Origin of the sequence: Deinococcus cellulosilyticus NBRC 106333 = KACC 11606 (assembly GCF_007990775.1) — a bacterium.
GTDB classification, from domain to species: Bacteria; Deinococcota; Deinococci; order Deinococcales; family Deinococcaceae; genus Deinococcus_C; species Deinococcus_C cellulosilyticus.
On the sequence record NZ_BJXB01000007.1, the window covers coordinates 172,452 to 219,352 of the forward strand.

The window sequence follows — 46,901 nt, forward strand, 5'->3', positions numbered from 1 at the left end:
GTTCCTGCAGTTTGTTGAGGTAACCCGTCAGCAGGGCACGCTGCAGTTTCAGGTCCTGCAAGGTGCTCTTGTGGGTGCGGGTGTGGGGTTTCATGCAAGGTGCCCCCTCAGGATGCAATGAAAGCTGGATGTTTCCAGCGCACGAAAAACAGGCATCTCCGAACCACGGGTTGTGGGATCTGTCCAGATCGGATTGATCTGGATTTTTTTATTCTACAACGGAATGGTGGGGTTGCCCATTCCGGAATTCCAGATCAACATCCCACTTGATCAGACAGAAAAGGCCCCAGAGCAGTCCTCTGAGGCCAGGCTTGCAGGGGTTTCAGTAAAACAATCGGGTCCAGCGCACACTGGATTCACGTCCCCGCACCGAGCACATCTGGCTGAGCACCACTGCACCTACCAGTCCTGCCAGCACCAGAAGGGACCACAGCACCTTTGTCATCAGAACATGACCTCCTACAAAAGCAGTGTACCTGCATCGGTGCGCTTCACTCTGAAGGGTTTCCCACGTTCCGAGCTTTTGATGCTGTGGGCGATTTCTTCAGCTGCTTCCGTGGCTTTCCACAGTGATGTATTCCCTGTGGAAATGCTCCTCTTGAAGCATGGGGAGCCCTACCGATTGCCAGTAAAACACGCAGTCGCGGATCACCTGCAACACCTGGGCGTCCTGGTTGTGCTGCAAGAACCCCTGGGTGAGGACCAGCGAGACCCCCCGGGCAGGCACCTCACGAAGAACCGTCAGAACGATGCTGGATGCGACATCCATCTCACTGCGCACCATCAGGCCTGGATCGGTGAAGGCCACCACCTGCTGGAGGTACTTTCCGAGTTGGTCTGTGGTTCGGGAGGTGACTTCCATGGCTTCATCTTAAATCCAGAGCAGGCCTTCATTTTGTTGATTTTCCAACAGCTGCCCTATTCTGCTTCAGTGACCTTCAAGAAGGCCTCAATCCGCTGTCGAGGGGTGGCATGGGCAAGCCTGTACCAGGCTTTCTCTGGTGACAGTGTGCTTCCCTGGACCAGTTCGAAGAGGATCTCGGCATAACGTTTTTCCAGTTCCTGCTCTTCCAGAAAGCGTTGAAGCTGCACTGAGAGGGGATCTTCAAGCAGAAAGTTTGGAAGGCCCATCAGGGTCTCACCTTTGAACCACGCGTGGTATTGCCAGTTTGAGCCAAATTCCCACAGGTGAGGTTTCCATTGCCATCCCAGACGCTTGCAGCACAGCGCATTGAGTTCCCGGTCTGGCAGCAGGTCATAAGGCACAGGAACAACATACGTGTGGGTGAGCAAAATGTCTCTTTATTTTCTTCATGGTTGTATCGGTCTGGGCGACACACAACAATTCAGAAAACGCAGCGCTTTCAGTTTCAACTCAGGTGTGGCACACTGATCCCATATGGGGCAAATTGTGCACAAATTCAAGATCATGTCCCGCTCGGGCACCTCACGCTGGACGGTCGATGCCCTTTCTTCCTGGATCGAAGTGCTGACCGGACATCAGGTGAACATCCGTGACCTGACCCGCTCAGGCTGGTTCACCACCCGAAAAGTCCTCACCTTCGAACTCCAGTTCAGTGGCACCCCCGAAGAGGCCCAGTCTTTTTTGTCGGTGATCCAGCAGCACTTTAAAGTTGAACCCCTGGCCTGAACCGATGGAGTGAATCCAGAACTGCTCAGCACATCGATCTCCTGCTGAGCAGTTCTTTGCGTCCAGTCCAGAGTTTGATTTTCATTTGAGCCTTCAATCTGACCAGGGTCATGGTTTGCACTTGCCTCCAGAATCCAGGGGCCGGATGAATTGTCTGGACAGTTTTTCAATGCTCATCCACAGACAAAATGCCTTCTGAACCTCAGCGATGCAGGTCTTTCCACACGGGTATGAAAATCATGTCCGTGGTCCCCTTCAAAAAGAGCTCTGCCTCTTTAAATGCAAAAGATGTGTTGACCGCGATCTCTTCCCTGCCATGCTGAAAAATCAAAGGCTCATCCAGACCTTTGTACTTCATTGGGGCTGCAGAAAGATACACGAAATACCTGACCCCATCTTTTCCCAGAACCTTGACATCCATCAGCATGATGGTTGCATACAGTCTCAGGTCATTGTCCGAACACTTTCCCTCCTCGATGATCGGTATTTTGGCCTTATTGAGCGCAGATCGGATGTAAGTTTTGATGGTCTTCTCACGGGCCTCGTCGTGGACATAAGGCTCTGGCATCACCATGACAGTGGGATCACAGATCTTGTTGAAAAACTTCAAGTTGGAAGAGGACACCGCTGGATACTGTGCATGTGCACCAGAAGAAAGCATGGAAACCAGAAGGACCGGGCGCATCACGTGGCGAAAGAAGTTCATCTTGACCAGTTTAATCGGTGGAGCAGAACATGGATGAACACCTGTACCTTCCAGTTCTTTCTGGGTTCTCCCTCTGAAATTCCAATGTTCGCTTTGATCCCAGCAGACACTCTACTTCTTGATCTGGTTGCGCCCGTCCTGCTTGGCCTGCTGCAGGAGTTCCTCTGATTTTCCCAGCATCGCTTCTGGACTGCCCAGCGTCAGGTCACTGCACAAACCTCCGCTGAGGGTCACCTGCATGCGTGGATCGATGTGGGCCCACATGTGCCCGGACACCTGGGACAGCAGCCGGTTGCAGAGTTGCAGTGCGGCCTCTGGGGGGGTGCAGGGGAGCAGCAGCACAAATCCTCCTCCACCATAGCGGGCCACCACGTCCATCTCCCGAACGCTGGATTGCAGGATGTGGGCAATGTCCTGCAACACCTGGTCTCCTGCAACATGCGAGTGCTGGTCATTGAGGCTCCTGAAGTGGTCCACATCCAGCAGGGCCACACTGAGTTTCTCCCCGTAACGCACAGCCCGCATGTACTCCACATAAAACACTTCACAGAAATGCTGCCTGTTGTAAATCCCGGTCAGGGGGTCCACCCTCGCCTGTCGTTCCAGCGATTCCCTGTGTTTTTGCACTTCTGCCTGCAGGCCCTGCAGTTCCCGGGTCTGCCGGGTGAGGGTCCGTTGCAGGTTGCGCAGATGCCCTGCCAGCACCGCCACCAGCAGACCAACCAGCAGGGTGGGGATTTGCAGTGCGTACTTCAGTGGGACGCCCAGGCGGGAAGACAGCACCCACACCGTGATCCCATGACCGATCAGTGCAAACAGGATGCCTGCGCTCCTTCCACCTGACCAGGCCAGCAAAGCCACCACCACGAAGGCCAGAAGCACCGATTCTGTGCCGAACTGGGTGTACAGCAACGGCAGAAACGCCAGATGAAGTGCCCACAAAACCAGGCCTGCCAGAAAAAACAGCAGCCAGGACGGCCTGAGGCCTCTGGATTTTGCAGGTTTCACAGCTGTCTGTTCAGCCGCAGCGTTCAAGGAACCAGCCTCCAGATTCTTCAGGCCTGGACAGAATGGACAGGTGCACCGGTTCACTGACGTACAGGAAACCGCCGTCCAGATCCCGGCAGGTTCCGGTGTAGGTCCATTCGGCAGTGTCCTGCAGCAGGTCAACATGGTGGGGATGGATCAGGTGAACCCTTCCCTGCAGTGTGACTTTCCCTGCCACCTGAACTTGCTCCACCTGCCCGGTGACCGGGCATCCATTGAGGTAACCATGTTGCTGACGTGTCATATTTACCACATTAATGATAGGGCCTGTCAGGATTCTGAACAAAACCTGTTCAGACCTTTCAAACCCTTCTCTCACACTGTGGCTGGACCGCCAGCGGAGGTTCACTGCAACCCGTAGCCACCGAAAGTCAGGACAGCCAGTTTTTTGCCTGCTCCTGTTTTGGGGTTCAGTTGGAGCAGTTCCCGTCTGGAGGTGATGCCGTACAGGATGCCTTTGAATTCGGTCAGGCCAAAAATTTCCCGGAAGCCTGTGCTGCCCAGTTCATTCAGCTCAACCTGACCGTTGCTGCGGGTCATGGAAGCCAGGGTGTCTGGAGCATCAACAGCCCCCAGCGTCACATACAGACTGGAATTCCACTGGACAAGGTCTCCACTGACCCATTTCTGGGTGGGAATGCTTCCCAGTTTCTTCATGACGCGGGTGTCCAGATCGATGATGTAGAGGTCCTGGCCTTTTGCACCCACAAGTTCACCACTCAGGGTTGCAGTGAGGCTGTTGACCGGCACGAAACCCTCAAGTTTCAGCTGCTCGGTCTGGGCGGTGGTCTGGTCAATCTGGTACAGGCCGCTCTCCGTGACCCCATAAAGCACGGGTTCTGTGGCATTCGGGTCCTGCTGTGCCGTGATGAGGGCAATGTCAAGCATGGGCCCGGTGGTGTAATTCCCGATCAGGTGGCTTTTTCCTGTGGGCAGCTCCAGGGTGTAGAGCCCGGTGTCACTGCTGGCAAACACCTGCCCCTCCGGGGGGATGCTGATCGGGGGTTGATGGTTGCAGGCCACAAGCAGGGCCAGGGTGCCCATCCAGATGGAGAGGTTCTTTTGCATTTCAGTCCTTCAGGTCGTCTCTGAGTCGGGTGAGGAGTTCCACCCCCAGATCATAACCGGGCCGCATGAAAACCAGTGTGACCATGCTCCAGTCCTGCACGGCGGCCACTTCCTGGCCTCCATCCAGCAGTTTCAGGTGTGGGTAAGCTCCGTATTCAACAAAGCAGTTGAAGTCACGGGCAATCTGTTCCAGAGCAAGGGTGTTTTTCTCGTTCCAGCGCAGCACATAAGGCAGCATGAAGGCAGGTTTACCGCAACTGCCTCCCAGTCCGACCAGTTCCAGATCGGCCACCGTGGGAACTTCGTCTCGCAGCCTGACCCGCTCTAAAAAAAGTTCCCGGTCCCGGACCTGGGCAGGGGCGGCTTTCATGCTGGCGACGTAACTTCCGACTTCAAGTTTGGTCATGGTGGTCCTTTCAAATCCCCTGATCCTCTGAGGGGGATACTTGCTGTTCCCAAGGCCTTCCAGAGGCCACTGTCCAATTATTCCGCTGTTTTGCGGACAGATATTGTGACACCAGTTCCTTTTCCGACCTCATCTTGACACATCCCCCCAGGGGGGATATAAAGGATTCTAAAGGAGTTCCCCATGAAACAGAGGCTCACTGCAGCAGCCCTGCTGACTGCCCTGTTGTCCAGTTGTGCCATGAAAAACCCGGATGTCATTTCGTATCAGGACCCTGAGCCACTGGCAGGCCAGCGCAGTGGCAAAGCTGCCGAATTCACCCTCACCGCGCAGAAAAGCCGTCTGGACCTTGCAGGCCAGTCGGTGGAGGCCCTGACCTACAACGGCACGTTCCCGGGTCCTCTGCTGACCCTGAAAGCCGGAGAGGACGTGCGGATCACCCTCAAAAACAACCTCTCCGAGCCCACCAACCTGCACCTGCACGGACTCCCCCTCTCTCCAGAGGTGGATGATCCTTTTGTGGTGGTCCCTCCCGGGGGATCTCACACCTACGCTTTCCAGGTGCCTGAAGAGGTGCATGGCACCTTCTGGTATCACACCCACACCCACGGGGCTTCTGCAGCACAACTGTTTTCAGGCCTGGCAGGACCACTGTTGGTGGAGGCAGCAAAGCCGAACAACCCCATTGAGCACATGGAGACCCACACGGTGGTCTTCAAGGACCTGCCAGGTGCGCAGCACGCAGACGACGGTGTCCTGATGAACGGACGTGAAAACACCCTGCTGGTCAATGGCCTTGTCTCTCCCACTTTGAAGACCGAAAACAGCTGGGTGCAGCTCCGCCTGATCAATGCCTCCAATGCCCGTTACCTGCGCCTGAAACTGGATGATGGCCTCTTGCAGGTGGTGGCCCGTGACGGCATCGACCTTCCAGGCATGGAACGGGCACAGGAACTGCTGCTGACCCCCGGCGAGCGGGCAGATGTGCTGGTCTCCTTGCAGGACCACCAGAACCTCAAACTGCAGAACCTGCCTTACGACCGTGGCGTGCACAGCATGGGGAGCCATTCGGGCCACACGGAGAGCAAGACAGCTGTGGTCCTGACCCTGCAGGGGCCACAGAAACCTGGAGCCAGCGTTCCCCGCGTTGAAACTGCACCTCCACCCTTTTTACAACTGCAGGGCAATGAAAAAGTGCGGAAAGTGATCCTGCAGGAAACCATGCAGCCCGTGAAGTTCTTCATCAACGGACGCAGCTTCGACATGAACCGGGTGGATTTCCATGTCTCCGAGGGCAGCACCGAAATCTGGGAATTGCAGAACACCACCGAAATGGACCACCCTTTCCACCTCCACACCTTCCCAATGCAGCTGATTCGCATCGGTGGCAAGGAGGTCCCTCCGGTCTGGAAGGACACCGTGAACATCCCGAAAAACAGCACCGTCACTGTGGCCGTGCACTTCAAAGGCTTCACGGGCAAGACCGTTTTCCACTGTCACATCGCCGAGCATGAAGAAGCCGGGATGATGGGTCTTCTTCAGGTGCATCCCTCTGGGACAGCACTCCCGGCCTCTCTGGAGCCCATTGAACCCACAGTGGGTCCAGGAGAAGACGCACAACACGGGCACTGAAAGCTGCACCTCAACGGGCACGAAAATTCAAAAGGGGTTTGATCCATGAATCAGAAACACATTCTCGTTGTCGGTGGATATGGCAAGGTGGGAGGCACTGCAGCACGCTGGCTTTCCAGTGAAGTGAAACAGAAGGTGGTGGTGGCAGGGCGCAACCTTTCTGCAGCCGAACAGATGGTCAGAGAAAGTGGCGGCAACCTGCAAGCCAGATTCCTGGACCTGCACAGGCCCGAGCAACACAATGCGGCCCTGCAGGATGTTGGACTGGTGATGATGTGTGTGGAGCAGACCGATCTGGGATTTGTGGAGGCCTGCATCCGCAATGGGGTGCATTATGTGGACATCACCGCCACGCACAACTTCATGCAGCAGGTGGAAACCCTGAATTCAGAAGCACAGCACGCCGGGGTCAACGTGGTGCTCAGTGTGGGTCTGGCTCCAGGACTGACCAACCTGATGGCCGCACATGCCCTTCAGGAATTTGATCAGGTGGACCGTTTGAACCTCAGCATCTTGCTGGGTCTGGGAGAAAAGCACGGCGACATGGCTGTGGACTGGACCGTACACAACCTGATCCACCCTTTTGAGGAGGACAGGCAGGGCAGAACGCGCACCATCCAGCCTTTCACAGAAAGACATCCTGCTGACTTTGCCGCTCCTTACGGGAAGCGCCAGGCCTACCGATTCAATTTTGCAGACCAGCATGTGCTGCGCCGCACTTTGCAGGTGCCTGACATCCGAACCCACCTGTGCTTTGACTCTGCGCCCCTCACCGATCTGGTGGCCCTTCTGGGTGGACTGGGGGTCTTCAGGCTTGCGGGGCAATGGAAACTGCAGGGGCTTCTCCGGCAGGTGTTTGCCAGGGTGCATGCAGGAACAGATGTGTTTGGGATTGCTGTGGATGCCCACGGAACAAAAGCTGGACAGCCCTTTCACCTCCAGACCAGTCTGTTGGGGCACAACGAGGCCCGCATGACCGGGCTCATGGCAGGATGGGTGGCCCGTGAGTTGATGGGCCGGGCCTTTCCTGCAGGGGTGCACCACATTGAACAGCTGTTTGATCCTTCCCGTGCCCTGCACTTCGCCACCCAGCAGGGATGCCAGTTGCATGTGCCTTCCGGGAAGCGCCACAGCAGCCCCACAACCTGACAGCTTCCAGCGGTCTGGGGTTCACCTCACAGCATCCTCTGAACTGATCCCTCAGACTGGAGCAGGAAGGAGTGACCATGAACCAGAACAACAATCTGCCGCCTTTGCCAGCCACAGAAGATGAATGGCGGGCAAAGCTCACCCCCGAGCAGTTCCGTGTGCTGCGTCAGGCGGGAACCGAACGGGCCTTCACCGGAAAGTACGTTGACACGGACGTGAACGGTGTGTACCGCTGTGCGGCCTGCGGAAATGTGCTTTTTGAAAGTTCCAGCAAATACCACTCCGGATGCGGCTGGCCCAGCTTCACCGAAACCGTCCGTCCAGAGGCTGTGGAGTTGCTGGAGGACCGCTCACACGGCATGGTTCGCACCGAGGTGCGCTGTGCAAGGTGCCACTCCCATCTGGGCCACGTGTTCGAGGATGGCCCGAGGGACCGTGGAGGCTTGCGTTACTGCATGAACAGCGTTGCGCTGGATCTGGAAACAGAAACCTGAAACATCAGAACTGCTGCAAAGCCCCGGTGTTCTGCACAGCCTTTTCGCCCACGAGGGTCAGGGAGTCTTTCCACAGGCGCTCTGCCTTCTGGGCGTCCCGGGCCAGGTCTGAAGGTTCGATGGGCAGGGCACGGGGTCTGCGGCCTCCCTGGGTGAAGTACTGCCCGGTGGAGGTGGCGTACCCGGGGTCGGTCACCAGCAGGGCGAGGTGTCTTCCTGAGCGTCTGGCGGTGCTGGCAAAATCCGGGAACAGGGTGGGCAGCAGTGAGGTGCCCAGACGGAAAATCAGCTGCAGAAAAGCAGGGTGATCCCGAAACAGTCCTGTTTCCGGCATCAGGCCCGGATCAAAGGCATGGACTGTGATGCCCTGATTTTTGAACGTGCGGGCCAGATGGAGGGCCGTTTGCAGGTTGGCCAGTTTGCTGGTGGAGTAGAGGCGCATGGCCTGCCGTCTTGCAGAATCCTTTTCAGGCAATCTGGCGTGGGCAAGGTCTGCTGCCGGAAGGTCATATGGAGGGGGGTATCCTCCGCCAGAACGCGGATCATGGGTGCCACTGCTGACCAGAATCAGGCGGGCCTCCTGCTCCAGGTGGGGCAGCAAGCGATGGAGCAGCAGGACATGGCCCAGGTGGTTGGTTCCAAAAGTCGCTTCAAAACCGTCTCTGGTGCGCTGGTGGGGGTTGCCATACTGGAGCCCTGCATTGGCAATCAGGGCCTGGAGGGGCAGCAGGTTCAGCCGCTTCAGGTGCTCTGGCAATTTGCGCACCGACTGCAGGTCTGCAAGGTCGAGGGGCACAGCATGCACTTCATTGTTGCCGGTGTCCTTTCGGATCTGTTGTGCTGCTTTTTCTGCTGAGTCTGCAGAACGGGAGGTGATGACGACCCTCCAGCCTGCTTGTGCGATTTCCTGTGCGGTGTGTTTGCCAAGTCCTGCTGTCCCACCAGTGATGAGCACGGTTCTGGACGGGCTCATGAGAGCTCCAGACTTTGATGTACAGTGTACAGTTTCATGATGTACAGCGTACAGTTATAGCGGGTTGCTGTCAAGATGTACACTGTACAGTGATGCCGCAGCCCCCCAAAACCGACCCCGAAACCATCCTGCAGACCGCCTTGCAAACCGTTGAACGAGACGGACCCCAGGCCCTTACCGTGCGCGCCCTGGCCCGTGACCTTGGCCTGTCCCAGAATGCCCTGTACTGGCACTACCCGAGCCGCACCGCCCTGCTGGAAGCCGTCATCCGCAGAGGCCTGGAAGAACTGCTTGACCAGCTCAAAAATGCCACCCCTCAGGCAAAAGCCCTCTCAGACCTGCTCCCCGTTGCAGAAACCTACCTGCAGTTCGCGCAGGAGAGGCCAAAGCTGTACGCCCTGATGACCTCACCGGTGGAAGACTCCGGGATGAGCCGTCCCCTGTGGACCTACACCACAGACCTGCTTGCACCCTTTGTCGGCGCAGATCGTGCCCCAGAAGCCGCCGTGGCCCTGTGGTCCTACCTGCATGGGGCCGCGTCCCTGCGTCCACTGCTTCCCCTGAAAGAAGGCAAACCCGAATCTGGGCTGCACCTGGGGCTTCAGGCGCTCATCAGAGGGCTTGGTGCCCTGTCTGAATCCCAGAGCTGATTCACATTTCCAGACACCCTGGAAGAGACACCACCACTGTGGTGCCCAGGCCCACCTGGCTCTCCAGCCAGATTTCGCCCCCGTGGGCCTCCACAATCCAGCGGGCAATGGGCAGGCCCAGTCCGGTGCCTCCCGGGTCCTGACCCAGACGGCTGGAATCCGCCCGGAAATAGCGCTCAAAGACCCTGGGGAGGTCCTCCTGCCGGATGCCGATTCCAGTGTCCTGCACTTTCAGGATGGCGCGATCTCCCTCACGGGCCAGAGTGAGGCTGACCTCTCCTCCTGCTGGTGTGTACTTCAAGGCGTTCTCGGTGAGGATCACCAGCAGTTGCTTCAGACGCTCCGGGTCTCCCTGCACCGTGCAGGGGGCAACCTCACCCAGCAGCAAGTCATGGTTGCCCTTCAGGGGCTCGAATTCCCGCAAGAGGTCCTGCAGCATCACATCCAGCCGCACATCGGTTTCCAGCAGCAGAATGCCCCGGTCTGCACGGGCCAGACTGAGCAGGTCGGACACCAGCCGCCCCAGCCGCACCGCTTCACGGTGACAGTCCTGCAGGATTTCCTGCTTCTCCTCTGCTGGAATGTCAGGGTAGCGGAGGAGCACCTCCAGGTTGCCCTGAATGCCTGCAATGGGCGTCTTGATCTCATGGGACGCGTCCGAAACGAAACGCTTGTGGCCTTCCAGCAGGGCCTGCATCTGGCGGTCCCGCTCCTTGAGGAGAATCTCGGCTTCCTTGCGGTCGGTGATGTCGATGCCCACACTCAGGGATTCCAGTGGCCCTCCTGCTTCATCCCGCGAAAAAACCGTGCTGCGTCCAAAAAGCCAGCGCCACCTGCCATCTTTGTGCTTCAGGCGGTACTCGTCCTCGATGCTCTCGCCGTCCTTGAGGGCACGGATGCGGTCATAGATGGTCAGGAACTTTTGCAGGTCTTCTGGCGGCACCAGCATGAACTGCTGCTGCATGTTCATCTGCTCGATTTCCTCATGGGTGTACCCGATCACAGCACTGGCATACCGGTTGCGGAACACCACCTTGCCGGTTTTGAGGTTGCGGATCTGGATGGTCACCGGAATGTCCTCGGTGACCTTCTGCAGAAAATCCGTCTGTTCCTGCGCATGCTGCTCGGCATTCTTCTGCTCTGTGATGTTCAGGGAGGCATTCCCCACCGCCAGGATGCGCCCATCTCTGGACTTGATGGGAAAATGAAAACTCCTCCACCATTCCCCTCTGGGGGTGAAATACTCCTGCGAAGGAAGAGCCTCTCCGGTGGCAAGAATCGTCTCGAAGATCCTTCTGAAGGTTTCGCTGAAGTGTGGGGTTACCTCAGAGACCGTGCGGCCCAGATAAGCCTCACGGGTGGTGCGCGAGGCCATCTCCTGGTACCGGTTCATCAGTTTGATTTCTCCATCCAGGCCCATCACATTGATCGCCAGAGGGATGTGCTCCAGAATCGAAGTCAGGTGGTCGCTGCTGGACTCCAGCACGGTGATTCTGCCCAGCCATCCCGTGACCTCACCCTGGTGTTCAATGGGGTCCATGGTGAGTTCATGCCAGGAGGCGTCATGCGCAGCCCGGAAAGTCAGATTGAAAGGAAGGTTCTGGTGGGTGTGGTGGTACAGCAGGGTCCCGAAATGCACATGGTCCTCTTCATGCACAATGTCCAGCAGCATCTGCTGCGGATGCTGGCCCAGCGGAAAAACCGCCAGCAGTTTCTGGTTGGGAATCAGGCCACTGCCATCCAGGCGGCACACAAAAGCAGGCTCACGCAAGGCCTGCAGCACCTGATGGGCTGAGAGGTCTGGCAGCAAGGATGGATGTTGAGCCATGCGTTTCTCCTTTGAAATCCGGTGTAAACCACGCCCGATTGGTTTTCAGTGTACCCAAAGTGCTGCCTGCAAGGTGGAACAAGGCTTACTGCCTGTTGGGTGAGGGCAGAGTCGCTGACAGGTCATTGTCGTTGCAGAAAGCCGTCAGCCATCAGCATTCAGCTGTCAGCACCAAAACACAACCATGCTTGCATTTGAGGCAAACAAACCAGACATTTAGCTTTTCAGTACAGAAAAATCCTTCTTTGACCCGCTGCGAAAGCACAAGGAAATCTTTTGCTGATGGCTGAACGCTGAACGCTCCACACCACCTCCCCATCAGCGGCTTTGTGCTCGCCCGGACCTTTGACCCAGGTCAAGGACAGATGCACCCCTGGCATGCTCCAATGGGGACAGATTTCCCTGATTTCCCGGAGGTTCCATGACCCCTGTCCCTTCACATCCCGTGTGTCCCTTTCCCGTGCTGCCCTTCAGGAGCACCCCATGACCCAGAAGCCTTCCCTCCAAAAAGACTGGAGGCGCTTTGCGGTGGTCCCTGAAGGCATCCAGCAGTTCGCGCTGAACGGCTGGTTCGCCACCTGGCCGGACCTGCACCTGCTGGCCGTGGTGTGCCGTCATGGGCGACTGGAGGTGCTGGAGTTCTGCTGGCAGGGTGAGGTGTTCCGGGTGCAGGTGCAGGAGGATGAAATCTGGCTGTTCTGCCAGAACCCACGCTGTTCGCGGGTGCAGCAGCAGGTCCTGCAGCACTTGCTGAACAATGCAAAATCCGGCGTGTGGACTGCACCTGCCCCTCAAAGGTCACGGGTGCAGGCCAGATCTGTGTAAAAAGAGGCAGAAGAGGCATTCTGGCCTCTCCTGCTTTGTTGCACACTGCACCCCCTTCAGAAGTACTGCATGGGGGTGTCGTTCAGGTCGATGATCACGCTTTTGGTTTCCAGGTAGGCTTCCAGGGCCTGCTGCCCAAGTTCACGGCCCAGACCGGAGTGCTTGAAGCCCCCAAAGGGCAAGGTTGGGCTGAGCAGCTGGTAGGTGTTCACCCACACGGTTCCTGCCTGCAGGTTTCGGGTCATGCGCAGGGCCCGTTTGAGGTCTGAGGTCCACACAGCGGCAGCCAGACCGTAAAGGGTGCCGTTGGCGATCCTGAGGACCTCTGCCTCGTCTTCGAAGGGAATCACCACGCTGACGGGGCCAAAGACCTCCTCCTGCGCGATGGGCATGTCTGGCGTAACCCCCGAGAGCACCGTGGGCGGGTAGAAGTACCCCGGAGAAGTTGGTTTTTCTCCGCCTGCGTGCAGGACTGCACCTGCTTTGATGGCGTTTTGCACGTGCCCATCAATGCGGCATTGCTGCTCATGGCTGATCACAGGACCGAGGTCAGGCATCGCGTCGGCAGGTCCAATGGTCAGGGCTCTGGCCCGCTCAGCGAGTTGCTGAACAAAGTCGTCATGGATGCTTTTGTGGACCAGAATGCGGCTCCCGGCCTGACACACCTGCCCTGAATTCAGGAAAATCCCAAACAGCACCCCGGAAATGGCGTGTTCCAGGTTCGCATCTTCAAAAATGATGTTGGGGCTCTTGCCGCCAAGCTCCAATGTCACCCGTTTCAGGTACCCTGAAGCGGCCTGCATGATGTTTTTTCCGGTGGTGGTCTCTCCGGTGAAGGCGATTTTGGGGATCTGTGGGTGGGCCACAATGGCCTTTCCGGTATCGTCTCCGCCGGGAAGCACGGCGATCATGCCTTCCGGGACCCCTGCTTCGGTGAGGATCTCCGCCAGAAACAGGCTGGTGAAGGGGGTTTCGGGAGCAGGTTTCAGGATGCACGGACAGCCTGCAGCGAGGGCTGGACCCAGCTTCCAGACGGGCATCAAAAGGGGAAAATTCCAGGGGGTGATGAGCCCTGCGATTCCCACCGGTTCTTTCTGGGTGAAGGTCAGGTAATCGCCCTGTGGCCCGGCCAGACTGAAAGGCACGGTCTGGCCTCCTGTGTTGGGAATCAGGGTGGCGAAGTAATCCAGGGCGTTGGCACTCATGGGAATTTCCAGCCATTCGGCATAACTGCGGGTCATGCCATGTTCCTGCACCATCAGATCGGCGAGTTCCTCTGACCGTTCCCTCAGCAGGCTTGCGGCCCTGCAGAGGATGCGGGTGCGCTCCAGGGGGTCCATTCCCGTCCAGATGCGGTTCTCGAAAGCCTCGCGGGCCAGACGGACCGCATGGTCCACATCTTCAGGTGTGGCCTGTGCTGCCTGTGCGAACACCTCTCCGGTGGCCGGATTCTCCACCGAAAAAGTCCCGTTGCTGGCAGAGTCACACAACTGTCCATTCAGAAAGATTTTGCCCTCAAAGCGCATCAGACGCCTCCTGGCAGCAAGATGATCCTTCGGGCCTCCCCGGCCTCCAGCGTGTGGATGGCCTCATGCAACTGTTCGAGGGGGTAGCGGTGGCTGATCAGTTCCTGCAGTTTGAGTTTTCCCTCCTGGTACAGGCGGGTGATTTCGGGGATGTCTTCTTCCATGCGGGCCTGACCGTACCAGCTTCCAGTGATGACCTTGCTTTCTGCAGGCAGGGCAAAGGCATTGAAGGTGACTTCCTGATCTGGTGATGCCACCCCGACCACGATGACCTTTCCACCCTTGCGGGCAAGGCCATAAGCCTGCTGGATGGTTTCAGGCCTGCCCACCACCTCAAAGGCGAAATCCACCCCGAGTTGATCGGTCAGGTCGAGGGTCGCCCCGATCAGGTCCGGGGTGTGGAGGGGGTTCAGGGTGTGGGTGGCCCCGAAGTCGCGGGCGTCCTGCAGTTTCTGTTCGGTCCGGTCCATGGCGATGATGGTTGTGGCTCCCATCAGTTTCGCAGTCTGGATCACGTTCAGGCCCACCCCTCCGCACCCAATGACCGCCACCGTGGAACCCGGAGTCACCTGTGCGGTGTGCTTTACGGCCCCGAATCCGGTGAGGACTGCACAGCCCATCACTGCGGCCACCTCGAACGGCAAATCCCTGTCGATTTTCACCAGGGCATTTTCCGGAACCACCGTCTGCTCTGCGAAACACGAGGTCTGGCTGAACTGGTAGACCTCTTCACCCTGCAGGGCAAAAGGGGTGCTGCCATCGGTCTGGGTCCCAAGGGTCATCTGCATGAAGGCCTCTTCGCACAGGTCCGTGCGTTCATGCTCGCAGTACCAGCAGTGGCCGCAGGAGGGCACCCAGTTGAAAATCACATGTTCTCCCACCTGAAACCCGGTCACCCCTTCACCGACCTGCTCGACCACCCCTGCCCCTTCATGCCCGAGGATCAGGGGGGTGAGTTGTGGGATTTTGCCGTAAATCACGCTGAGGTCCGACTGGCACAGGCCTGCAGCTTTGACCCGCACCTGCACCTGTCCTGGTCCTGGTGCCTGTAAATCCACAGAGACCACTTCGGGGGATGTCCCCACCTCCCTGAGCAGAGCCGCCTGAATCATGGGATGAGGTCTCCCATGCCCTGCTCCTGCAGCACCGTGCAGTAGGTTTTAAAAAGGGGCGGCATCAGGGGGAGCAGTTTCAGGGCCTTGGCAATGGACCCACTGGCCTTGATCTGGCCTCTGGCCAGTGCACCGGGAACGTTGAGGCTGCCACTCCAGAAGCGGTGCCCCACATCTCCGAGTTGCGTGAAGGTGACATCAGGAGGGCTTGAGACCGGACCAAACTGGAAACGGATGGGGTCTCCGTTGTCGGTGGGGGTTTTGCCGTCCATCAGGAGCACAAGTTCAGGCTGGGTGTACACAAAACAGACGCTCATCTGGGCCTTGCGCAGGTTGTGGGCAGCGTCGCTGTGCTGTGAGCGGCTGAGCACCTCGGTGAGCACCTGCTGGAAGCTTTCTGGGCTGGAATAAACGGGCATGGCTGCCTCCTTGAATTGGGGATGTGTTTCAAGGTAAGGCCCAGCACACGGGCAGAGAAGGGAACTGGTTACCCCAGGGTGCGCAAAAACTGCCGGGTGGGTTCATCCGCAGGCATGAAACTGACCGTCCAGAGGGCCTCCCCGACCACTTTCAGACGGATCACTTCGAGGTGCACGGTGACAGAGCCCTGCAGGGTGTAGTGGATGGGCATGCTGGAGGCATCATCGAGGGCAGGGTCGAGGTGCGCCCACATCTCCCGGAAACCTGAAAATTGACCCAGGTGCTGGATCTGCTCCTGATAGGCCGGTGTGCCCCTCAGGGGAAGGCTGTCGTGCTTGAACTGGGAGAGCATGAAGCGAATCCACACCTCCCAGTCGTGAATCCTTCCAGAGTGCTGCAAACGGTACAGGGCTTCCACCAGAGGGGGATGGGAGATCAGGCCCACGAGGTGAAGCAGGGACTGCATGCTGGGACTGACCGCCTGCACCTGCCACAGGGCGTCGTGCAGCAAGGTCGGTGCAGGGTGAAGGGTCACGAAATCCCGCAAGAACACACTGACCTGGGTGCGTTCTAAAGGCTCCGGGTGGGCTTCAGGCCGGGCGTGACCGCTGAGCTGAAGCAAAGTCTGCTGCTCTTCCAGGGTGAGGGGAAGCGCCGAGGTGAGGGCCCGGATGAACCGCAGAGAAGGGTTGCTGCGCCTGTGGGTTTCCAGCATGCGCAGGTACTGCCGGGAGTATCCGGTGGCCTGTTCAAGTCCATGCAGCGATTTCTGGTACCGCTGGCGCAGGGTTTGCAGGTATTCGCCAAGGCTGGTCTCTAAGGTCATGGTGTGTCCTCATCTTGACACAAACCTGAACCGGGTTCAAAATGTACACATTCCGAACTGGTCAGACCACTTACCCCTTTCACTGGAGTCTCCATGATTGTGAAACCTGCCGAACATGCCGAAAAAGCCCTGATTGAACGCATCCTGGACGGCCAGTACCCCCAGGGGAGTTTTCTGCCGTCTGAAAGGGATCTGGCTGGGCTTCTGGGGGTCACCCGGCCCACCCTGCGCGAAGCCCTGCAACGCCTTTCCCGCGATGGCTGGCTGGAGATCCAGCAGGGCAAACCCACCCGGGTGAGGCATTACTGGCAGGAAGGAGGTCTGGCCTTGCTGGGCAGCCTCGCCACCCATGAGAACATCACCCCCTTCATTCCCCACCTGCTGCAGATCCGCACCGATCTGGCCCCCAGCTACACAAAAATGGCCGTTGAGAACAACCCCCAGGCTGTTGAGCAGCACCTTTCCCGGACCCCAGAAATCCCTGAAGACTTCGTGCGTTTTGACTGGGAACTCCACCGCCTGCTGTGCCTGGAAAGTGGAAATCCGCTTTACGTGCTCGTGCTCAATGGGTTCCGTGAGGTGTACGCCAGTGCGGGCCTCCTGTACTTCCAGACCCAGGACGCCCGTGACCTCTCTGGAAACTTCTACAGGGAGCTCAGGGAAGCAGCCATCCAGAAAGACGCTTTAAAAGCAGCAGAACTCGCCCGCACCGTGTGCCTGAACAGCCAGAAGCTGTGGTCCAGAGGGCTGTCATGAAACGCTGGAACGGCTGGGGCAACATTCAGACCGAAAATCCGCCTTCTGCCCACACCCTGGAATTCCTGCAGCAGGTGCTGGGACCTGGGACCTCCCAGCAGAGCCTCTCTTTCGAGGAAGCGTGTGCAAAGGTCCCAGACAGCCGCCTGACCGAATCTCCCCTGTGGGACACCCGCAGGGAAACGCGGGTGCGCTACGCAAGAGGGCAGAGCCTCCCGGACCTGATCGCCACCCGCACAGGCCTGGAACTGCATTTTCCAGATGGTGTCGCTTTCCCGCAAAGCACCGAAGAGGTGGAGACCCTGGTGCAAGAGGCCCTGCAAAATGGCTGGACTTTGATTCCTTATGGAGGGGGAACCAGTGTGGCAGGGCACATCAACCCACCCATGCAGGAAAAACCCGTGCTGACCGTCAGCCTGGAACGCATGAATCGCCTGCTTTCGGTGGACACAGAGAGCCACCTGGCCCGCTTTCAGGCCGGGGTGCGCGGGGTGGACCTTGAGGCACAGCTCAGGGCACACGGGTTCACCCTCGGGCACTTCCCGCAGTCTTTTGAGTACAGCACCCTCGGGGGATGGATTGTCACCCGATCCAGCGGTCAGCAGAGCCTGCGGTATGGTCGCATTGAACAGCTTTTCGCCGGAGGTCTGGCGGTCACCCCACAGGGACGCTGGGAGCTCCCTCCCTTGCCCGCGAGTGCCGCCGGAATGGACCTCAGGCAACTCCTTCTCGGATCTGAGGGGCGTCTGGGCATCCTCACCGAGGCCACCGTACGGATCACCCCTCTGCCTGAGCAGGAGGTCTTTCATGCGGCATTCCTTCCCGACTGGCAGCAGGCCATGCAGTGTGTGCGGGAACTGGTCCAGAAGCGCATTCCCCTCAGCATGCTCAGGCTCAGCACCCCCCGTGAGACCGAGGCCAACCTGATCATGGCCGGGAAGCCCCGGGCTGTGCAGGCCCTCAAAAAGCTGCTCTCGGTCAAGGGCATCGGGGATTTTCGCTGCATGCTGCTTTACGGCATGACAGGCACAAAACCTGAAGTCCGGCACCTGAAAGGCCAGGTCCAGAGGGTGCTGCAGAAGCACGGCGGCATGGACACCGGAACCCTGCTCGGCAAGGGCTGGCAGCACAACCGCTTCAGGGCCCCCTACCTCAGAAACCACCTGTGGGAGCATGGTCATGCCATTGATACCCTGGAAACCTGCACCACCTGGGAACGGTTGGAAGACACCCGGCTCGGGATTGAGGAAGCCCTGCAAAACGCCCTGAGAGACGAAAACGAGAAGGTTTTTGCCTTCACGCACCTCTCACACCTGTATCCGTCTGGCAGCAGCCTGTACACCACTTATGCTTTCCGAATTGATCCAGACCCTGAAGTCACGTTGCAACGCTGGAAAAAACTGAAAAGTGCAGCGAGCAGGGCCATTGTGCAGCATGGGGCCACCATCAGCCACCAGCATGGGGTGGGCAGGGACCACGCCCCCTACCTGCCTCCAGAGAAAGGGAACATCGGCATGAAGTTGATGCATACGGTGGTGGATCACCTCGACCCCCAGCGAATTTTCCCTGAGGGTGTGCTGCTTCCGGAGGAGGTGTGACATGCAAAGCACTTTTGACCTGATCGTGATTGGAGGGGGCATCACCGGGGCGGGCCTCTTCAAGGAAGCCACTTCCCGGGGCATGCGGGTGTTGCTGCTCGAAAAGGAGGATTATGCCTGGGGCACCTCGGGCCGTTCCAGCAAGATGGTGCATGGTGGCCTCAGGTACCTGCAGCACGGCCACCTGAAACTCACCCGCGACAGCGTGCAGGAACGGGAACGCCTGCTTCAGGAGGCTCCGGGGCTCATTGAGCGCATCGGCTTTCTGATGGCGGTCTACCAGGAGAAGAGTGTGAACCGCCTGCTGTACGGTGCAGGGCTCGGGATCTATGACCTGATGGCTGGAAACTGGCAACACACCTACCACCATGCAGAAGACTTTCAACTGCTGGCCCCACACCTCAGAAGAGAAGGCCTGATGGGCGGCTACCAGTACTTTGATGCCCAGACCGATGACGCCAGGCTGGTGCTGCGCCTGATTCAGGAGGGATCTCAGGCTGGAGGGACAGCCTTCAACCGGGCTCCGGTGACAGGACTGATCACCCGACAGGGACAGGTTTCCGGAGTGACCTACCACCATGCAGGAAAAGAGCACACCGCCCACGGTCTGGTGGTCAATGCCACTGGCGTGCAGTGCGACCATTTCCGTGAAGCCCTGCAGGAAAAACCCAGGCTTCGGCCCCTGAGGGGCAGCCATCTGGTGATCCCCCACCACCGGCTTCCCACCTTGCAGGCCCTTGCCTTCCAGCATCCTGCGGATGGTCGCAATGTCTTTGTGCACCCCTGGCACGGGCATGTCCTGATCGGCACCACCGATGTGGACCATGCAGCTCCGTTGCACCTCGAACCCCACATCAGCCCGGAAGAACAACAGTACCTGCTTGAGGGGGCCAGATACGCATTCCCAGGGGTGAACCTGCAAGCAGCAGACATCACCGCCACCTGGGCAGGGGTGCGGCCTGTGGTTTCTTCGGGGCAGAAAGATCCCAGCAAAGAGGCCAGAGAGCACCTGATCACCATCGAAAAAGGCCTGACCACCGTCACGGGGGGCAAACTCACCACCTTCCGCCTGACTGCACAAGAAGCCCTCTGCACCATGGGCGAGACCTTCAAAACAGACTTTGGCACACCCACCACCCGCATCTTTGACCCGTGTGCCCCCATGGCAAATGCTCTGGTTTCTGCAAGCACCCTCAAACGCCTGCAAGGGTACTACGGAGCAAAAACCGAACAGGTGCTCTCTGGAAACCTCACCCCCCTGCATGGCACCCAGTACCTGCAGGCCGAGGTGCAGCACGCGGCCACCGAGCAGGTGCAGCACCTTTCCGACCTGATGCTCCGAAGGCTCCGGCTGGGATTTTACCTCCCTGAAGGCGGAAAACCCCTGCTTCCTGGGGTCCGGGATCTGGCTCAACCCGTGCTGGGCTGGAGTGACAGCCGCTGGGAACAGGAAGAAAACGCCTATCTGGAACTCTGGGCCTCCCACTACCAGAAACACCATGAAACACCTGCTCTCCATTGACAACGGCACCCAGAGCCTCAGGGCCCTGCTTTTCACCCCGGATGGACAGTTGCTGGCCTCCCATCGGGTGAGCTTTTCTCCGTATGAAAGCCCTGAACCGGGATGGGCAGAAAAAGACCCGCTGGTGTACTGGAATGCCGCAGGGACAGCGTGTCAGGCCCTGTGGGACCAGGGGTTTTCTCCCGAAGATGTGCTGGGCGTGGCGGTCACCACCCAGCGTGGGACGGTGGTCAACGTGGACCACAAAGGCCATCCCCTCAGGCCCGCCATGCTGTGGCTCGATCAGCGTCAGGCCACCCAGTTGCCCACACTGCCCTGGCTGTACCGTGCAGGAGTCGGTCTGCTGGGATTGCAGGACACCATCAAATACGTCCAGGGACAGGCAGAGGCCAACTGGCTCAGAGAACACCAGCCTGAACTCTGGGAGCGGACCCACAAGTACTTGCTGCTCTCCGGGTACCTGAATTTCAAACTGACCGGTCAGTTCGTGGACAGTGCTGCAGCACAGGTGGGGTACCTGCCTTTCGATTACCGCCAGCAGAGATGGGCGCACCCCCTGGACCTCAAAAGGCACATTGCGCCCATCTTGCAGAGCAAATTGCCAGACCTGAAACCTGCTGGACAGGTGCTTGGGCACATCACCCCTTCTGCCAGCACACACACGGGCCTGAAGGTGGGCACACCTGTGGTGTCCTGTGCGGCAGACAAGGCCTGTGAAGCGCTGGGAAGTGGCATCTTCAAACCCGGACAGGCCGCCATCAGTTACGGAACCACGGCCAGCATCACCACCACCTCCAGAAAGTACTGCGAGATCGAGCCATTCATTCCCCCTTACCCCAGTGCCCTGCCCGGACAGTACAACCCGGAAGTGCAGACGTTCCGGGGCTTCTGGATGGTCTCCTGGTTCAAGGAGGAGTTCGGACTGCAGGAGGTGATGCACGCCGAACAGCACGGTCTCCCAGCCGAAGTGCTCTTTGACCGCCTGATCGAGGAGGTGCCTCCAGGCAGCTACGGCCTGATGTTGCAACCGTACTGGACGCCAGGCCTGCGCAGACCTGCCCCGGATGCCAAAGGGGCCATCATCGGGTTTGGGGATGTGCACAAGAGGCCCCACCTGTACCGGGCCATTCTGGAAGGTCTGGCGTACAGCATGCGGGAAGGCAAAGAACGCCTGGAGCGCAAAACCCACCAGAAGATCCGTGAAATCCGCATTGCCGGAGGTGGGGCGCAGAGCGACCAGATCATGCAGATCACCGCAAATGTTCTGAACCTGCAAGTCTCCCGCACCCACACCCCGGAAGCATCCGGTCTTGGGGCGGCCATCACCGTGGCGGTGGGCCTAGGGGTGCATCGGGATTTTGCAACTGCCCTGAAGCAGATGACCCGTCCAGGGCGCATTTTTCAGCCCCAGACTGCTGCCACTTCCACCTATGATGCACTTTACTGTCGGGTGTATCGGCACATGTACCCACAGCTTTCTCAGCTGTACCGGGAGATTCAGAACATCACAGGGTATCCCCGGTCTTGCTGAACCTTTAGATCTCCACTGCAAAATTCAGATTTCTGTAGGAGTGGCCCTCTTACACTGGATGCAACTTCAAGCCTGTGCCCCGGGCGTTCCCCTCTGCTGCCCGGTGACACTTTCCTGCCCCTGAATTTGTGCTGTTCCTGGTTGCTGTCCGGTGTGTTCCAGAAAGGCAGGTGCGAAAGTGTTTTTCAGCAAGAAAGCCAGATCCACCCTTCCAGCACATTTCCTCCCGAGACCCGCGTTGCTGCAGGACACCCTGCACAACCTGCCTGACATCTGGACCGTGAAGGAGGACGTGCAGGTCACTCACCTGCACACCTGCACCGTCCTGATCTCCACGCATGGTTGTTTTCTGGTTTTTCCCCAGGACACTGCTGGCGTGATCTTGCACAACCCCCGCTCGCTGATTGTGAACGACCAGAACCTGATGCCGCAGGTGGCGATGGTCCAGCAGAGCACCCAGAGCTTTGAGCGCGTGACAGGCAGCCGGGCACAGGCCCTGATGGTCTTCAGGCAACTGGTGGAGCCGGATGAACTCCGGGCGAAGCGTCTGTTTGATTCCACTGTGCGGGAGTGGGAGATCGACACCGTGAAAATCCTCACCTGGGAGAGCCTGAAACCCTACTTGCAGCAGTTCAAGAGCAAGACCCTGCAGGTTGAGGAGACCGTGCAGCTCACCCTGAGTTTGCGCAAGCTCGCTCTGCCCTGATCTGCAGGTTTTCTGGAGAGGGAATGTCCCTCTCCAGATGTTTTGCCCTGAAAGCCGTGAAGAGGGCTGGACAACATTGCATCATGCTATAGATTTTCGATATCGAAATACGATATAAAGGGACATCAACCCACTCATAACACGGACAGGCCCCTGTGCCAGAGATCCGGTCCTTTGCCTTTCTTCCTGGAGGTTTCATGCGTTTCCCCCTGCTTTGCACCCTGGCTTTCTTCTGCACGGGCATTTCTGCAGCCCAGCAACTCTGTGATGAAGCATTTTTCCCCAGCCAGTACCGAACCAATGACCGCTGGGCCATGCTCGCCCACCAGGGCAAGGATGGCTGGCTTTTTGGTGAAATGGACTGGCAGGTGCCGCAGCGCAACCTCGACAGCCGGGAGCACCTGCAGCAACTTGTGCAAGCCTTCAAGAAACAGGGCACCCAGGTGGTGATGGTGGATGTTCCCCCCAGACTTCCGGTGCACCAGAACAAACTGGACCCCTCCCGCCGTCCCAGGCCCTTCTCGGCGCAGGAGTACCGCAACAATTACGCGGCTCTGCACAGGGAACTGCAGAAACTGGGCATCATCGCACCGAATTTGCTGGAAGACGCCCTGAAGTACAAAGCAGGCCCCTACTTCCAGAAAACCGACCACCACTGGACCACCGAGGCCGCAAAGCACGTGGCAGGCCTCATTGCAAAAGAGATCCTGAAACTCCCGGCAGCCAAAAAGATCCCCGGTGTCCCCTCCACCCTGAAGATCACCCGCAGGCCCAACAACGGCAGTTACGCCCGCATGGCCAACACCATCTGCAACTCCGGGTACAAGGATGAGGTCATCAACAGTTATGAGGCTGTGGAAAAACAGCAGGGAAGCCTTCTGGGTGAGGTCTCCCCGGATGTGGTGGTGGTGGGCACCAGTTTCAGCGAACGCCACGAGTACACCACCGACAACTCCTTTCCGGAAACACTCAAGCACGCCCTGCAAAAAGACGTGCTGAATGCTGCCGTGGAAGGAGGAGGATCTTTTGCTGCTCTGGAAGCCTACCTGATGTCAGAAACCTACCAGAAGCACCGTCCCAGAGTGCTGGTCTGGGAAAACACCTTCTACAATGGTGAAATCAACAATTCCTGGGCCCTGTGGCGCCTGATTCCGCTGGTGCGGGGAGGCTGCAGCAGCACGGTGGCCTGGAAAGGAACGGGCAACCTCTCGCGTCGCCTCACCATCGACCTGCCTCGCAGCCTCAAACTGGGCAAAGATTACGCTCTGAAACTGCAGTTCAGTGACACCCGGCTTCTGAAGTTCCAGACCACCCTGGATTACGCTGTTGGCTCTGTGGGACTCCAGACCGAGCGTTCCTGGCGCATACCCAACAACGGGGAATACTACACCCTGCTTGTGCGCCCCGATCCCATGGAGCGCATCACCGTGCATTTTGAAGGAAGCCAGCCTTCTGGCACCTATTCTGCGGTGCTCTGCAAACTGAAGTAGCCTGCCAGGATGTCCTGTCGGGGATGAAAAAAGAGGACTGGTTTCAAGCCCAGTCCTCTTTTCTGCGTTCTACAGACCAGCAGGATTCACCTGAAATCTTTGCGCCACTGTCGGGCAAGTTTCAGGGCAAATTCGGGCAGGCGGGGACCGATCCAGCGGATGGAGTCATCCACCGCGTAAATGTGGCGGTTTTTGCCTGCCGGGGTCAGGGCCACACCGGGCATCTTCAGGGCACCCTCCACCCCTCCCACGGCTTCCAGGCCACGGTTCAGCATGATGATGGCCTCGGGGGCCATGGCCACCAGGGCTTCAGAAGTCAGGGGTTTGCTGCCCCCTTCAAAGGTGGCAACATTGACCCCCCCTGCCAGCTGAATCAGGGCCTCGCTTCCTGTTCCTGAGCCGTAGATCACCCCGCTGTCCGGGCCGTGGGCATACAGGAAGAGCACCTTCGGTTTCTTTTTCGGGAGGCTTGCTGAAATGGAGGACATCTGGCTGGTGATGGTGTTCATGACGGCTTTTTCGCTCTGGGTGACCCCGTAGGCCTGGGCCACCATGTGAATGCGGGTTTTGAGGCTGTCCAGCCCTCCGGTTTCAGAAGAGGGCAACACCAGCACCGGCACACCGGCATTCCTCAGCTGTTTCACCAGCGTGGTGTTGGAGGGCATGGCGAAGTTGTCTGCTGTGCCGATCACCAGGTCAGGTTTCAGGCCGATCACCCCTTCAACAGGGATCTGGGCCCAGTGGCCCACACTCGGGATGCTGTTTTCCGGGAAAGTCCCGGTGATGTCTTTGCCCACCACCGTTTTGCCCTTGCCCAGCTTGAAGATGATTTCCAGGGTGCTGCCGTTCAGGGCAACCACCCTTTTGGGGTTCTGCACATTGACGGTGACCCCATCCACACCTGTGACAGGTGCAGCCAGAGAAAGAGACAGCAGCATGAGGGAAGCGGGGATCAGGGTGCGTTGAAAAACATTCATGAAAGCTCCTGTGGATGAAGAGGTGAGGAAAAACTCAGGGCTGCTGGAGGTTTGTTCTGGCTTTCTGCACCAGGCCCTTGATGGCCTGATGGGCCTGCCCACCGGTTTTGACGGCCTGCTCAAAGTCCACGAAGCGGCTTTCGCTGCGGTCTTTTGCGGTGACGGTGAGTTCCAGGGCGTCGGTGTAGATCTCTTTCAGGCGGGCCTCCTGGGCCCAGGTGGCGTCGGTGAGCCCGTGGGCGAGGACCAGCATTTCCCGCAGGTGGTCACTGTTGATGTGCCCGATGGTGCTGCGGGTGGAATTGGGAGACAGGGGAATGCGTTCAGTCTGGGTCATCAGAAGGTCCTTTCAGAATTCAGCGGGCAGAGACCACCAGCGGGCATCCAAGCACGGGATGCTCGATCACCTGCACGGGGTAACCGTAAGCCTCGAACAGCACCTCTGGACGCAACACGTCGGCAGGGCTTCCCTGTGCCAGGATGCATCCCTGCTTCATCAGCACAATCTGGTCTGCGTACTGGGAGGCCAGGTTCAGGTCGTGCAGCACAGCCATCACCCCGACCCCCGAGGCGCAGAGGTCCCGTGCGATCTGCAGGGTCTGGTGCTGGTGGGAGAGGTCCAGGCTGCTGGTGGGTTCATCGAGCAGCAGCACTTTTTCGCCTGCTGTGCCTGCAAGCTGGGCCAGCACCCGGGCAAGGTGCACCCGTTGGAGTTCTCCACCCGAAAGGGTCAGGCAGTTGCGGTGCTCGTAGCCTGCAAGGCCCACCTTGCGCAGGCAGTCCAGCACAATCTGCCTGTCCCCGGAGGTTTCACGCTGCTTTTGCTGGTGGGGGATGCGGCCCAGCATCACCACGTCCTGCACCTCATAACCGAAAGTCATGGGGGTGCTCTGGGGCAGCACTGCACGTTTGCGGGCCAGGGGTCTGGCAGGGTGTTGTGGAAGGGGAAGCCCGAACAGCTCAACGTTCCTGAGGTTGCCGAATTCTCCGGCAATGTGTTTCAAGAGGGTGCTCTTCCCTGCCCCGTTGCAGCCCAGAACAACGAGCAGCTTTCCAGCTTTCAGGCTCAGGGTGAGGTTTTTCAGCAGGTCCTGTCCCTGAACGGTGAAATTCAGGTCTGAAACCTGCAAGACAGGCTTCTCGGCAGCCACACTCACAGTTTTCCTGCCTTGCGGGTGGTGTTGAGCAGGTACAGGAAGAAAGGAGCCCCGATCAGTGCAGTGACAATGCCGATGGGCACCTCTGCGGGAATGGCGATGGTGCGGGCAGCGAGGTCCGCGAGAACCAGCAAAGACGCTCCAAGCAGGGCAGATGCAGGAAAGAGCACCCTGTGGTTGGGTCCAAGCCAGAGCCGGATCAGGTGGGGCACCGTGAGGCCCACAAAACCAATCATGCCGGACACAGCCACCCCTGCCCCCACTCCGAGGGCCACCAGGGTGACGATGACCCATTTGAGGGCATCCACTGGAATCCCCAGGTGACGGGCCCCCTGCTCTCCGAGGGAAAGGGCATTGAAGCTGCTGGCCAGGAAGGGCATCAGCATCACACTGATCAGCAAAAAAGGTGTGGCGACCATCAGGGTTTCCCAGGTGGCTCCGCCCAGCGATCCCAGTTGCCAGAAGGTGATGCTTTTCAACTGCTCATCGGTGGACAGAAAGGTGAACAGGCCTGTTCCGGCCCCGCACAGGGCATTGATGGCAATTCCAGAGAGCAGCATCGCCATCACATTCACCCGACCCTGCTCCTGGGAGAGCAGGTAGATCACTGCAGTGGTGACCATGCTGCCCACGAAAGCAGCCACCTGCAGGGAGTAGAGCCCAAAACTGTGGAGGCCCAGCACCACTGTACCCGCCACCGCCAGAGACGCTCCGCTGGAAATGCCCAGCAATCCCGGATCGGCCAGCGGGTTGCGAAAGAGCCCCTGCATGGCGGCACCACACACGGCCAGGGCTGCGCCCATCAGGGCACCCAGCAGCACCCTCGGCAGGCGGATGGCGTGTAGAACAGCAGCCTGCTGGTCTTCAAAAGCCACCAGCGGAGAGAGCCCCAGGTCGGTCAGGAAGATGGAAATCACCTGCAGGGGTGAAATGCTGACTGCCCCTGTGCCAATGGCAAGGATCAGGCTGGAAACAAGCAGAAGCGGCAGAATCAGCAGGGCAGGCAATTTCTGGCGTTTGTGTGGTGCGGAAGCAGTGAGGGTGGTCATGGTTCTGCTTCAGGCAGGAACGGCGCATTCGCTGAGGATCTGGGTGGTCCAGCGGTCGATGCGTTCATCGTTCAGGTCTTCCTGGTTGTCGTAATCCAGGGCCAGTCCCACGAAACACTCTCCCCGCTGTCCGCGTGATCCCACGTGTTCATAGCCTTCCACGCTGGTGAAACCGACGAGGGTGGCCCCGATCTTTTCAAATTCTTCGGCCAGAATGCCCAGGGCGTCCTGGAAGGTGTCCGCATAGGTGTACTGGTCTCCCGCACCGAACAGGGCAACCGTTTTTCCCGTCAGGTCGAGTTGGCGCAGGTCGGTGAGCGCACTGTCCCAGTCGTCTTGCAGGTCTCCAATGTGCCAGGTGGAGCAGCCAATGAGAATGAGGTCAAAATCCTGCATGCGGGCCAGTTCCTTGCGGCTCACGTCGATGACCTCGACTGTGGCTCCTGCTTTGTGTTCCAGTTGCTGTGCAACGGCCCTGGCCGCCTGTTCGGTGTTGCCGTAACTTGATCCGTAGAAAATGCCGACGTTCATGGAACTTCCTCCTGCCCATTCACCACAGGATCAGGCCAGCACACACAAGGAAGGAGGTCGGCCTCGGGTGTGCCGCAGCGTGCTGGCCTGATCGGGTGCAAGCAATCTTTTCTAATCCGATCATTTTAATCAGGATTAGTGATGCCAATATAAAAGAACAATCCCGAGCTGTCAACTCGGGATTGAGGTGTCGGCTGGAGTGGTCAGGCTGTTTCGTACTGGTTGCAGCTGAACTCCTCACGGGTCATCAGGGCAGCGTGGTTCATCTCGCTTTCCAGCTGCACAAAAGCCAGCGAATCGTCCTTGTGTTCGGGAGTGGTCAGTTCACAGATGCCCACATGGGCTTGTGGCTCGTGTTCCCAGTGTTTGCAGTTCCCACAGGATACCGTTTGCATGTTGAACTCCTTCCGAGGACACCCATCCTCACCCTTCAAGGTAGCGGTAGAGCACAGCCCTTTCAACGCACCATTCTGAGTGGATTGCTGGGGAATACACCTGATTTCAGTCTTCCAGAGGTACTTTCAGCTGTTCTGTGGGGATCTCAGAAACACCATTCACCTGCTCGAGGTCACGGGTGATGTGGAAAAAGACCTGGATCAGGTGCATGATCCCCTGGCCTTTGGCAGGCAGGGACAACAGGGTTTCGGTCAACCTGCGGTAATACCACAACGTGGGGCTTTTTCCAGCGTTGAACCTTTCCCAGAAAGCGTCACCAAGCACCAGGGTGTTTTCCAGCAGGTTTCTGGCGTTGTGGTATTTGTCTGCCACAGCCACCAGCAGCACGTCCTCAGGCTTGGTGGCCAGACCCGCAATGATGCCCTCTTTGCGGTCATACCAGCTCGCTTTGCGACCCATCAGGTCCCGCTGTTCCCGGCTGGCGTCGGTGCAACCCAGCACCACCTCCAGCACCTTCTGCCCAAAGCGTTTTTTTATTTCTTCTGCAAGGTCTCCGCTGATGTCTTCCAGGGTGTCATGCAGGAGGCCCGCAATGGCCTGGTCTTCGTTGCCGCCATATTCCAGAACCACACTGCTCACCCCCATCAGGTGGGTGAAATAAGGCACCTCTGACTGTTTGCGGGTGTGATGCTGGTGCTTTTGCAGGGTGTAGGAAACGGCTCTGGCAAAACGCTCGGTCAGCACAGTCATGAACACCTCCAGAAGACAGGGACACCACATCAGGGGTCTCAGCAGGGTAGCAGGTGCCTGTTGATTTCGCCATGCAATTCCTGAGGTTTGCTCTGCGCATCTCTGAAAAATCTGTTGCTCAGAGGCTTCGGAGGACCCAGGTGCCATCCTGGGATGTTGATTCATTGGAAGCCATCGAGAAACATTAAACTTGACAATTCCGATTATTTTTGTCAACTTTAGTCATTCACTGCTGCCTGCATAACACCCAGGCTGAATGGGCAGGAAAGGAACCCCCAGAAATGTGTCAGGTGAAAACAGTACTGTGTCAATTCAGTCCTCTGCGCCAGATCACCATGTGCGTGCACGAAGTGGTTTTTGTGCAATGGGACCACACCCAGGTGCAACTCCTGCGTTCCCAGTTTGAGCAGATCCAGCGCACCCTCTCGGCCTTTGAGCAACCTGAGGTGTTTCTCTCGCCTGAGCTCGAGCTCTCTCCCACCCCACAGGGCATCCGGGTGTGGTTCCGTCAGGGAGGAATGCTGATTCAGCAGCGGGACTGGGAGACGTTCTCACAACTCTTCCAGCGCGGAAGCCTTGTGCTTCATGAAACGGTCTCTCCTTCTCCGCGTTTCCTCAGTTGAAAGGACCTTTTCCATGCACGATCTGAAACGCCCACTTCACCCAGAATTTGAAAGGAACCACATGCCCTCTGCAATCAACCCCATCTTTTTGAACCCTTCTTGTGGGAGGGCCTGACCATGTGGATTTCCACCAAAGCACAGTACGGGCTGCGGGCCCTGATTGAAATCGGCAAAAAACCCGGGCAGTGGGTGGCCCTCAAGGACGTGGCTGCAGTGCAGGACATCAGCCTGCATTATCTGGAGCAGATTGCCTCCAGCCTGCGCAAAGCAGGGTTTCTGCAAAGCATCAGGGGCGTAAATGGCGGCTACCAGATTGCCCGTCCTGCTTCAGACATCCTGGCTTATGAGGTGGTGCTCGCCATGGAAGGGAGCCTCACCTCTGTGAGCTGTCTGGACGATGCAGACAGCTGTGGACAGACCGGACAGTGTGCCACCGAAAGCCTGTGGCGCAAAGTGGACGCCGCAGTCAAAAGGGTGCTGGGCCAGACCACCCTCGCTGACCTGATCCGGGAGAGCATCGAACTCGACCACCAGAAGCTGATTCAACTGGAGGATCAGCCTCCTCTGGTGGACACCCTGAAGTCTTCTGGAACCCACTGAAACGGTCATTGCAAGACCAACAATGAAGGTTGCTGTGCTGTTCTGGCCGCTTTCTGGTGATTTCGCTCAATATGTTATAAGTGAAATTGTGTATCATCAATTCAGTGATGCACGATTTTGAGCAGTGCCAGAAAGAACTGGACCGTTGCCTGTGGATGCTGGGGCACAGCACCGCACAGGAAGGCCATGCCCATGCCATTCAGGGCCTGCGGCGCGCCTACTGGCACATCCGGCCCTACACCCGACAACCTGACGATGACCAGCCCTTTGGTCAACTGGGCAGCAAACGCATGACCCACCGCAACTGGGCCACCGGACGCTGGAAGGCCCTGGAACTCGTGCAGTTGGCGCTCACCGATCTGCACACCATCGACAACACCAGGCCGGGATGTTGCAATGAACTGGCCCATCTGATCTACCGGGCCTATGAAACCCTTTGAGTCAGGATTTCCAACCAAGCTGTTGTACCATGAAAGGCACCATGCACACGGATCAGGAACCCCTGCTCACCTCCGATGACCTGAGAGGACGGGGATGGTCGGAACGCATGATCCAGCAGTTGCTGCCCACGCCTGATGCCCTCATGCATCGCAGGAGCCCACAGGGGTCCAGACCCGTCCATCTCTATCTGGAAGAGCGTGTTCGGGAAGCAGAAACAGGGACGGTCTTCGCTGAACTCCTTGAAAAGTCCATCGTGGCACAGGAGCGTGCTGCCAGAGCGCGCGAAAAACGGCATCAGAAGCGGGTGCAGGACATTCAGGCACATGTGCAGGCTTTTTCCGCAGGGCATCTGCGAAACATCCTGAGCCCACAGCAGGTTGAGCATCTGGCCGCAATAGAACAGGTGCCTTTGCGTCTGGTGGTCTGGGGTTACCACTTTCGGGATGCTCAGCGCCACCAGCACCGCCATGGTCTGGGAAATCTGGGCAAGAGGTACATGCAGGATCTCGAAAGGCAACTTCTGATCCGCACGGCAGAGGTCCTGAAACAGGTGTATCCCTGGGCTTACAGCCAGAACCATCCCTGAGATCAAGCCCTGTGCTTTGCATCAGATCCCAGATTGTGCACAGCACAACAGGCCGACAGCAGTTTTCAACACAGGTTTTATTTCCAGATTTTCAGAGCTTCAAAAATCCAGAATTTCAAACATCTGACTTTTCCTTGCACAGCATGCCCTCAACCTGTTATGCTGTGCACGAATGTTTACAGCTTCACACCTCTAAAAATCCAGATTTTCAGATTTTTAGAGCTTCAAAAATGGAGGTCCATGAAAGTCATCACCGTTCTCGGATTCAAAGGTGGCGTGGGCAAAACCACCACCGCCGTACACCTGGCCCAGGCCCTCTCCAGAAAAGGCAAAACCCTGCTCGTGGACGGAGACGCCAACCGCAACACCCTGGGGTGGGCTTCCTCTGGTCACCTTGCCCCCACCACCATCAGCGAAAAACAGGTGCCCCGGCACATGAACCAGGGCTACGAGTACATGGTGATAGACTCTGCAGCACGCCCCAGCCCTGACGAAGTGCGTGACCTCGCAGAAGCCAGCACCTTGCTCATCCTTCCCACCACCCCCGAAGCCATGTCCCTGCAGGTGCTTCTGGAAACTGCCCAGACCCTGCAGAAGGTGGGGGCCAGCAACTACCGGGGGCTTCTCACCATGATCCCCCCTCACCCCAGCAAGGAAGGCGAAGAAGCCCGCACCTTCCTGCAATCCGAAGGCTTCCCCCTGCTTTCGGCCCACGTGCGCCTGACCAAAGCTTTCCGGGATGCCAGTGCCTCTCAGGTTCCGGTGGTGCAGGTCAAGAGTGCGCAGGCCAAAAACGCCTGGCTGGATTACGAGCAGGTCACCCGTGAAGTTCTGGCCTTGCTGGAGGAAGCCTGATGTCCCGGTTCGCCAACCTGAAAAAAATCATTGAAAGCCCGGAAGCAGAGCCCGAAGTGACCCTGGAGGCAGCACAAACCCCTGCTGCACCTGAGCCTGTCCTGGCTGAGCCTGCTCCAGCCAGTTCAATCCCTGCTGCAGAACCCAGAAGAAAACGGGGCCGTCCCGAGGGCAAACGCAGTGATCCCACCTTCACCGGAACCACCTTCTATGTCGAAAAATCCGTGCTGCTCGATGCACAGGTCAAACTGCTGCAAGAAGGCAAGACCCGTGATGTTTCAGAAGTGGTCAATGGCCTGCTGAAGTTGTGGACCGCTGGAAAAGTGAAGCTCTAAAGGGTCGTTAAAATTCAGATTTCTGGAGCTCCAGTCACAGCATGTGCTGTGACTTTTCTTCTGTCACCCACCCTGCAGGAAGAGGGAGGCCAGACCCGCGTATCCCTGCGCTCTCCCTCATGGCACCCCAAAAGGCCCTTGCTGCTGCGAGGTCTTAAGGGCCAGCAATCTGGTTCCGTGAGTCAGCCAGCAGGTTTGCTGGGCTGAGAGACCACACTGGGCCTCTGTCCATAGATCCACTCGAACATGCGTCCCCGCAACGAATCCTGGAAAGAGCCCAGTTCTGTCAGGAGGTCATCTCTGCAGGCATACCATTTTCCCTGCTCCAGCACAAATCTGGAGAGGCTCTGGTCCAGAGGGCAGAGTCCGGCTTCACAGCCTTTTCCCAGAAAGTCCATGTTGCTGTGGGTGAGGGCTTCAAAGAGGGTCTCGCCAGTGTTGCTGAATGCGGGGGCCTGTTCTGAGATGCGCTGTTCTGTGCTGGCATACAGTTCATCCAGATCCAGCCACCCCTCTTCCAGCCCGAATTGAGGCCAGATCAGCAGAATCCGGCGGGGGATTGCCCATTTTGTCCAGGGGAAACGTGCATTCCAGAACGTTCCAGACACCCAGAGGGCACGAACACGGGTGGGAATGTTGCGGGCCCGGGCAAAAGCTTCCAGGCAGGCAATGCGCTGGCTGCAAGATCCCTTGCCCTTGCGCAGTGTGACAGAAGCAGGTTGCCATTCATGGACGGTGTAGATGGGAAGGACCTGCTCAGCGATGGCCTGATGGGCAAGTTGCAGGTCCACTCTGCTGGAGCCTGTCTGCGGAACAGACTTCAGCAGTTCCTGAACGTCTGGCATGTGAAAGTCCAGAATTCTGGTGGCTTTCAGGTGGGGGTGCTCCATGCCTTGATTTTAGAGCATCTGTCAGAAAAACAAGGGGTTGCCAGCAGAAGTTGGGGGTTCTGGAATGAGAGGCTTCTTTTGAGGCCTCTCATTCCACTGATAAAGGCAGTCATCCGATGGTCCTGTGAACAAGATGACAGGGCTGAAGGTTGCCGGAAATCCCTTGTCGGGTCATGTGTTTGGTGGACGAAAATCACGTCAACCAGAAGAGTCTCGTTTCACCCGTGCCCTCATGCTCACAGGCGCACTTGCAAACCCACACGTCTGAAACTGGTCAGGAGTGCAACCACCCGATTGCTCCTGATGGACAACACCATTTCAGGAGGTGTCTGCTCTCAAAGCATACTGGCAGGGGTGCATTTCTGGTGACAGGTCCAATCCAGGGAGCCCCTGGAAGGAGGACAAACAAACTGCCCTCCTGGTCCTTTCTCGGGAGGTCTGGCTGAAGCTCAAAGCATCAAATGGACATCTCCTGAACAGGCGGCCCGATGAACCTTCCTGTGATGGAGCGCGGTTCATCTTGAAGCTTGCCGGGAGGTCCAGAAAACAGCACCTCTCCCCCACCGCTCCCACCTTCCGGGCCAAGGTCAATGATCCAGTCAGCCTGGCGGATCACGTCCAGGTGGTGTTCAATCAGGATCACACTGTTTCCGGCATCCACAAGCCGGTCAATGATCTTCATGATCAGTCCGATGTCCGAAAGGTGAAGGCCTGTTGTGGGTTCGTCCATCACGTAGATGCTGCCCTGCTTGTGCAGTTCGGTGGCGAGTTTCAGTCGCTGGCCTTCACCGCCAGACAGGGTGCTCAAAGGCTGCCCGAGTTTCAGGTAGGAGAGGCCCACATCGAACAGGGCCTGCAGCACCGGCTGGATTTTCTTCTCGGTGAAAAAGGGAACGGCTTCTTCCACGGTCATGTCCAGCACGTCACTGATGGTTTTGCCGCGCAGGGTGTGGATGAGCACTTCAGCTTTGTAGCGTTTGCCCTCACAGACCTCACAGGGGGTGGAAATGCCCTCCATGAAGGCCAGATCGGTGTAAACCACACCCAGACCGTTGCAGTTCGGGCAACTGCCTTCCGAGTTGAAACTGAAAAGGGAGGCCGGGGCACCGCTGGCCTTTGCGAAGGATTTGCGGATCTCGTCCATGATGCCTGTGTAGGTGGCCGGGGCAGAACGGCTGTTGGCTCCCACCCTGGACTGGTCGATGACCACTGCATCCGGGTGCTGCTCCACAAAAATGTCGTTGATCAGGGTGCTTTTCCCCGAACCTGCAACCCCCGTCACCACCGTCAGCACCCCTGTGGGGATCTGCACGGTCACGTCTTTGAGGTTGTGCAGGGTGGCATGTTCCACAGTCATCCATCCTGTGGGAGGCCGCCCCTTTTGCTTGATGGGGAGGTGCTGCCCCAGATGCCGTCCAGTGAGGGTCCCAGAGGTCTTGAGGGCCTCATAAGTCCCTTCAAAGACCACCTCTCCCCCATGGGTGCCTGCTGCGGGTCCCATGTCCACAATGTGGTCTGCAATTCGAATGACATCCGGGTCATGCTCGACCACCAGCACGGTGTTGCCCTTGTCACACAGTTTGCGCAGGAGGCCATTGAGGCGTCCCACATCCCTTGCATGCAGACCCACACTGGGTTCATCCAGGATGTAAAGCATGTTGGTGAGGCTGTTTCCAAGGTGCCGCACCATTTTGATGCGCTGGGATTCCCCTCCAGACAGGGTGGCTGTTTCACGGCTCAGGCTCAGGTAACCCAGGCCGATGTCCACCAGATGTTCGAGTCGCTCAATGAGTTTGTCTGCAACCCGCCGTGCCACCGGATCATCCAGTCTTTTGAGAAATTCCACCAGGGCCACGCTCTCCAGATCAGAAAGCTCTGCGATGTTGCGACCATCAATCTTGCAGGCCAGGGCTTCCTGGTTGAGCCTCTGACCATGGCACACCGGGCAGGTCAGGGTGGTGGTGAACTGCTCAAACACCGCCCGGTTGCGCTCGGACATGGTGGCACTGTCTTTCTTGGTGAAACGCTCCATCAGGCCCAGGTAGGTCAGGTTGAAATCCGAAAAGGACACTTTGCGGCCACCTGCCCCATACAGCAGGATCTGCATTTCCTCGTCACTGTACTGCTCCAGGGGTTTGTCGTTGTCGAAAAAGCCCGACTGGGCATACACCTTCCACATCCACTTGCCCACCTTGAAATCCGGGTGCAAGATCGCTCCCTGATTCAGGGATTTGCTGCGGTCCAGAAACTTGTCAAGGTCGATCTGCACGGTTTTCCCGATGCCCTCGCACTCCGGGCACATGCCCTGCGGGGTGTTGAATGAAAACCGGAAGGCTGCACCCACATGGGGCTGTCCCACCCTCGAAAACAGCACCCGCAAGAATGAGGCGATGTCCGTGTAGGTCCCGACTGTCGATCTGGAGCCCCCTCCCACACGCTTCTGGTCGATGATGATCGGGGCATTCAGGTGCTCGATGCGATCCACATCGGGTTGCCCGTAATGGGGCAGGAATCCCTGGGCAAATGCAGTGAACGTCTCGTTGAGTTGCCGCTGGGCCTCGGCAGCGATGGTGTCGAACACCAGAGACGATTTCCCCGATCCGGACACTCCGGTGAAAACCGTGATCTTCTCTTTGGGGATGCGCAAACTGACATTCTTGAGGTTGTTTTCGCGGGCACCGTGAATCTCAATGAAAGCATGGCTCATGCAGTGGACTCCTGTGAAGAGGCTGCCCTGGGACACGTGTCAAACCCGGAGCAGGAATGAAACCAGAACGCCTTGCTGACCTGATGGCTCAAAAGGAGCTTGCTGAATCCCTAAATCAAACGAACATCTCCGAACATACAACAGTGTCCCTGTGGTGCACCTGCGCACAACGGCTGATCTCAGCATCAGCACAAAGCCCTATGGGCAGCCTCGACTGTTTTCCAAACCCGGACCACCTGCCCCTGGCGTGGGTGGTCCGGGTTTGGAAACGCGATCGTTTTGCTCCGCACATCAAAGGGTCTGCATCAGGCCCAGCATGTTGCCGTCTGCATCCCTGACAGAGGCAATCAGTTTCCACCCACATCCCGCACCCCCTGCACCTGGGTGGCTCCAGCATCCAGCAAGGATTGCAGGTGGCTGTGGATGTCGGTCACGTTCACAAAGCACACGGGACCCGTCATGCCGTACTTGTGGCCATTGGGGTCAAGACCGATGTCCTGATCGTTGACTTTGTACCCGACGTAGTAAGGTGCATCGGCATAAGGATCAACGCCAAGGAGTGCACCGAAGATGTTTTTGGCCTGATCGAGGTTTTTCACAGGATAGATGATGGTGGTGATTCCAGTCATGGTTTTTCTCCTTCGCTGAATGGGGGCTGTGAATGGGGACGTCCGGTTCTTGCGAGCGGATCAAGGTCAGTGCTTTTTTGTGGAGGGGGCTATTCCAGTTCGCCCAGCAGGGAATCCAGTTTTGTCAGGAAGCCCGACCAGCCATACTCGGCCCCATTGCGGTTGTGCAACTGCGTGGCCTGGAAGCCCGTTTGCTCCATGCGCAGGAGGGTGCCTGCTCCATCCGGGGTCAGGGTCCACCGGACAACAGTGTTCAATTCAGGCTGGCTTTCCCATTCGGTGTTCCAGCGGTAGGAAAGGTGATGGGGAGGGTTCACTTCCAGCACCTCACACTTCACCACCCCATCCCAGTGGGGCATTGGGGCACGCCGCAAATGGAAGTGGTGCCCCACAATGGGTTGAAAATCATTGGTCATCAACCACTGGGAGAGCAAATCTTTTTCGGTGAGGGCACGCCAGACTTTCTCGGGGGCGTGGGACAGGTAGCGGTCAATCACGATGGCCTGGGAGGGTGAGAGGGGCTCCATCAGTCCTCCATCCTGTCCAGCACATCTTCGAGTGCATCCAGGCGACCCTGCCAGTAAACAGCGTACTGTTGCACCCAGTTGAAAATCGGGGTGAGGCCCTCCGGGGTGGCCTGGTAATGGGTTTCCCGGCCCCGGGGGTGGTCGATCACCAATCCGGCTTCCTTGAGGGTTTTGAGGTGCTTGGACACGGCAGGCTGTGAAACCCCTGCCTGATCGGTGAGGTGGCGGACCGTCTGCTCCCCTTCCCGCAGGAGTTGCTCGAAGATGCCTCTTCGGGTGGGATCTGCAAGGGCATGAAACTGTGCTGTCGGTGTAGCGTCCACACAAGAATCATAACCGAATGGTTATGAATTGTCAAGCTTATCGGGAGCACCATGGACCTCAACTCCCCACTGGAAATGGTGCAGTACCAGGAACAATGACATTGAATTTTCGCAGCTCCAAAATCTCAGACATTCAAACTTCCAGAATTTTGGCCGCACTGAACTGTCAAAGCTCTGGAATTCCAGAGCTTCATAAATAAACCGATGAAACCCGCAGCTCGTCTGACACATGGTTTTTTGCGAGTTCAGACAATCATCCAGACCGTCTTCCGGGACATCACCTCATTTACAGAGCTTCAAAATTCTGAATTTTCAATTGCCTGGAGTTTCAGAAATCTGGCTTTTCGGAGCTGCAACTTTTCAGAGCTTCAATCTGGTTATTGGTTCCAGACGATCCCATACGACACCCAGAAAAACAACGCTCAGATTTTCAGAGCTTCAAAAATCCAGAGCTTTAGGTGTTCAAATTGCTGAAATTTCAGAGGGCAGCAGAGCATCCAACAGGCCTGCTCCCCTCAACCGGTGGTCATCAGGGTGATGCGCAGGTCATTCACAAAATCGGGTTTCTTGTTCTCGTACATGGCTGTCATCAGCCTTTGAAGCAGATCTTCGAGGTTCAGCAACTGGTTCTCGATGGCGCGGTTGAGCAGGTCTTTTTCAGGCACACTCAGGTCGTTTTTGAGCAGCAAGGTCAGGGTTTTCAGCTGCTGTTCGGGGGAAGGGGGCAGGGTCGGCTCTGCTTCAGGTTGCCGGGTTTCTGCTCTTGCCTTCGAGGCCTTTTCGGTGGTTTTGCGACCCCTGCTGGGTTTGGTGGGCATGGGCAAGTCATCTGAAGCGTAGTTTTCAGGGTTTTTGATGATGTTCATCAGGAGGGCCCCGGGGCGGCTCATCTGGTAACCCATCTGTTTGAGCTGGTCAAAACGCTCAATGGCCTGCTGAATTCGCCCAGGATACTGCTGGATGGCCGTGCGAGCAAAGCCCTGGGTCATTCCCCTCGCCACCAATTCGGAGAGCAATGTGGTGGCTTCCAGCGCATCCTGCTGCCCCTGGGGAAACTCATAGATGATCCTCTGCTGCTGCCCTCTTCCCTGAAACGCAATGTCCTTCAGGTAACCCACGGATTTGAGCTCATCGTGGGCAGATTGCAGGCTGCGGCGAATTTTGGTGGGGGTCAGGTCCGACAGGTGACACAACACCCCCCACTCCACCAGCGAGAAATCCAGCCGGTAGTGAATGATTTCCAGGGTTTCCGGGTCCCTGCGTTTGGCTTCCAGCTGGCGGTACAGGGCTTTGCTGGTGGGCTGGGAAAGCTGGTCCAGAATCCGGGAGTTGAGGGGGTTCAGGTAACCGGAGTGAATGGAATGCACAATCTGCTTGGGGAGCCCCACCTGAATCACCGAGGCACTGTCCAGGTGGTGGTCCTCGTTTTTGGTGTAGGTCAGGGCGTCCAGGTGCCTGAAGTGGACCGTCACCCAGCGTTTTCCGAGGTGGTCACGCCAGGCCCGCTCAATCGTGTAGGAAGCCTTGTACAGCCGATTGAGGCTGACTTTGAGCATCTGGTAGGCCCGGGAGTTGGGCTCAATGCCTGAAGCCATCAGAAGCTCTCTGGGGGTCACGGTGAAACGCCCATCATCCGGGGCCCCCTCATCAATGAACCTTTTGATCAATGACAGGTAGATTTCAGTGTCCACGCCGTGTGGGACAGTGGTAGGAGATTCGCAGGTGACTTTCATGGGTTGACCATCAAGCTCAAAATCCATGTCCCAGTTCTTGAAATCATCCGCCACCTGGCGCTGGGCACTGATCAGACCGAGGCGCGAGATGTTCAGTTCGTCCGGGGAGTGTTTGTCTTTGCTGGCGTTTTCGTCCCTGGTCATTGATGATGATTTTATAGTATTTTTCTTTTTATTTATGAACTGAATGATATATCATCATCAGCTGGACCCCGTGCAGTACATCAAAAAAAGCCTACTTTGACCAGGTTGCACGTGACTTTTGCCCCCCAATTGACCAGGTTGCACGTGACCAATTGACCAGGTTGCACGTGACTTTGTAAGCAAATCACTTTGGAATTGACCAGGTTGCACGTGACCAATTGACCAGGTTGCACGTGACCTGCAGCCTCCAATTGACCAGGTTGCACGTGACCCTCTTCAGGGCAATTGACCAGGTTGCACGTGACTTTTGAGGGTTTTTTGGGGCAAATTGACCAGGTTGCACGTGACCCGGCCTGTTGCTTCGCCAGCACAATGGAAAACCCTGTTTTGACCAGGTTGCACGTGACCTGAATTGACCAGGTTGCACGTGACCCATCAGGACAATTGACCAGGTTGCACGTGACCCAGAAAACCCGTCCATCCTTACCGCAAAAAACCCCGAATTGACCAGGTTGCACGTGACCTCTGGGTGTTTTTGAGGACCAATTGACCACGTTGCACGTGAGACCAGAGCGATGGTTTTTGCCTTGAGGACAGGTGTGGTGTTTTAAGGTTTTCGCGTCCTGGAGAAGTGAAAACATCTGATTCCGTGTGATTTTCCAGCAGGCTTTTGGTGTTTACAGGTTTGGTTTTCCGGCCTGCAACGTCCCTGGACCTGGGCGATTTCTGGGGCAAATTGACCAGGTTGCACGTGACCTGTGGGGTGATTGAAAGCCTGAGAAGGGGCTTAATTGTGCAGTTTTCTGGGGATTTTTTTGCAAATTGACCAGGTTGCACGTGAGTCCTTGATGGCCTTGAAATGGGAGAACTTGCCGTCCAGAACGTAAATCATGGATTCCAGCCTTGCGTCGGTAGTTGCAGCAGGGCCCATTGCCTGGGTCAGGAGTGAAACTCCACCTCGGTTCTCAAAGCCACCAGGCCATGACAATCCAGAATCGTCTTTAAAGCCTGTCAAAATTCCAAAAGGGTATCCAAGTACCCCTGAGCGGTTACAAGGCCCTTACAAACGATTCTGGGCGTCACTGGGATGAAAAGACCTGTGAGTGAAGACCCCAGTTTTCTGCTTTTGGCCCAGAGCGTTTGGTTTGAAGGCAGTCTGGTGAACTTCTCAGGCACCTGGGAACGAAGGGGAGTGGCCTCACAGAGGGTGTGATGCCATCCCTCAAGTTGTCCACAGTGAATAACAAAAATTCAAAGCTCTGAAATTTCAGAACTCCAAAAATTTGGAAATTCGAATGCTCAGAGATTTGAGTCTCCAAACTGGTTTTCGTTCTTCCAGGAGGCATTGTTGATGGTTTGCATCGGCGATCATGTGAGGTGGTTTAAAGGTTGGAGTGTCTCCTGCATTCTGATCTGCCGCTCATCACCAGTCCAGCGTGACCGAAAGTTCGAAGCTTTGAAGCTCCAAAAATTTGAATTTCTGATTTTTTAAATTTTTGAAGCTTCATTGAAATTCTGGCTGTCCTGAAAGGAGAAACCAGAGTTTCTGATGGAACCTGATGGATTTTAGTGGACAATCAAATCCTGATCAGCAACCATCTTCCAGGCACACAGATTCCAGAAATGCCTGAACGTCCTTAAAGGCCTGCACAGCCTCAGGCAACCCCTCTCCCCAGGCGGGCCAGACGTGCCACATCTCAGGGTAGGTCTTGATCAGACACTGGACTGCTGCCTCAGAAGCCTGATCTGCAAGGGTCAGGCTGTCTGACAGAAGCACCTCATGCTCACCCACCAGGCAGAGCATGGGAGGAAGGCCAGAAAGTGAAGCAAACAGGGGAGAGGCCATATCGTCCTGAGGGTCATGATCCTGAAGATAAACATCTGCTGCTTTTTGCAGGCCGTCTCTGGTGACCAGGGGGTCCAGTTCTGCCAGAGAAAGCATGGTCTCTCCAGACAGGGTGAGGTCCAACCAGGGGGAAATGAAAAATGCACCGGCTGGAATCCTGAGCCCTTCGTCACGGGCTTTGAGCAGGGCAGAGAGAGCAATCTGACCACCTGCTGAATCTCCTGCAAAGCAGACCTGGGATGGAGGGTGACCTGTCACAAGCAACTGCTGGTAAGCTTCAACCGTAAAATCGATGGCCTGTGGGAAGGGATGCTCAGGTGCAAGTGGGTAATCCAGAGTGAGGACTTGCCATCCGGTGTGCAGGGCCAGCAGTGCCGCCAGATGACGGTGGGTTTTGCTGGAGCCCTGGGAGAAACCTCCCCCGTGCAGGTACAGAATGGTTCCAGAAAAACCAGAAGTGGGCTGGATGCGCTCTCCAACCAGTGCCCCATCTTCAAGGGGTTCAACCAGAATCCCTGAAGGCAGTGGGTTTTTGAGGGCTTCTTCCTCCCACAGCCTGCGCTCTTCTTCCAGAGAAAGAGGTGGGAGGTTCTGGGTCAGGGGTTGACGCTGGGGTCTCATGGTTCTGCTTTCGGGACTGGCCACGGTGCTCCTCGCTGAGATCTGAATTTCTGGATGTTTGCATTTTTGAAGCTCTAAAAATCTAGAGGTTCGGATTTTTGAATTTCCGGATATTCGGGAAAGGCATGTGTATAACGCAGATTTTCTGCTCGTGATTGGTGATTTAAACCTGCAAGCAGAATAACATGGAAACAGGCAGCAGGTCTCGTAAACGTTGAGACCTGCTGCCTTGCCCTTGAGAAAACAGATTCAGACCAGAACAGCTTCCATTTTCTTGAGGTTTTCCAGACTGATCTGGATGGATTCAAAAGGATTGCGGCGTGACAGGTCCTGTTCCACCACCAGCCATTTCACCCCTATCTCTTCAGCGACCTGCAGGATGCCGGGCATGTCAAGGATGCCTTCGCCCACCTCTGCAAAGAACTGCTCTGCTCCGGGTTCCATGTCCTTCATGTGCAGCACCGGGCAACGATCCTGCAGTTTCCTGAGGTAGGTTGCCGGGTCCTCGCCGCCTTTGGCGACCCAGTACACATCCAGTTCCATCTGCACCAGGTCCGGGTCGGTGTGGGCCAGCAGCAGGTCCAGTGCATATTCACCATCGAACTTGACGAATTCCCAGTCGTGGTTGTGGTACAGGAACTGCACCCCGTTGTCTTTCAGGTGCCTGCCAATCGCATTGAAGTCTGCTGCCCGGGCCAGCACCTCTTCTTTGCTCTCGAAGCGGTAGGAGAGGGTCACGTATTTGCCTCCCATTTCGTGGAGGAAGGAGATGATGTTTTCAGGATTGGTCTGGAGTTGCTCCACACTGGCGTGGCATCCCATCACCTGCACGTTCAGACGTTGCAGGTGGGCTTTCATGTCTTCCAGGCTGATTTCAGCAGGAGGGGGACCAATTTCCAGTGCGGTGTAGCCAATCTCTGCAACTTTGCTGAGGGCTCCCAGAAAGTCGGCTTGAAGTTGATCGCGGATGGTGTAGGGTTGCAGGGCGACAGGGAATCGGGGCATGGAATCATCCTTTCTGTGGTTGGAAGAGGTTTCAGTCATCAAGGCGGCCATGTTTCAGGCCCAGTGGGAGGGGTGCAGGAACGTCCTGGAATGGAGTGAGGGTGATGCGTTGCCCGGACCTGGAGGATTCAAAGATCCCCAGGGTGGCTTCGATCACATGGCGGGCCAGGTGACCACTGGCCCGGTGCGGGCGTCCAGAGCGCACCGCGTAACTGAGGTCTGCAAGGCCCACCCCCCGGCTGTTTTCTGAAAACCCATGTGAGTATGGGAATTCCTTGAGGGTGCCATCTGGTTGCAGCAACCGGATCGGACCACCGAACATGTTGGGGTCTGGGACCTGCAAGATGCCCTCTGTCCCGTACACTTCAAACCTGGGGCTGTAGCCGAAACTTTCCTTGGCGGCCTGCAGGCTTGCCAGAACCCCGCCTTGCAATTCCAGGGTGGCGGTGGCGTGCTGTGGGGCCTCAACAGGGACGGACGCTCCGAAAAATGGTGAATGGGGATTCTGTACAGTGTGGACTTTCCGGGTCTGTGAAACTGCCCCACTGACCCTCTCAATGGGACCGAGGAGGAACACCAGTGCGGTCAGGTAATACGGAGCCATGTCAAAAATTGGGTCCCAGCCGTACTGGAAAAAGCTGGCGTGGTTGGGGTGCATCCCATCAAAGGCATTGCCCATCAGGATCTGGCCGTGTGCGGCGTAAGGGGTGCCGATCCAGCCATCATCAATGATTTTGCGGCAGGTTTGCAGCCCGGCCCCAAAGAAGGTGTCTGGGGCGCATCCCACCCTGAAGCCTTTTTTGTGGGCGCTGTCCAGAACGCGGTCTGCGTCCTCAAGGGTCAGAGCAAAGGGTTTTTCGGTGTACACGTGTTTGCCTGCATCAAGGATCTGCAGGTTGACCTCTGCATGGACTGCTGGAGAGGTGAGGTTGAGGACGATTTCAATTTCAGGGTCCGCAAGTAGCTCTTCAACACTGCAGGCCCTGGGGATGCCATACGCTTCGGCCTGTTTCTGGGCCATCTCGAGGCGCAGGTCTGCCACGGCGACAACTTCGGTGACCCCGAACATGCGGGTGAGGTTCTGCAGGTAGATGCTGCTGATGGCTCCACAGCCAATGACGCCCACTCTGGTTCTCTGCATGGTGTGCTCCTGATCGGTGAGGGGTTTCTCTCAGTCTGCACTTCTTGTCGAATCGATTCGCCAAGGTGATCAGACAACTGCTTTAAAAATCAAGGTTCCAGAGATTGATCATGCCACATGGAGTTCCCCTTTGAAAAGCTTTCAGGAATTTCCGCAATGGCAAAGAAGAGGCCAGGGAAGGCCTCCTCTTTGCACAATATTGCAGTTCACTTCGTGAAGGTGAACCAGTTCAGGTTGATGCCTTCAGATTTTGAGAACACCACATAGAGTTTCTGCACCCCGGCAGGAATGTTGGCCGGGACCTTCACGGTCTGCCAGTTCTGCCATCCCCCGGTGTTGGTGACCTGGGCCTCTGCAACCACTGGACCGTCTTCACTTCCAGTGCGAAGCTGGATGGTGCCCCCATTGCTGCCACTGGCCACACGAAACTCCACCCCTTTGGCCCCGGTGGCCCCAAAGTCAATGCGGTCGAAGACCAGATGATCCCCATTGTCGGTGTAGCCCACGTTCAGTCCTGTCCCTTCATCGGTGCAGGCTTCCGTCTGGATGCCTTTCATGCTGCTGTAAGCCTCGGCCTGGATGGTTTTGAAAGCGTCCCTGGCAGGGGCAGGTGGAGGTGGGGTGTCGCTTCCTTTTCCTGTCCAGGTGTAGGTTGCAACAGCACCTGCGGGAAGGGTGGTGTAAAAGGAGTCCCCGTTTTCCTTGATTTTGAAGGTCAGGCTGTCACTGCTGTTGTTCAGGACGATCAGGGCCTTGCTGCCATCGGGGTTTCTGAACGCCACACTCTGCAGGTTGCTGCTCGCGATGTTGTAGGTGTTGGAGTCAATGCGGAAGGCCCCTGGACGCACGGCTTTTCCGTAGTGTCCCAGCACGTAATACTCAACGTTCTTTTCGACCTGCTGGTTGTCTGAGCGGATGGTGACCACGCCCCGGCAATTTCCGCATCCACCGGTGTGGGGTGCACCATTTTCATCCAGAGCAAGGTTCCACAGCAGCACGGTTTTGGCCCAGTTGCGGGTGGCCCCGATCAGCAGGTTGGACACGTTCCATTTCAGGTTGTCGCCGAAATTGGTGGCCCAGAACCCGCCAGAGCATTCGGTGAAGTAGATGCTCTTCCCCGGGAAGGTGTCGTGCACCTGGCTCTGTGCGGACACATCCCCTCCATAACAGTGAAACGCAATCCCATCCACTGCTGCGCGGGCTGCCGGATCATTCAGCAGTTCGATGGGGTAGTTCCACTGGTCCCAGTTGTGGTCCCAGCCAATGATTTTGGCAGAGAAACCGGCTTTTTTGAGGGCAGGGGAGAGGTGCTGGCTGACAAATTTCGCCTGATCAGCCGACCCCATGCGCATTCCGGGGTAGTTGTCTGCCTCATGGTGTGGTTCATTCTGTGGGGTCACCGCATCGATGGAGATTCCAGATTGCTGGTAGGCCTGCAGGAACTTCACAAAGTAGTTGGCGTAGGTGCCGTAATGCTCGGGTTTCAGCTGACCTTTGATCAGGCTGCCCGTGGTTTTCATCCAGCCAGGTGCACTCCACGGAGAGGCCATGATCTTGAGCTGTGGATTGACCCCCAGAGCCCCTTTGATCACCGGAATGATGTATTCCTGGTCATGCTGGATGCTGAATTTTTCAAGGTTCGGGTCGGTCTGACCGGCAGGCAGATCATTGAAAGAATAATGGCTGCGTGAAAAATCACTTGCCCCAATGGGAAGGCGGGCATAATCGAACCCCGCTCCAGTCTGGTGGTCAAACAGGTCTTTCAAGAGCTGGGTGCGGGCAGCAGCAGGCAGTTTCGAAATCAGGTAGGCGCTGGAATCTGTGAAGGCCGCGCCCACCCCTTCCATCTGCTGATAGGTGCGCGAATCATCCACGGTGATGGTCGGGAACGTTTCATTGCCGTCGCGGGTGAAGGCAAGTGCAGCCTGGGGGGCAAGCAGGCTGTTCTGGTCTCCGGTGGTGAGCCACATCTTGACTGCACTGGCAGGTGGGGTGGGGACTTCCGGAGTGGGGGTGGTCATCCCGTTGCAACTGCTCAGGGCAAGGGTGACGGTCAAAACGGCGAGGGTGCTTTTGGGGGACAGGTACATGAAGGCCTCCAGATCAAAATTCCAAGGGCATGGCAACCCGTGCTGCTTTGCCGCAAGACAGCAGGGCTGGATGCTGGGATGGTCCAGTCAAACAGGCAGACACAGGAGCCCTGTGTCCGATGGGATGCAAGAGAAGAAGCACCGGGAGGGTGCATGGTCGAGATGGGATTCAGCTGTACCCCGAAAGTACAGGGTTTCCGAAACCCTGTCAAGAGTGGAAATGGGGTGTGAACCAGAGAAAAATCCACAGGGTTTTCGAAATGGAATGTAAAATCGTGTCTGGGCAGGGTGTTCTGCAGAAGCTGGTGGTTCTTCCGGGCAAAAAAACAAATGTATGCGCCTACATTTTTTGCTCTTTTGAGAGCTGTGCTCACAGCAGATGGGTTTTTCTAAAGGAGCGTAATGATCATCCTGATGCTTTTGAAGATGGGCGGATTTTCTGAAAATTGAACCGAGTACAATCATCTGGTTTCTGTGAGTATTTTTTGATCGAGTGAATCCAGATCTATCGATCTGGTGGGTGAAAATACGACTGGGTCTGACTATAAGGAGCCCCAGTACTTCAGGATTAACCCCATGTAATCGTTTACAAGCTGACATCTGGACCGGATCTAAAAAACTGGGAAAACGACCATTGGAACGCAGAAATCGCTTTGGTGGGGACATGCCCGGATTTTACTAAATTAATTGACCATGGAACTTTCAGGTGCTAAAGTGAATCCAGCAGACTCAGGCAGAAGCTTTCAGGAGGAAGAAACCATGGCCGTCCTTGCAATTCACCAGCACAGCGATTCTGGATTTTTGGATAGAGTGCAAGGATCCGTTCATGTCGTGCGCGACACTTTCTTCATTCTTCCGGAAAGGCTTGTCCAGGATTCACCAGCACAGGTGAAAGCCTGATGCCACTCGCCCAGCTGAAGGCAGATCTGAAGATTTTGCGTGGTGGACTCACCTGGAGCCTTCTGTCTTCCAGGTTTTCCTCTTTTCATGTATACGTTTACCAGACCTGTGCCTTGAAGTCTGGCGTTC

The 46,901-nt window shown here is 57.1% G+C and carries 51 protein-coding genes (1 of these 51 only partly in view); 19 read left to right on the forward strand and 32 right to left on the reverse strand.

The features are described 5' to 3' along the window. The 4 genes from DC3_RS09770 to DC3_RS09780 form a co-directional block, all read right to left on the reverse strand. Positions 1–94: the 5' end (the start) of a hypothetical protein gene (locus tag DC3_RS09770; protein WP_146884173.1), read on the reverse strand. The gene continues 173 nt to the left of window position 1, outside the view; only the first 94 of its 267 coding nucleotides appear in the window; it begins with the start codon at positions 92–94; its stop codon lies beyond the left edge, outside the window. Between the two features lie 228 nt (positions 95–322). Then, entirely contained in the window at positions 323–445 is a 123-nt protein-coding gene (locus DC3_RS29955; protein ID WP_281292509.1) for a hypothetical protein, read from the reverse strand. 99 nt (positions 446–544) lie between these two features. Further along, positions 545–862: a hypothetical protein gene (locus DC3_RS09775; protein WP_146884174.1), complete on the reverse strand. Its 318-nt coding sequence runs from the start codon at positions 860–862 to the stop codon at positions 545–547. Positions 863–918: 56 nt separating this feature from the next. Continuing rightward, positions 919–1,293: a hypothetical protein gene (locus DC3_RS09780; protein WP_146884175.1), complete on the reverse strand. Its 375-nt coding sequence runs from the start codon at positions 1,291–1,293 to the stop codon at positions 919–921. A 106-nt stretch (positions 1,294–1,399) separates the two neighbouring features. On the opposite strand from DC3_RS09780, the gene DC3_RS09785 reads away from it, so the two are divergent. Next, the gene (locus DC3_RS09785; RefSeq protein ID WP_146884176.1) at positions 1,400–1,651 is read left to right on the forward strand and encodes a hypothetical protein; all 252 of its coding nucleotides are present in this window, start codon (positions 1,400–1,402) and stop codon (positions 1,649–1,651) included. A gap of 202 nt (positions 1,652–1,853) precedes the next feature. Here the strand turns inward: DC3_RS09785 and DC3_RS09790 are convergent, their stop codons facing one another. The 5 genes from DC3_RS09790 to DC3_RS09805 all read right to left on the reverse strand — a co-directional run bounded on the left by DC3_RS09790 (position 1,854) and on the right by DC3_RS09805 (position 4,878). Continuing rightward, on the reverse strand, positions 1,854–2,357 hold the full coding sequence (locus DC3_RS09790) for a hypothetical protein (RefSeq protein ID WP_146884177.1): 504 nt from the start codon (positions 2,355–2,357) through the stop codon (positions 1,854–1,856). A gap of 111 nt (positions 2,358–2,468) precedes the next feature. Next, positions 2,469–3,392: a GGDEF domain-containing protein gene (locus DC3_RS09795; protein WP_186815940.1), complete on the reverse strand. Its 924-nt coding sequence runs from the start codon at positions 3,390–3,392 to the stop codon at positions 2,469–2,471. After that, positions 3,376–3,648: a hypothetical protein gene (locus DC3_RS29085; protein WP_186815941.1), complete on the reverse strand. Its 273-nt coding sequence runs from the start codon at positions 3,646–3,648 to the stop codon at positions 3,376–3,378. The genes DC3_RS09795 and DC3_RS29085 overlap by 17 nt, the downstream gene beginning before the upstream one ends. Before the next feature lie 101 nt (positions 3,649–3,749). Then, the gene (locus tag DC3_RS09800; protein ID WP_146884179.1) at positions 3,750–4,472 is read right to left on the reverse strand and encodes a hypothetical protein; all 723 of its coding nucleotides are present in this window, start codon (positions 4,470–4,472) and stop codon (positions 3,750–3,752) included. Between the two features lies 1 nt (position 4,473). Then, entirely contained in the window at positions 4,474–4,878 is a 405-nt protein-coding gene (locus DC3_RS09805) for a hypothetical protein (RefSeq protein WP_146884180.1), read from the reverse strand. Between the two features lie 183 nt (positions 4,879–5,061). On the opposite strand from DC3_RS09805, the gene DC3_RS09810 reads away from it, so the two are divergent. From DC3_RS09810 to msrB, 3 genes are all read left to right on the forward strand, one after another. Further along, entirely contained in the window at positions 5,062–6,510 is a 1,449-nt protein-coding gene (locus DC3_RS09810) for a multicopper oxidase family protein (protein WP_146884181.1), read from the forward strand. 45 nt (positions 6,511–6,555) lie between these two features. Next, positions 6,556–7,659 carry a saccharopine dehydrogenase family protein gene (locus DC3_RS09815; protein ID WP_146884182.1) on the forward strand — a complete coding sequence of 368 codons (1,104 nt, stop codon included), beginning with the start codon at positions 6,556–6,558 and terminating at the stop codon, positions 7,657–7,659. Positions 7,660–7,736: 77 nt separating this feature from the next. After that, a complete protein-coding gene (gene msrB / locus DC3_RS09820; RefSeq protein ID WP_146884183.1) occupies positions 7,737–8,153 on the forward strand; it encodes a peptide-methionine (R)-S-oxide reductase MsrB in 417 nt (138 codons plus the stop codon). 4 nt (positions 8,154–8,157) lie between these two features. Here msrB and DC3_RS09825 read toward each other — a convergent pair whose 3' ends face one another. Continuing rightward, positions 8,158–9,126 (reverse strand): SDR family NAD(P)-dependent oxidoreductase, encoded by a 969-nt coding sequence (locus DC3_RS09825; protein WP_146884184.1) that lies wholly within the window; start codon positions 9,124–9,126, stop codon positions 8,158–8,160. Positions 9,127–9,218: 92 nt separating this feature from the next. Between DC3_RS09825 and DC3_RS09830 the strand changes: the two genes are divergently transcribed. Continuing rightward, positions 9,219–9,776, forward strand: a complete 558-nt coding sequence (locus DC3_RS09830; RefSeq protein WP_186815942.1) for a TetR/AcrR family transcriptional regulator — start codon at positions 9,219–9,221, stop codon at positions 9,774–9,776. Position 9,777: 1 nt separating this feature from the next. On the opposite strand, the gene DC3_RS09835 is transcribed toward DC3_RS09830, so the two are convergent. After that, the gene (locus tag DC3_RS09835; protein WP_146884186.1) at positions 9,778–11,604 is read right to left on the reverse strand and encodes an ATP-binding protein; all 1,827 of its coding nucleotides are present in this window, start codon (positions 11,602–11,604) and stop codon (positions 9,778–9,780) included. 483 nt (positions 11,605–12,087) lie between these two features. Here DC3_RS09835 and DC3_RS09840 point away from each other — a divergent pair, with 483 nt between their 5' ends. After that, a complete protein-coding gene (locus DC3_RS09840) occupies positions 12,088–12,429 on the forward strand; it encodes a hypothetical protein (protein ID WP_146884187.1) in 342 nt (113 codons plus the stop codon). Positions 12,430–12,485: 56 nt separating this feature from the next. Here DC3_RS09840 and DC3_RS09845 read toward each other — a convergent pair whose 3' ends face one another. From DC3_RS09845 to DC3_RS09860, 4 genes are all read right to left on the reverse strand, one after another. After that, complete coding sequence (locus DC3_RS09845; protein WP_146884188.1) at positions 12,486–13,955, reverse strand: aldehyde dehydrogenase family protein; 1,470 nt, start codon at positions 13,953–13,955, stop codon at positions 12,486–12,488. Beyond that, the gene (locus tag DC3_RS09850; protein WP_146884189.1) at positions 13,955–15,067 is read right to left on the reverse strand and encodes a Zn-dependent alcohol dehydrogenase; all 1,113 of its coding nucleotides are present in this window, start codon (positions 15,065–15,067) and stop codon (positions 13,955–13,957) included. Before DC3_RS09850 ends, DC3_RS09845 begins: the two co-directional genes overlap by 1 nt. Next, positions 15,064–15,486 carry a hypothetical protein gene (locus DC3_RS09855; RefSeq protein ID WP_146884190.1) on the reverse strand — a complete coding sequence of 141 codons (423 nt, stop codon included), beginning with the start codon at positions 15,484–15,486 and terminating at the stop codon, positions 15,064–15,066. Before DC3_RS09855 ends, DC3_RS09850 begins: the two co-directional genes overlap by 4 nt. Positions 15,487–15,554: 68 nt before the next feature. Next, positions 15,555–16,313 (reverse strand): MmyB family transcriptional regulator, encoded by a 759-nt coding sequence (locus tag DC3_RS09860; protein WP_146884191.1) that lies wholly within the window; start codon positions 16,311–16,313, stop codon positions 15,555–15,557. 93 nt (positions 16,314–16,406) lie between these two features. On the opposite strand from DC3_RS09860, the gene fadR reads away from it, so the two are divergent. The 6 genes from fadR to DC3_RS09890 all read left to right on the forward strand — a co-directional run bounded on the left by fadR (position 16,407) and on the right by DC3_RS09890 (position 23,916). After that, entirely contained in the window at positions 16,407–17,069 is a 663-nt protein-coding gene (fadR, locus tag DC3_RS09865) for a fatty acid metabolism transcriptional regulator FadR (RefSeq protein WP_146884192.1), read from the forward strand. Next, the gene (locus tag DC3_RS09870; protein WP_146884193.1) at positions 17,066–18,667 is read left to right on the forward strand and encodes an FAD-binding oxidoreductase; all 1,602 of its coding nucleotides are present in this window, start codon (positions 17,066–17,068) and stop codon (positions 18,665–18,667) included. The genes fadR and DC3_RS09870 overlap by 4 nt, the downstream gene beginning before the upstream one ends. 1 nt (position 18,668) lies before the next feature. Then, positions 18,669–20,189, forward strand: coding sequence for a glycerol-3-phosphate dehydrogenase/oxidase (locus tag DC3_RS09875; protein ID WP_146884194.1), 1,521 nt, complete (start codon positions 18,669–18,671; stop codon positions 20,187–20,189). Further along, on the forward strand, positions 20,167–21,720 hold the full coding sequence (locus tag DC3_RS09880) for an FGGY-family carbohydrate kinase (RefSeq protein WP_146884195.1): 1,554 nt from the start codon (positions 20,167–20,169) through the stop codon (positions 21,718–21,720). Before DC3_RS09875 ends, DC3_RS09880 begins: the two co-directional genes overlap by 23 nt. Before the next feature lie 178 nt (positions 21,721–21,898). Further along, on the forward strand, positions 21,899–22,426 hold the full coding sequence (locus tag DC3_RS09885) for a hypothetical protein (protein WP_146884196.1): 528 nt from the start codon (positions 21,899–21,901) through the stop codon (positions 22,424–22,426). A 197-nt stretch (positions 22,427–22,623) separates the two neighbouring features. Then, complete coding sequence (locus DC3_RS09890) at positions 22,624–23,916, forward strand: alginate O-acetyltransferase AlgX-related protein (RefSeq protein WP_146884197.1); 1,293 nt, start codon at positions 22,624–22,626, stop codon at positions 23,914–23,916. An 86-nt stretch (positions 23,917–24,002) separates the two neighbouring features. Here DC3_RS09890 and DC3_RS09895 read toward each other — a convergent pair whose 3' ends face one another. The 7 genes from DC3_RS09895 to DC3_RS09920 form a co-directional block, all read right to left on the reverse strand. Next, a complete protein-coding gene (locus tag DC3_RS09895; RefSeq protein WP_146884198.1) occupies positions 24,003–24,893 on the reverse strand; it encodes a heme/hemin ABC transporter substrate-binding protein in 891 nt (296 codons plus the stop codon). A gap of 34 nt (positions 24,894–24,927) precedes the next feature. After that, positions 24,928–25,230 carry a DUF2470 domain-containing protein gene (locus DC3_RS09900; protein ID WP_146884199.1) on the reverse strand — a complete coding sequence of 101 codons (303 nt, stop codon included), beginning with the start codon at positions 25,228–25,230 and terminating at the stop codon, positions 24,928–24,930. A 19-nt stretch (positions 25,231–25,249) separates the two neighbouring features. Then, positions 25,250–26,044: a heme ABC transporter ATP-binding protein gene (locus tag DC3_RS09905; RefSeq protein WP_246130616.1), complete on the reverse strand. Its 795-nt coding sequence runs from the start codon at positions 26,042–26,044 to the stop codon at positions 25,250–25,252. Positions 26,045–26,046: 2 nt separating this feature from the next. After that, entirely contained in the window at positions 26,047–27,099 is a 1,053-nt protein-coding gene (locus tag DC3_RS29730) for a FecCD family ABC transporter permease (RefSeq protein ID WP_246130617.1), read from the reverse strand. 9 nt (positions 27,100–27,108) lie between these two features. Further along, the gene (locus DC3_RS09910) at positions 27,109–27,630 is read right to left on the reverse strand and encodes a flavodoxin (RefSeq protein ID WP_146884201.1); all 522 of its coding nucleotides are present in this window, start codon (positions 27,628–27,630) and stop codon (positions 27,109–27,111) included. Between the two features lie 203 nt (positions 27,631–27,833). Then, a complete protein-coding gene (locus tag DC3_RS09915) occupies positions 27,834–28,025 on the reverse strand; it encodes a hypothetical protein (protein ID WP_146884202.1) in 192 nt (63 codons plus the stop codon). Between the two features lie 106 nt (positions 28,026–28,131). Then, positions 28,132–28,776 carry an HD domain-containing protein gene (locus DC3_RS09920; protein ID WP_186815943.1) on the reverse strand — a complete coding sequence of 215 codons (645 nt, stop codon included), beginning with the start codon at positions 28,774–28,776 and terminating at the stop codon, positions 28,132–28,134. Between the two features lie 290 nt (positions 28,777–29,066). On the opposite strand from DC3_RS09920, the gene DC3_RS09925 reads away from it, so the two are divergent. The 6 genes from DC3_RS09925 to DC3_RS09950 all read left to right on the forward strand — a co-directional run bounded on the left by DC3_RS09925 (position 29,067) and on the right by DC3_RS09950 (position 32,216). After that, positions 29,067–29,399: a hypothetical protein gene (locus tag DC3_RS09925; protein WP_146884204.1), complete on the forward strand. Its 333-nt coding sequence runs from the start codon at positions 29,067–29,069 to the stop codon at positions 29,397–29,399. Between the two features lie 117 nt (positions 29,400–29,516). Then, on the forward strand, positions 29,517–29,999 hold the full coding sequence (locus DC3_RS09930) for an RrF2 family transcriptional regulator (RefSeq protein WP_146884205.1): 483 nt from the start codon (positions 29,517–29,519) through the stop codon (positions 29,997–29,999). Between the two features lie 104 nt (positions 30,000–30,103). Next, complete coding sequence (locus tag DC3_RS09935; protein WP_146884206.1) at positions 30,104–30,439, forward strand: hypothetical protein; 336 nt, start codon at positions 30,104–30,106, stop codon at positions 30,437–30,439. A 29-nt stretch (positions 30,440–30,468) separates the two neighbouring features. Continuing rightward, a complete protein-coding gene (locus tag DC3_RS09940; RefSeq protein ID WP_146884207.1) occupies positions 30,469–31,026 on the forward strand; it encodes a hypothetical protein in 558 nt (185 codons plus the stop codon). A 240-nt stretch (positions 31,027–31,266) separates the two neighbouring features. Continuing rightward, on the forward strand, positions 31,267–31,881 hold the full coding sequence (locus tag DC3_RS09945; RefSeq protein ID WP_146884208.1) for a ParA family protein: 615 nt from the start codon (positions 31,267–31,269) through the stop codon (positions 31,879–31,881). Continuing rightward, on the forward strand, positions 31,881–32,216 hold the full coding sequence (locus DC3_RS09950; protein WP_146884209.1) for a hypothetical protein: 336 nt from the start codon (positions 31,881–31,883) through the stop codon (positions 32,214–32,216). The genes DC3_RS09945 and DC3_RS09950 overlap by 1 nt, the downstream gene beginning before the upstream one ends. 182 nt (positions 32,217–32,398) lie before the next feature. On the opposite strand, the gene DC3_RS09955 is transcribed toward DC3_RS09950, so the two are convergent. The 10 genes from DC3_RS09955 to DC3_RS10000 all read right to left on the reverse strand — a co-directional run bounded on the left by DC3_RS09955 (position 32,399) and on the right by DC3_RS10000 (position 45,872). Then, positions 32,399–33,106: a transglutaminase-like domain-containing protein gene (locus DC3_RS09955; protein ID WP_146884210.1), complete on the reverse strand. Its 708-nt coding sequence runs from the start codon at positions 33,104–33,106 to the stop codon at positions 32,399–32,401. A gap of 457 nt (positions 33,107–33,563) precedes the next feature. After that, positions 33,564–35,813, reverse strand: a complete 2,250-nt coding sequence (locus DC3_RS09960) for an ATP-binding cassette domain-containing protein (protein ID WP_146884211.1) — start codon at positions 35,811–35,813, stop codon at positions 33,564–33,566. 347 nt (positions 35,814–36,160) lie between these two features. Further along, a complete protein-coding gene (locus DC3_RS09965; protein WP_222594735.1) occupies positions 36,161–36,442 on the reverse strand; it encodes a VOC family protein in 282 nt (93 codons plus the stop codon). Between the two features lie 89 nt (positions 36,443–36,531). Beyond that, complete coding sequence (locus DC3_RS09970; protein WP_146884212.1) at positions 36,532–36,969, reverse strand: SRPBCC family protein; 438 nt, start codon at positions 36,967–36,969, stop codon at positions 36,532–36,534. Then, a complete protein-coding gene (locus DC3_RS09975) occupies positions 36,969–37,292 on the reverse strand; it encodes an ArsR/SmtB family transcription factor (RefSeq protein WP_146884213.1) in 324 nt (107 codons plus the stop codon). Before DC3_RS09975 ends, DC3_RS09970 begins: the two co-directional genes overlap by 1 nt. A 515-nt stretch (positions 37,293–37,807) precedes the next feature. After that, a complete protein-coding gene (locus tag DC3_RS09980) occupies positions 37,808–39,169 on the reverse strand; it encodes a replication initiator protein A (RefSeq protein WP_146884214.1) in 1,362 nt (453 codons plus the stop codon). A 1,588-nt stretch (positions 39,170–40,757) separates the two neighbouring features. Then, on the reverse strand, positions 40,758–41,636 hold the full coding sequence (locus DC3_RS09985) for an alpha/beta hydrolase (RefSeq protein WP_146884215.1): 879 nt from the start codon (positions 41,634–41,636) through the stop codon (positions 40,758–40,760). 249 nt (positions 41,637–41,885) lie between these two features. Further along, the gene (locus DC3_RS09990) at positions 41,886–42,641 is read right to left on the reverse strand and encodes a sugar phosphate isomerase/epimerase family protein (RefSeq protein ID WP_186815944.1); all 756 of its coding nucleotides are present in this window, start codon (positions 42,639–42,641) and stop codon (positions 41,886–41,888) included. A 31-nt stretch (positions 42,642–42,672) separates the two neighbouring features. Beyond that, positions 42,673–43,782 carry a Gfo/Idh/MocA family protein gene (locus DC3_RS09995; protein WP_146884217.1) on the reverse strand — a complete coding sequence of 370 codons (1,110 nt, stop codon included), beginning with the start codon at positions 43,780–43,782 and terminating at the stop codon, positions 42,673–42,675. A 206-nt stretch (positions 43,783–43,988) separates the two neighbouring features. Then, positions 43,989–45,872, reverse strand: a complete 1,884-nt coding sequence (locus DC3_RS10000; protein ID WP_146884218.1) for a carbohydrate-binding protein — start codon at positions 45,870–45,872, stop codon at positions 43,989–43,991. Between the two features lie 693 nt (positions 45,873–46,565). Between DC3_RS10000 and DC3_RS10005 the strand changes: the two genes are divergently transcribed. Continuing rightward, a complete protein-coding gene (locus DC3_RS10005; protein ID WP_146884219.1) occupies positions 46,566–46,772 on the forward strand; it encodes a hypothetical protein in 207 nt (68 codons plus the stop codon). The last annotated feature ends 129 nt before the right edge of the window (positions 46,773–46,901 follow it).

Excerpts from the sequence above, each read along its gene's own strand:
- DC3_RS29955 (WP_281292509.1), bottom strand. The coding sequence starts at position 445 with ATGACAAAGGTGCTGTGGTCCCTTCTGGTGCTGGCAGGACTGGTAGGT.
- DC3_RS09775 (WP_146884174.1), bottom strand. The coding sequence starts at position 862 with ATGGAAGTCACCTCCCGAACCACAGACCAACTCGGAAAGTACCTCCAG.
- DC3_RS09785 (WP_146884176.1), top strand. The coding sequence starts at position 1,400 with ATGGGGCAAATTGTGCACAAATTCAAGATCATGTCCCGCTCGGGCACC.
- DC3_RS09790 (WP_146884177.1), bottom strand. The coding sequence starts at position 2,357 with ATGAACTTCTTTCGCCACGTGATGCGCCCGGTCCTTCTGGTTTCCATG.
- DC3_RS29085 (WP_186815941.1), bottom strand. The coding sequence starts at position 3,648 with ATGACACGTCAGCAACATGGTTACCTCAATGGATGCCCGGTCACCGGG.
- DC3_RS09800 (WP_146884179.1), bottom strand. The coding sequence starts at position 4,472 with ATGCAAAAGAACCTCTCCATCTGGATGGGCACCCTGGCCCTGCTTGTG.
- DC3_RS09805 (WP_146884180.1), bottom strand. The coding sequence starts at position 4,878 with ATGACCAAACTTGAAGTCGGAAGTTACGTCGCCAGCATGAAAGCCGCC.
- DC3_RS09810 (WP_146884181.1), top strand. The coding sequence starts at position 5,062 with ATGAAACAGAGGCTCACTGCAGCAGCCCTGCTGACTGCCCTGTTGTCC.
- DC3_RS09815 (WP_146884182.1), top strand. The coding sequence starts at position 6,556 with ATGAATCAGAAACACATTCTCGTTGTCGGTGGATATGGCAAGGTGGGA.
- msrB (WP_146884183.1), top strand. The coding sequence starts at position 7,737 with ATGAACCAGAACAACAATCTGCCGCCTTTGCCAGCCACAGAAGATGAA.
- DC3_RS09825 (WP_146884184.1), bottom strand. The coding sequence starts at position 9,126 with ATGAGCCCGTCCAGAACCGTGCTCATCACTGGTGGGACAGCAGGACTT.
- DC3_RS09830 (WP_186815942.1), top strand. The coding sequence starts at position 9,219 with ATGCCGCAGCCCCCCAAAACCGACCCCGAAACCATCCTGCAGACCGCC.
- DC3_RS09835 (WP_146884186.1), bottom strand. The coding sequence starts at position 11,604 with ATGGCTCAACATCCATCCTTGCTGCCAGACCTCTCAGCCCATCAGGTG.
- DC3_RS09840 (WP_146884187.1), top strand. The coding sequence starts at position 12,088 with ATGACCCAGAAGCCTTCCCTCCAAAAAGACTGGAGGCGCTTTGCGGTG.
- DC3_RS09845 (WP_146884188.1), bottom strand. The coding sequence starts at position 13,955 with ATGCGCTTTGAGGGCAAAATCTTTCTGAATGGACAGTTGTGTGACTCT.
- DC3_RS09850 (WP_146884189.1), bottom strand. The coding sequence starts at position 15,067 with ATGATTCAGGCGGCTCTGCTCAGGGAGGTGGGGACATCCCCCGAAGTG.
- DC3_RS09855 (WP_146884190.1), bottom strand. The coding sequence starts at position 15,486 with ATGCCCGTTTATTCCAGCCCAGAAAGCTTCCAGCAGGTGCTCACCGAG.
- DC3_RS09860 (WP_146884191.1), bottom strand. The coding sequence starts at position 16,313 with ATGACCTTAGAGACCAGCCTTGGCGAATACCTGCAAACCCTGCGCCAG.
- fadR (WP_146884192.1), top strand. The coding sequence starts at position 16,407 with ATGATTGTGAAACCTGCCGAACATGCCGAAAAAGCCCTGATTGAACGC.
- DC3_RS09870 (WP_146884193.1), top strand. The coding sequence starts at position 17,066 with ATGAAACGCTGGAACGGCTGGGGCAACATTCAGACCGAAAATCCGCCT.
- DC3_RS09875 (WP_146884194.1), top strand. The coding sequence starts at position 18,669 with ATGCAAAGCACTTTTGACCTGATCGTGATTGGAGGGGGCATCACCGGG.
- DC3_RS09880 (WP_146884195.1), top strand. The coding sequence starts at position 20,167 with ATGAAACACCTGCTCTCCATTGACAACGGCACCCAGAGCCTCAGGGCC.
- DC3_RS09890 (WP_146884197.1), top strand. The coding sequence starts at position 22,624 with ATGCGTTTCCCCCTGCTTTGCACCCTGGCTTTCTTCTGCACGGGCATT.
- DC3_RS09895 (WP_146884198.1), bottom strand. The coding sequence starts at position 24,893 with ATGAATGTTTTTCAACGCACCCTGATCCCCGCTTCCCTCATGCTGCTG.
- DC3_RS09900 (WP_146884199.1), bottom strand. The coding sequence starts at position 25,230 with ATGACCCAGACTGAACGCATTCCCCTGTCTCCCAATTCCACCCGCAGC.
- DC3_RS29730 (WP_246130617.1), bottom strand. The coding sequence starts at position 27,099 with ATGACCACCCTCACTGCTTCCGCACCACACAAACGCCAGAAATTGCCT.
- DC3_RS09910 (WP_146884201.1), bottom strand. The coding sequence starts at position 27,630 with ATGAACGTCGGCATTTTCTACGGATCAAGTTACGGCAACACCGAACAG.
- DC3_RS09915 (WP_146884202.1), bottom strand. The coding sequence starts at position 28,025 with ATGCAAACGGTATCCTGTGGGAACTGCAAACACTGGGAACACGAGCCA.
- DC3_RS09920 (WP_186815943.1), bottom strand. The coding sequence starts at position 28,776 with ATGACTGTGCTGACCGAGCGTTTTGCCAGAGCCGTTTCCTACACCCTG.
- DC3_RS09930 (WP_146884205.1), top strand. The coding sequence starts at position 29,517 with ATGTGGATTTCCACCAAAGCACAGTACGGGCTGCGGGCCCTGATTGAA.
- DC3_RS09940 (WP_146884207.1), top strand. The coding sequence starts at position 30,469 with ATGAAAGGCACCATGCACACGGATCAGGAACCCCTGCTCACCTCCGAT.
- DC3_RS09945 (WP_146884208.1), top strand. The coding sequence starts at position 31,267 with ATGAAAGTCATCACCGTTCTCGGATTCAAAGGTGGCGTGGGCAAAACC.
- DC3_RS09950 (WP_146884209.1), top strand. The coding sequence starts at position 31,881 with ATGTCCCGGTTCGCCAACCTGAAAAAAATCATTGAAAGCCCGGAAGCA.
- DC3_RS09955 (WP_146884210.1), bottom strand. The coding sequence starts at position 33,106 with ATGGAGCACCCCCACCTGAAAGCCACCAGAATTCTGGACTTTCACATG.
- DC3_RS09960 (WP_146884211.1), bottom strand. The coding sequence starts at position 35,813 with ATGAGCCATGCTTTCATTGAGATTCACGGTGCCCGCGAAAACAACCTC.
- DC3_RS09965 (WP_222594735.1), bottom strand. The coding sequence starts at position 36,442 with ATGACTGGAATCACCACCATCATCTATCCTGTGAAAAACCTCGATCAG.
- DC3_RS09970 (WP_146884212.1), bottom strand. The coding sequence starts at position 36,969 with ATGGAGCCCCTCTCACCCTCCCAGGCCATCGTGATTGACCGCTACCTG.
- DC3_RS09980 (WP_146884214.1), bottom strand. The coding sequence starts at position 39,169 with ATGACCAGGGACGAAAACGCCAGCAAAGACAAACACTCCCCGGACGAA.
- DC3_RS09985 (WP_146884215.1), bottom strand. The coding sequence starts at position 41,636 with ATGAGACCCCAGCGTCAACCCCTGACCCAGAACCTCCCACCTCTTTCT.
- DC3_RS09990 (WP_186815944.1), bottom strand. The coding sequence starts at position 42,641 with ATGCCCCGATTCCCTGTCGCCCTGCAACCCTACACCATCCGCGATCAA.
- DC3_RS09995 (WP_146884217.1), bottom strand. The coding sequence starts at position 43,782 with ATGCAGAGAACCAGAGTGGGCGTCATTGGCTGTGGAGCCATCAGCAGC.
- DC3_RS10000 (WP_146884218.1), bottom strand. The coding sequence starts at position 45,872 with ATGTACCTGTCCCCCAAAAGCACCCTCGCCGTTTTGACCGTCACCCTT.
- DC3_RS10005 (WP_146884219.1), top strand. The coding sequence starts at position 46,566 with ATGGAACTTTCAGGTGCTAAAGTGAATCCAGCAGACTCAGGCAGAAGC.